The organism is Tomitella fengzijianii (assembly GCF_007559025.1).
Lineage (GTDB): Bacteria > Actinomycetota > Actinomycetes > Mycobacteriales > Mycobacteriaceae > Tomitella > Tomitella fengzijianii.
The window spans coordinates 2,349,477-2,406,691 of record NZ_CP041765.1; the positions used below are offsets into that span (position 1 = coordinate 2,349,477).

Below are 57,215 nucleotides of genomic sequence, written 5' to 3' on the forward strand. Positions count from 1 at the left end.
TAGCGAGTGCACCCGCACCTCCGTGCGGGCGCACCGCACCGGCCCGCCTCTTCCGCCACCGGCGGAATCACACTGCGTCCACACCCTGCTCCCCCGTGCGGACACGCACCACCTGCTCGACCTTGGTCACCCACACCTTGCCGTCCCCCACGCGGCCCACCTCGCCGTCCCCGGAGCGGGCCGCGCCCACCAGCGCCGCGACCACCCGGTCCACGTCATCATCGGGAACCACCACCTCCACCTTCGCCTTGGCGTGCATGTCCACGGCGAACTCGCTGCCCCGATACAGCTCGGTGTGGCCCTTCTGGCGGCCGCGGCCGCGTACCTCGGTCACCGTCATGCCATGCACCCCTGCGGCGTCGAGCACCTCCTCGACCTCATCGAACGCCACCGGTCGGATGATCGCGGTCACGAGCTTCACGGGGACTCCTTCGTCGTGGCCCGAGGGCGAGGGTGGGGAAAGCGCCGGGGACGCCGTCGCGACGGCCGGCGCCATCCGCAGCGACGCCGCCGGCGAGGGCTTCACGAGAGACCCCGGTCGCCGCCGGTCACCGCATACCCATGATCCTGCCCCGGTACGGCCTGTTCGGCATCCCGGAGCCCGGTCTCGACCAACGCGTAGGCGTGATCGCCGCGCCCGGAACCGCGGCCCTTCCTGCCGCCGGCGCGGCCCCAGTCGTAGGCCGACTCCGCGTGCTGACTCAGATCGATTCCGGCGATCTCGTCCTCGGGATCCACGCGCAGACCTATGCAGGCACGCACCGCCAGCGCGATGACCGTCGTCGCGACGGCGGCGTAGGCCATCACCGCCGCCGCGCCCGCGGCCTGACGCCACAGCTGGTCGAACCCGCCCCCGTAGAACAGTCCGTCCACCCCGGTGGGCGCGGACGAGGTGGCCACCAGGCCCACCAGGAGCGTCCCTATGAGCCCGCCCACCAGGTGCACGCCCACCACATCGAGCGAATCGTCGTAGCCGAGGCGGTACTTGATGCCCACCGCCAGCGCGCACGCCGCGCCCGAGGCCAGGCCGATCACGAGCGCGCCGACCACATCGACCGACGCGCAGGCCGGAGTGATGCCCACGAGCCCGGCGACCACCCCCGAGGCCGCGCCCAGTGTCGTGTGGTGACCGTCCCGCACGCGCTCGACCACAAGCCAGGCGAGCATGCCCGCGCAGGCGGAGACGATTGTCGTCACCAGGACCGATGCCGCGGCGCCGTCGGCCGCCAGCGCAGATCCGGAGTTGAACCCGATCCACCCGAACCACAGCAGCGCCACGCCGATCATGACCAACGTCAGGTTGTGCGGCCGCGACGGGTGCGTGCGCCAGCCCCGGCGCACGCCGAGCACCGTCGCCAGCACCAGCGCGGCGACGCCCGCGTTGATGTGCACCGCGGTTCCCCCGGCGAAGTCGATGGCGCGCAGATCGGAGATGATCCAGCCGCCCCGCTCCGAGACGAGGCCGTCTGCTGCGAACACCCAGTGCGCCACCGGGAAATACACGAGCGTCGCCCAGATCCCGGCGAAGATCAACCAGGCGGAGAACTTCATCCGGTCCGCGACGGCGCCGGAGATCAGGGCCACCGTGATCGACGCGAACATCAGCTGGAAGATCACGAAGGCCGCGGCCGGAATGCTGCCGACCAGGGGGATGCTCTCCGCGCCCTCCGGAAGGATGCCGCCGAGCGCGACGAAATCGAGCGGGTTCCCGATGACTCCGCCGACGGAATCACCGAACGCGGCCGAGAAGCCGAAGAGCGCCCAGAGCACACCGACCACGCCGAGCGCGCTGAAACTCATCATGATCATGTTCAGCACACTGCGCGCCCGCACCATGCCGCCGTAGAAGAACGCGAGCCCCGGCGTCATCAGCATCACCAGCCCCGCGCTGATCAGCACCCACGCCGTGTTCCCCGCGTCGGGCGCCCCCGCCCCGAGCGCCTGCAGCACGACCCCGTCCGGGGCCACCGTCTCCCAGCCCGTCCCCGTCATCACCGACACGCGGACCACCGTCCCTCCCGGCCGGGACCGCGCCCGGCCGTGTCATGCGGAGGGGCTGCGGCGGTCTGCGCCACCGGCGACCGCAACACGTCCCCGTCCGTCTCCGTCGGGAACCATCCTGCGAAACCCGTGTTACGGGTCCGGAGGCATGATGTTGCGGCTGTGCAAACTTTGCGATCCGCCGTGTTACGCGCATGTGACGCGCGGCCGGATCATCCCAGCAGCGCGTCCACGAAGGCGCCCGGGTCGAACGGCGCGAGGTCGTCGGGGCCCTCCCCGAGCCCGACGAGCTTGACCGGCACGCCCAGCTCGTGCTGCACCTGGAAGACGATGCCGCCCTTCGCGGTGCCGTCGAGCTTGGTCAGCACGACACCGGTGATGTCGACGACCTCCGCGAACACCCGGGCCTGTGCGAGCCCGTTCTGCCCCACGGTGGCGTCGAGCACCAGCAGCACCTCGTCCACCGGCCCCTTCTTCTCCACCACGCGCTTGACCTTGCCGAGCTCGTCCATCAGGCCGGTCTTGGTGTGCAATCGCCCCGCGGTGTCCACCAGCACCGCGTCGACCCCCTTTTCGATGCCGCGCGACACCGCGTCGAAGGCCACCGCTGCCGGGTCGCCGCCCTCTTTGCCGCGGACCACCTCGGCGCCGACCCTGTCCGCCCAGGTCTCGAGCTGGTCGGCGGCGGCGGCGCGGAAGGTGTCCGCCGCGCCCAGGAGGATGCGCCGGCCGTCGGCGACGAGCACCCGCGCGAGCTTGCCGGTGGTCGTGGTCTTACCCGTGCCGTTGACGCCCACGACCAGCAGCACCGCGGGGCTCCCGCTGTGCGGCAGCGCCTGCACGGACCGGGCGTTCGCGGTCTGCAGCTCGTCCACCAGCACCTCGCGCAGCAGCCCGCGCGCCTGCGCCTCGGTCCGCACCGAACGGGTCGCCATCTGGTCACGCAGACGGGCGACGATCTTCTCCGTGGTGGCCGCGCCGAGGTCGGCGATGATGAGCGTGTCCTCGACCTCCTCCCACGCGTCCTCGTCCAGGTCGCCGCCGCCGAGCAGCCCCAGAAGCGACTTGCCGACCGCCGATTGCGAGCGCGACAGGCGCCCGCGCAGGCGCTCCAGCCTGCCGTCGGTGGGCGCGATCTCCACCTCGGGCGCCGCCGGGGCCGGTGCCGCTTCCGGCTCCGGCACGGGGGCTTCTGCGGGCGCCTCGGGCTCCGCCGGGGCCGCGATCGCGCTCTCCGCGGGCGGGGCGGACTCCTCCGCAGGGGTCTCCGCGGGAGCAGGGGCCGCGGGGGCCGCAGGCCGACCCGGGGTCGCGGGTTCTTCAGCCTTGGCCGGCTTCTCGGTGGCAGGCTCTTCAGGCGCAGCCGGCTTCTCCGGAGCGGTCGGCGCAGCAGGTTCGGGCGGAGCGGTCGGCGCAGCAGGCTCCACCGGAGCGACCGGGGCGGGCGGCTCGGCGCGCGGGGCGGGCTCAGGTTCCCGGGGCTGCTCGGGCGCCGCGACACCTCCGCCGCCCCCGGACCCCTCGCTGAAGTCGAACCCGGTCGAGGTCGTGTATCCCCCGGGCTTGGCCTTGCGCTCCTCGATCTCGGCATCCGGCGGCGGGGTGAAGCTGATCTGCCGGCGCCGGTAGAGCACCGCCCCGGCGACGACGGCGATGACGACCAGCGCCGCCACGACTGCGATGACGATCCAGAGTGCTGAGTTCACGCGCCCCATCATCGCAGCCGCCCCGGACAGGCGTCACATCCGCTCCGGCGCACCGCGCGTGTCGACGGCGCGGACGGCCGGCCGGTATGACGTCATCGGCCGCAGCGTGCCGGCCCGGCCACCCCACCTCTTGCATGAGACAGACGGTCACACTAAACTGTGTGACACAGGTAACGCATGATCGATCGCTTCGGGAGGCCGGCATGACACTCCAGGATTCCGACACCGCGGTTGACCGCCGCGCAGGCCACGCCCCCGGGCTGTCCCCCCGGTACCGGCGGATGCTCCGCACGCTGTCCGAGGGATCGGTGGACAAGCACTTCCACCCGTACCTCGACATCGACTGGGACAACCCGGACCTCGCACTCGATCCGCAGGATCCGCGCTGGGTCCTGTCCCCGAAGATCGACCCGCTGGGCGCCACGCGGTGGTATCAGGAGCAACCGCTGGACAAGCAGATCGAGATGGGCCGCTGGCGCCAGGCCAACGCGATCAAGGTCGGCGCGTCGTTCGAGACCATCCTGATCCGCGGCCTCATGCACTACGTGATGACGCTGCCGAACAACTCGCCCGAGTTCCGCTACTGCCTCCACGAGATGACCGAGGAGTGCAATCACATCCAGATGTTCCAGGAGCTCGTCAACCGCATCGGCGTCGACGTGCCCGGCATGCGGCCCGCGTTCCGGCGCACCTCCCCGTTCATCGGCCTGGCCGGCGGGTACGCCTTCGTGGTGTTGTTCATCGGCATCCTCGGCGGCGAGGAACCCATCGACCACTACCAGAAGTCGCTGCTACGCCACGATGTGGAACTCCCGCCGCTGGTCCGGCGGGTCATGCAGATCCACATCGCCGAGGAGGCACGCCACATCTCCTTCGCCGGCGACTTCCTGCGCACGCACATGCCCCGCATGGGCCGCGCGTCGCACGCGACGTGCTCGGTGCTCTTCCCGCTGACGATGCGCTGGCTGGCCGGCGAGATCATGACCCCGCCCAAGTCGTTCGCCCGCCGCTTCGAGATCCCCGACGCGGTCATCCGCGAAGCGTTCTGGGACGGCCCGCGCTCGCGCCAGATCATGTCCGGGTATTTCGACGACATGCGCACTCTCGCCGATGAGCTGGGGCTGATGAACCCGGTCACCCGTCGGCTCTGGCGCAGGCTGGGCATCGACGGCCGCCGCGCCCGCTACCGCGGCGAGCCCGACCGGCGCGAGTTCGCCGCCTGACCGCGCTGCCCGCTCCGGTGGCGGATATCGGAGCGGCTAGTCGGTGACGGGCACGTCGCCCAGGTCCACCCCGCGCATCCGCTGGGAGATGACCTGGGTGATCCCGTCGCCGCGCATGCTCACCCCGTACAGGGCGTCCGCGATCTCCATGGTGGACTTCTGGTGGGTGATCACGATCAGCTGGGAACGCTCGCGCAGCTGCGTGAACAGGCTGATCAGCCGGTTGAGGTTGACCTCGTCGAGGGCGGCCTCCACCTCGTCCATGACATAGAACGGGGACGGCCGCGCGCGGAAGATCGCGACGAGCATCGCCACGGCGGTCAGCGACTTCTCGCCGCCGGACAGCAGCGACAGCCGCTTGACCTTCTTGCCCGGCGGGCGGGCCTCCACCTCCACCCCGGTGGTCAGCATGTCGTTCGGGTCGGTGAGGACCAGGCGCCCCTCGCCGCCCGGGAACAGCGTGGCGAACACGTCGACGAACTCGCGCTCGACGTCCGCGTAGGCCTCGGTGAACACCTGCAGGATCCGCGCATCCACCTCGTCGACCACGTCGAGAAGATCCTGGCGCGCCTTCTTCACGTCCTCGAGCTGCGTGGCGAGGAAGCTGTAGCGCTCCTCCATCGCCGCGAACTCCTCCAGCGCCAGCGGGTTCACCTTGCCGAGCGTCCGCAGGTCCTTCTCAGCCTGCTTGGCCCGGCGGATCTGGGTGGCACGGTCGAACGGCATCGGCGCCGGCGCCACCACCTGTTCGCCGCGTTCGCGCGCCTGTTCGTACTCGGCCATCTCGAGCTCCGACGGGGGCAGCGCGATGTGCGGACCGTACTCTGCCACCAGGTCGTCCGGGGCCATGCCGTTCTGCTCGAGGATCTGCTCCTCGAGCTGCTCGATGCGCAGCGCGATCTTCGCCCGGGCCATCTCGTCGCGGTGCGCCGCGTCGGTGAGCGTGTGCAGCGATTGCGTCAACTCGGTCACGCGCCCCCGCGTCTCGCGCACGCGCTCGGAGCGCTCGACGCGCTGGGCCTCCAGGTCGTCCCGCCCCTGCGCGGCCGACGACACCTCGGCCGCCAGCCGCTCCGCGACCTTCTCCCCCATCTCGGCGACGACGGAGGCGACGGCGGCAGCCTTCCGACGTCGCAGCCGCGCACGCTCGGCCCGTTCCCGCGCCTGACGTTCGGCCGCGGCCGAACGGCGCAACGAATCCGCCCGCCCGCGCAGGGCGGCCGCGCGCTCCTCCGCGGTCCGCAGCCCCAACCGGGCCTCCACCTCTATGGCGCGCGCCTCCGACACCGCGGCGACCGCGTCGTCCCGCGCCTCCGCCAACGCGCCGTCGCCCGCCTCCTGCTCGTCGTCCCCGGGAATGGACTTCTCGGCCAGGCGCAGGCGCTCCTCCAGCCCGGTCAGCGCGGCGACCGTGTCCTCGCGGCCGGCCTCCGCCTCCTGCCGCTGCCTGCTCAGCCGCCCGTGTTCGGCCTCCGCGGCGCGGGCGGACTGCCCCAGCCTGCCGAGCTGTTCATACACGGCCGACATGGACGCATCGGACTCCGTCAGCGCCGCGAGCGTCACCTCGGCGTTCTCCCGCCGCACGTCCTCCTCGGCGACCGCCCCGGCCAGCGCGGCAGCGAGTTCCTCGGCGCGCGCGGCCGCGGCCACGGCCGCCTCGCCCGCCTCGTCCACCGCGGCCTGCACCTCGAGCATGCTCGTGGCCGACTCCGACCCGCCCACCGACCAGCCGTGACCCACCAGGTCGCCGTCGCGCGTGGCGACCCGCACCCCCGGGGACGCCTCGACCGTGCGAAAAGCCGTCTCCAGGTCGTCGACCACCGCGACCCGGGACAGCAGCGACCGCACCGCCGCGCCCAGGTCGCCGTCCACATCGACCAACGATTCCGCCCACAGCGCGCCACCGGCGGGCGCACCGCCGTCGACTCCCGGCGCGGACTCCCCCGCCACCGTGGTGATGAGCGCGGCGCGGCCCGCGTCCCCCTCCTTCAGCGCCGCGATCGCCTCGGCCGCGGAGCCCGCATCACGCATCGCCACCGCCTCCGCCGCGGGACCGAGCGCCGCGGCGATGGCGCGCTCGTAGCCGGCCCGCACGCGCATGCGCTCCGCGAGCCGGCCCACCACCCCGTCCGCGGACGCCTGCGCGGCGCCGGGTTCCGCCGCGGAACCGTCGCCCAGGCCGGCACGCTCGAGCAGCCACGCGGCGCCGTCCTTGCGCGCGAGACTCATCTCCAGCGCCTCGATGCGGGCACGGAGCGACACCACCTTCTGCTCCGCCTCCCGCTCGCCGGCACGCAGCTCGGCCACCCGCGCCTCCGCGGCCTCGAATGCTGCGGCGGCGCGCTCGTGATGCTCGTCCAGGGCGGCCTCGTCTCCCTCCAACTCGTCCGCCTGGGCCTGCGCCTGCTCGAACTCGCGGTGCGCCGACACGGCACGCTCCTGCGCCTGCACCATCGCCTCGGTGAGGCGCGTCACCTCCGCGTCCACGGATTCCGTGCGGCTGCGCAGCGTGTTCACCTCGCCGACCAGGCGCGCGAGCCCCTCCCTGCGGTCCGCCACCGCCCGCACCGCGGCCACATGGGCGCGGTCGGCCTCCGCGGCGACCTGCTCGCGTTCGTCGAGTGCCTCGCGCGCGGCGTCGAGCACCTCGGCCGCCGATTCCACCGACTGCTCCAGCTCGGCCTCCTCCTCGGCCGCGCGCTCCGCCTGGCGGTCCAGCTCGTCGGGGTCGCGCCCCGGTGACTGCTGCTGCTCCGTGGCCAGGGTGGAGGCACGGTCGTGCGCGATGCGCACGGTGGCGTCGACCCGTTCCGCCAGCGCCGAAAGGCGGAACCACGATTGCTGTGCGGCCTTGGCCTCCGGCTCCAGCCGCGCGAGCGCCTCCTCGTCCTCCGCGAGCCGCCCGGCGGCGTCGTCCTGCTCCGCCTGCGCCGACTCGAGCTGCGCGCGCAGCTCGGCCTCCTGCGCCGCGCCCTGCTCCATCTCGGTGCGGCGCGCGACCAGGTCGTCCGCCGCCAAGCGCAGGCGCGCGTCGCGCAGGTCGGCCTGCACGGTCTGCGCGCGCCGCGCCACCTCCGCCTGCCGTCCTAGCGGCTTGAGCTGGCGCCGCAGCTCGGTCGTGAGATCCGTCAGCCGGCTGAGGTTCGCCTGCATCGAGTCGAGCTTGCGCACGGCCTTCTCCTTGCGGCGGCGGTGCTTGAGCACCCCCGCCGCCTCCTCGATGAAGGCCCGGCGCTCCTCCGGGCGCGATTCGAGGATGCCGGTGATGCGGCCCTGGCCGACGATCACGTGCATCTCGCGGCCGATGCCGGTGTCGCTGAGCAGCTCCTGCACGTCCATCAAGCGGCACGACGAGCCGTTGATCTCGTACTCGCCGCCGCCCTCGCGGTACACCCGGCGGGTGATCGACACCTCGGAGTACTCGATGGGCAGGGCGCCGTCCGCGTTGTCGATGGTCAGCGTCACCTCGGCGCGCCCCAGCGGCGACCGCCCGGAGGTGCCGGCGAAGATCACGTCGTCCATCTTGCCGCCGCGCAGCGCCTTGGCGCCCTGCTCACCCATGACCCAGGTCAGCGCGTCGACCACGTTGGACTTGCCCGACCCGTTGGGGCCCACCACGCAGGTGATCCCAGGCTCGAACCGGAGCGTGGTCGAGGACGCGAACGACTTGAAGCCCTTGAGCGTGAGGCTCTTCAGATGCATCCGCCACGGCTCCCAGAGACGACGCATCCGCTCCCGACGATCATGGTCCTGAACCATACCGGCAGGTACCCGCGGCGGCGCTCATCGTTCGACGAACCCGTCGAGTCCGCCGCGCGGCGCGCCCCAGGAGGCGACGACGTTGTCGACGCGCCCGGGCGTGCCGCCCGACTCGAGCAGCTCCAACAGCCGCCCGCACGCGGCCGACGGCCCCTCGGCGACGACGAGGACGCGCCGGTCCACCGTGTTCGTCGCGCTGCCGACCAGCCCGAGTTCGAGCGCCCGCGAGCGTGTCCACCAGCGGAAGCCGACACCCTGGACGTCGCCGTGCACCCACGCGGTGAGCCGTGCCGGGTCGCGAATCGGATCGGACGTCACGAGTCCGCCCGGATCTCCAGTTCCACCTCGGCGCCCCGCTTGACGGTGCGCCCCACCGTGCACACGCGGTCGACCGCGCGCTCGACGACCACCAGCAGCCGCTCCTGGGCATCCGGCGTGAGTTCGCTGAGGTCCAGCTCCAGGACCTCGCTGAGCACCGGATACCACTCGTTGTCGCGGTCCGCGTCCCCGGAGACGCGGACCGTGGCGTCGTAGTCGTCGCCCAGCCGGCGCGAGAGCGGCTTGTCCGAGCTCATCGCCGTGCACCCGGCCAGCGCGATCTTGAGCAGCTCCCCCGGCGTGAACACGCCGGGCACGTCCTCGGAACCGATGAGCACCTCGGCCCCCCGTGAGCTGCGGCCGGTGTAGCGCCTCGTGCCCGTGCGCTCCACTGTGAGTTCGGTGTGCGCGACGGCGTCCTGTTCAGTCATGACCGACATTGTTCCACTCCGATGCCGTCTCACCGGCCGACGCGACGCGCTCGCCCGCGTCGGCGATCCAGCTCTGACGATTGCACCGATAACAAGTCATTGTTATCGTCGATAACATGTCCACGCGATCACTGATCCTGCAGTGCGCCGCAGAACTCCTCGCGAACTCGGCCTCCGGCGACGTCTCGACCCGTGCCGTGTGCCAGGCCGCAGGCGTGGGGCAACCCGTGCTGTACCGGCTGTTCGGCGACAAAGACGGACTGCTCGCCGCAGTCGCGGACCAGGTGTGGAACGAGTACCTGGCGACGAAGCGGGCAGCCGTCTCGAGCGAGGATCCCATCGAGGACCTGCGCACGGGCTGGGACCGGCACACCGCGTTCGCGCTGGCACACCCGCACGCCTACCGGCTGGTGTTCGCCACGTCGATGTCCGCCCGGCCCGCGGCCGCGGATGAGGCGATGGGCCTGTTGCAGGGCATCCTCGACCGCCTCGCCGCGCAGGGAAGGCTGCGGATGACGCCGGCCGACGCGGCGCGCACGGTGATGGCGGCCAACAGCGGGGTCGCGCTGGCGATACTGCTGCGCCCGCAGCAGTATCCGGACACGGCACTGTCGGCGACCATGCGCGAGGCGACTCTCCAGGGGATCCTCACCGACGCCGCCGCCGAGCCGGATGCGCAGCGCATCGCCGCGACGACGCTGCAGGCGGGCCTGCAACGCTCCACACGCTTTTCGCACGCGGAGTCGGCGCTCCTGCACGAATGGCTCGGCCGCGTCCAGCAGCCCTGAGCCGCACGCCCCGCCCATGATCATCACCCACCATCAAGGAGCGACCATGACCGATAAGACCGCTACCCGCGTCGCACTCGTCACCGGAGCGTCCGGTGGTATCGGCTCGTCCGTCGTCCGAAGGCTCGCCGCGGACGGCTACGCCCTGGCCGTGCACTACGCCGGCAACAAGGCCCGGGCGCAGGACCTTGTCGAGGAGATCGCCGCCGGCGGCGGCAGCGCCGTGGAAGTGGGCGGCGACGTCGCCGACGATGCCGCCATGCGCGCACTCTTCGGCCAGGTCGAGCAGGAGTTCGGCCGGATCGACGTCGTGGTCAACACCGCCGGCATCATGCCGCTGGGACCGATCGCCGACTACGACCTGCGGACCTTCGACCACGTGATGCGCACCAACGTGCGCGGCACGTTCGTGGTCTCCCAACTGGCAGCCCGACACGTCCGCCCAGGCGGGGCGATCATCAACTTCTCCACCACGGTCACACGCACCCTGTTCCCCTCGTACGGCCCCTACGTCGCCAGCAAGGCCGCAGTGGAGGGCATGACCATGGTTCTGGCCCGCGAGCTGCGTGGCAGGGACATCACAGTGAACACGGTCGCGCCCGGACCGACCGCCACCGCCCTGTTCCTCGACGGCAAGGACGAGCAGACCGTCGAGCGCCTTGCCCACGCCGCCCCCCTCGAGCGTTTGGGCCGGCCGGAGGACATCGCCGAGACCGTCGCCCACCTCGCGGGCCCCGCACGCTGGATCAACGGGCAGACCATCTTCGTCAATGGCGGACTCGCCTGAGGATGCAACGATCAAGCCTGTCAGCGGCGGCCGGCGCGTCGTCGCGAGGAATGGTCACGACCCGCGGATCGGCGCGTCAGAGGCGCACAACGAGTTTGCCGCGGACGTGGCGGGTCTGGACTCGGGACAGCGCCTCGGCGGCACGATCGAACGGATATATACGTTCGATCTCAAGGTGGAGGTCATTCGTGATCACGTCGGTCATCAGATCTGCAAGTTCGCCGCGAACGTCTCTGTCGTAGGCGATCATGCCGACCTGAATGCCTCGCTCGGGAGTAACGCTGTCTCCGGAAACGGTGACGACACTTCCACCGTCTTTGACGACACGCAGGCAATCTGTGCTCGTGTCAGGGTGTACCGCTATCGCGGCGTCGACACCATCCGGTATCGAGCGGCGAACCTCGTCGGGCCAATTGCTGTCGTGGTAGTCGACCGCCACATTCGCGCCGAGCGAACGCAGGTAGTCATGATTGTGCTCCGAAGCGGACGCCGCAACACGCCATCCTCTCCGGCGCGCGAGCTGGATCGCCAAGGTGCCGATGGCCCCGGCCCCTCCGGCTATGAAGATCGAGGCGCCGGCGGGCAGGTCGCCAAGCGCGGCGAGAGCACGCAGAACGGTATTACCGGCCACCGGTAGCGCTGCTGCTTGCACGAAGTCGAGTTCGGCGGGTATCGGCAAGATGAGTGAACCCGCATCGACCGCGGCGTACTCGGCCCATGTTCCGCCCTTCGGCTGCATCGAGCTGACGAAGGCGACCCGGTCCCCGGGCCGGTACTTCACGATCTCGCTGCCGGCCTCTTCGACGACGCCCGCCCCCTCGATGCCGATCGGGAAGGGATAACCGGCGTCCTGCGGCAGGAAATAGGAATCATGGATCCCCACCCCGACCGCGTGCATCAGCACCAGAAGTTCACCGGCGTCGATCCGGGGCTTGTTCGCCTCTTCCGGCACGATGGTGCTCGCTGCGGGGTCCGGCTTGACGAAGGCTTTCATGGCCATCACGGTATCCGTTCGACATCCGGGAAGGTCAATGCCGCTTTGCCCCCGTGATGTCCGGAGACTCCGATTGTCGGGAAGGCTGGCGTCATGCCGGGGAAGACCGTCGACGTAGCCGAAATCGTCCCCGCCACATCCATCGAGGTCCTCCCCGGACCCGAGGGTCACTCCCGCAGTGCGCGTCCCGTCGAGGTGTCGCCGATGCCGTCGACGAGCCCCGTGTAAAGCACCCGTCCACCGTGGCGGCCGGGGCCGGGGCCGAGGTCGATGAGCCAGTCGGCCACCCGGATCACCTCGAGGTTGTGCTCGATGACGACGACGGTATGGCCGTGGTCGATGAGGTCGTAGAGTACCGATATGAGCCGTGCGGTGTCGCTGAGGTGCAGTCCCGTCGTCGGCTCATCAAGCAGGTAGATGCTCGGCTCGATCGCGTCCCGCAGCTCCTTCGCGATCTTCACCCGCTGCGCCTCACCCCCCGAGAGCGTGTTCAGCGGCTGCCCCAGTGCGAGATAGCCCAGCCCGACCCGGTCGAGGTGCACGAGCCGCGACCGTATCGCCGGCTCAGCGAGCCGATCGATCGCCTCGCTGACCGTCAGGTGCTCGACGTCGGCGATGGACAGCCCGTCGACGGTGTGGGCAAGCGCCTCAGCGGTGAATCTCGCCCCCTGGCACGTCGGGCACGTCGTCTCCTGCACGTCCATGAACGCGAGATCGGTGTAGACGATTCCGAGGCCTTTGCACACCGGGCAGCCGCCGTCCGAGTTCGCGCTGAACAGTCCGACGGCTGCACCGGTGATCCTTGAGAAGTGCCTTCGCAGCGCCTGCGCGATGCCCGTGTACGTGATCGGAGTCGATCGACGATTGGCCGACACCGGCTTCTGACCGATCGTGATCGCCCCGTGCTGAGCCGAGAGTTCGGCTGCCAGACTCGACTTTCCGGATCCTGCGACCCCGGTGAGGACGGTGAGCACACCGCGGGGAATGTCGACGGTGACGCCGTCGAGGTTGTTCGTCCTCGCATTCACGATCGTGGCCCAACCTGTCGGGCTCCTCGGCGTCGGCGTCGTCGGCGCAGGTGCCCTCAGTGCTCGGCCCGTCGGTCCGTCCGAGTCGAGGAGACCGCGGAAGCTTCCCTGGAACACAAGGCGGCCGCCGTCGCGGCCGGGTCCGGGGCCGATCTCGATGATCTCGTCGGCGCAGGCCATGACGGCGGGGTCGTGTTCGACGACGAGGACGGTGTTTCCACGGTCGCGAAGCCGGCAGAGAACCTCGACCATCGCGGCGACGTCGTGGGGGTGGAGTCCCACGGTCGGCTCGTCGAAGACGTAGAGCATCTCGATGAGGCTCGACCCGAGGTGCTTGACGGCCTTGATGCGCTGGGACTCACCGCCGGAGAGAGAGGAGGTTGCGCGGGCGAGGTGGAGGTACCCGAGGCCGATCCCATCCATTGCGTCGAGTCGCTCGAGCAGGGCGGCGGCGACGCTGGCCACCTCCGTCCGGCCCAGACGCGCCACCACGTCGCGCAGTTCGGGGATTTCGATGCGGGCCAGTTCGCCGACCGTGCGGCCGTCGACGGTGGCGCTCCGGGCGGCCGCATTGAGGCGCTCGCCATGGCAGTCCGGACACATCGTGGAGCGGGTGAACTCGGCGACCGTCTTCAGCTTGCGTTCGGAGACCGTCTCGGAGGTCCGCAAGTAGATCCGCTCGAAGCGGTCGGCAACGCCTTCGTAGTCCTTCGGCACTTCGACGGCGAGGGACTCGGCCCAACGCCCGCCGTAAAGCAGGGCGTCGACGTGCTCCCGGGGCCAATCGCCCAACGGCGCGTCGACGGCGAAGACTCCGAGCTCCGCGTACTTCCGGTACCAATACCGGCCCTCCCCGAAGCCGGGCAGGACGATCGCTCCTTCGTCGAGCCTGCGGCCCAGGTCGAGGAACTTCTCGACGTCGGGCGCGACGACCTCCCCGATCCCCGAACAGGTCGGGCACATGCCCGAAGGGTCGTTGAAGGAGAATGCCGAGGACTCGCCGACGTGCGGCTTGCTCAGCCGGGAGAAGATGAGACGTAGATACGTCCAAGTGTCGGTGACCGTGCCGACGGTCGAGCGCGCGTTTCCGCCGAGTCGTCGTTGACCGATGACGATGACGGGTGAGAGCCCCTCGATGCTGCCGGCCTCGGGCCGCGTCCACTTGGGCAGGCGATTGCGGGTGAACGGCGGGTAGGTCTCGTTGAGCTCGGCACCCGCCTCGGCTGCGATGGTGTCGAAGACCAACGACGACTTCCCCGAACCGGAGACGCCTGCGATGACGACGAGGAGACCCCGACGGATGTCCAGGTCAAGGTGGTCGAGGTTGTTCGTCACGGCTTGTCGGATGCGAATGGTCCGGTCACTCATGGATTCGACACTATGGCCAGATCCGGCCGGATCCTGACCGCAATTCGTGGAATCGTCGGGACGTGGCCGATGTGACCCGAAGTATGCTCGATCTGCTCGCCCTGCTGCAGACGAAGCGGCGGTTCACGGGTGCCGAACTCGTCACCCGCCCCGGCGTGAGCGAACGGACCGTCCGCCGCGAACCGGGCGTCACTCCAGAACGGCGGTGGCCTCGACTTCGACGAGCACGTCCGGCTCGAAAAGGCACTCGACGCCGATCAGCGACGCCGGTGGCATCGGGGTCGGCAGTGCGAGCTCGCCGGCCACCCGGTCGACGCCGGCCAGGAACGGCGCCATCATCTCCGGTTCCCACCCTGCGACGTAGAAGGTCAGCCGAACGACGTCGCCGAAGGACGCCCCCGCACCGTTCAACCCGGTCGCGGTGTTCCGCAACGCCTGCGCGACCTGGCCGGCAAGGTCACCGGCCGTGTCGGCCGTCATGCCGACCTGGCCGGCGACGTGGACGTGACGGGTACCGCTGCCGATGGCGACCTGCCGGTAGGGAACGTCTTGGCTCATGCCGTCGGGGCTGAACAGCTGTACGGACATCGGGATCGCCTCCTGTTGAACGGATGTGGTTTCTCATTGATACTTGGTTCATCCAGGACACTTCAACGAGACCAGGTTTCATGACCGATACCTCAGACGATTCCGGCCACGAGCTCACCATCGACGCACCACACCGGGAGCTGCTCGATCAGGTCCTCGACAAGTGGTCGCTCAGCGTTCTGGGCGAGCTCTGCGAGCGCCCCTGCCGCTTCAACCAGCTCCGTCGAGCCATCCCGGCGGTCACGCAGAAATCCCTGACGGCGACGCTGCGCCGGCTGGAGCGCAACGGCATCATCGAGCGCGTAGTGCTCGGCACCCGCCCGGTGGCTGTCGAGTACCGGATCACCCCCCTGGGCAAAACGCTGCGGCCCCCGGTCGATGTCCTGCTGGAGTGGGCCGAGGCCCATGGGCCCGAGATCGAACGCGCCCGTGAGCACTTCGACGCCGAGGTACTCACCCTCGGCGGACAGTCCTACCGGACCAAACCCGCCGAAACCTCATGACCGCACAGACCGACAACCAGAGCGGTCAAAGTTCCCCCGTCACGTAGGGGTCAGACTTCGCCCGCCGTTGACACGCGTGGAGCATCCGGGCTGCCGCCGTCCGCACCCGGTCCCGGAGCTCGTCCGGACGCTCGATGACCACCTCGCAGCCGAGCGCCGCGATCACGGACGGTAGCCAGTCCAGGCTCTCCGCGTGGATCTCCACCCGGTGCCAGGGCAGGGCGCCGTCACGCGGCTCGTCCGACGCACGGCCCAGCTGTTCGAGTCGGGCCACGCTGCGCGGGAGCTGGGCGCGGATGTGCTCCTCGGTCTCCCGGATACGGAGCACAACCTGCCACTGGTAGTCGGCGTCGGCGAAGATGTCGAGAAGATGACTTCCCATTCCAGGGTGCTGCGATGGCGCGAACGTCGTCGGCAGCGATCGGGCGGTCCGGATCCGATCCACACGGAACGTGCGTTCCTCCTGCCTGCCGGTGTCGAACGCGACGAGATACCACCGCCCCGAGTGCGTCACCAGGCCATAGGGGTGGATCTCGCGTCGCGTAGGAACATCGTCACCGCTGAGGTAGCGCAGGTCGACGACGCGCCGAAGGTCCACGGCTTCGGCCAGGGTCAGCATCACGCCAGGGTCAGGGGCAACGCGTTCCCGCCGAGACGTGCGCGTCATCACGGCGAGCAGTGTCTCGACCCGCGCGACGTCAGCTGTCGGCAATGCCCGTGTGATCTTGGCCAGGGCGGTCTGCTCGGCAATCTCCGGGTCGTGTGCCGCCGACTGTGCCCGGACGAGCCCGAGAATGACCGCGACCGCTTCCTTGTCGCTGAACATGAGCGGAAGAACCCGTTGGCCGGGTGCGAGCCGATAGCCGCCGTAGCGGCCTCGTAGCGTCTCGACGGGCACCCCCAGGTCGTGAAGACGCTTGACATCCCTGCGCACCGTCCGCTCGTCCACGCCGAGGCGTTCTGCAATCTCGGCAACAGTGCGCATCTGCGCGGACTGCAGCAGCTCCAAAAGCTGCAACGCCCGGGCGGTGGTGTCGGCCATGACACCGATCATCCCTCGCATACCGGACAACTCCCGCCCGGTATCGCAAATATCGTCGTGACCGCGGCCAGGTTCGTCGGCCGCATCCATGTCCACCGCAGAAGGAGACCGCCATGCAGTTGGCAGCCACCCGCATCATCACCGACGACGTCGATGCCCTCGTCGCGTTCTACGAGGCGGCGACCGGTATCGCAGCCGTGCGCCTTCACCCGTTGTTCGCCGAGCTGCGCACCCCATCCGGCACTCTGGCCATAGCGAGCACGGCCACGGTCCCGCTGCTCGGGGACGACGTCGCCGAAGCCCACGCCAATCGCAGCGTCATGTTCGATTTCCTCGTCGACGACGTCGACGAGACCAATACAGCACTCCGGGACGTCGTCGAAGTGTTCGTCAAGGAGCCGACTGACATGCCATGGGGTAATCGCTCGCTCCTCGTCAGGGACCCGGACGGCAACCTGATCAACTTCTTCACACCGATCAGCAGCGATGCCCGGGACCGATTTCCCAATGAACTACACAACGAGAACTGAACCGTTTCGACACCCCGAGCCGCTCGCGCCGATACTCATTCGATGCCGGCACTGTCGAGGAGGAGTTTTGTCCGTCCAGCCGTAGCGATGAGGATTACCGAACCCGCGCTCGGTCTCAGACCCATCCCTCGTGAACGTCGAAGCGGGGCATCCGATCAGTGCATGCCCCGCTTCGCTCCGCCGCCCTGGCCGAAACCGACACGTCTGCGACTGCCGCCGCGGCTTCTTCCCCGCAAGCCCAAGGTTCTGCGGGCCGACTGAAAACCCTCGTCAGCCAACGGATTCCATGGACGTCGAGCATTCCGACCCTACTGGACCGCACTCCAGTGGCGACCCCCGAGCGGTTGACATCAACCTAGGGACGCCCCCGCCGAGAGCGTACTCACCGTCTCCGCTGGCAGCGGGGGCAGAAGTAGCTCGAGCGGTTCATGAACTGCGCCCGCTCGATCGGGGTGCCGCACCGTCGGCACGGCTCCCCCGCACGCCCGTAGACGTTGAGGCTCCGGGAGAAGTACCCCGACTCGACTCGTTTGTGACATCGATGAATCGTCAGTCGAATGATCATTCGACTGACGATTCAATGAGGTGTCTGCACGTTCTGGGTCGGATCAGTCGTCGGCGACGTGGTCCCGCAGCGCCTCGGCGAGCGGCGGGAGGTAGGTGTCGACGACATCGCGGACAACATCGACGTCGACCCCGAAGTACTGATGGACGAGGATGTTGCGGAGTCCTCGGATCTGTGGCCAGCCGATCTCCGGGTGCGCGTCGGTGATCTCCGCCGGGAGATGGTTCACGGCTTCGCCGATGATCTGCAGGTTGCCCTCGATCGCGTCCTCGGCCATCTCCACGACATCCCCATCGCCGTCCAGAGCGCCGACATACCGACGGCACCGCTCGACGGCCACCAGGACGTCAGTGACGCGCCAGGCCGGCGTCGCGGCTCACAACGCGACCGCGTCGGCGAGGGCGGAGGCCGGGATCGGGCGCTTGAGCAACTGCACCGGGAACACGTCGATGTCGTCGCGACCGAACAGTGCCTGCGTTTCCTCCATCAGTCCGGAGGCCCGCATGAGGAGATTGCCGTCTTCGGGATCCATCTCGACGAGGATGTCGATGTCGGAGTCAGAGTGCGCGGTGCCCCGAGCGACGGAGCCGAAGAGCTTCGGATTGGTCGCGCCGTACTTGACCAGCAGCGCCTGAAACTCGCCTCGGCGCTCCTCGATGGGCTCGCGCAGGGCGAGCGTCTCGGGCGTCACGACGGTCTTCGGCATGCCTTCAGGATACCGGCAACGCGCCCGTCACAGCCAGGATCCGAGGGCCACCGCCTCATCGACGAACCGCCGGATCTTCGCCCTTGTTTGACCTCACCATCCAAGTGTCTGGTTCTCGTTCCGACCGTGACCATTCGGCGAGACGGCGTGCCTTCCTCAACCGAGTAGGCGAGCGATACCGTCAGGAAACCTGGACTCGGGCCCGCTCCGCGCTATCCTCGCATCATCACCATCAGCCCGTTGCCACAAGACGCGGGCTGATTTTCTTTCCCGGCGAGGACCATGACGGAGTACACGAAGCCGTGGCTGTCCGTTGACGAGCAGATCGATCGACTGTCAGGGCACGGGGTCGAAATCGAGGATCGCGGCCGAGCCGCGTCGGTTCTGCAGGCGGCCGGCTACTACCGCCCCACCGACTACCACTACCCGTTCCGCGAATCAGCGACCTGCGTCGGCGATCAAGGTCGCGCGCAGATCCGGATTCTCTGCGAATACATGGTGGTTCTCTTGCAGACCCGAGCGAGCAGGCTTCTACTTCGCGGTCCGCGGTCTGCGCTGACACTTCGGACAGAAGTAGCTGGAACGGTTCATGAACTGCGCCCGTTCGATGAGGGTGCCGCACCGCTTGCACGGCTCCCCCGCCCGCCCATAGGCGTTGAGGCTCCGGGAGAAGTACCCGGACTGCCCGTTGACGTTGACGTACAGCGCGTCGAAGCTGGTGCCGCCCTGCGCGAGCGCGTCGGCCATGACGTCACGGGCGGCTTCGACGACGCGGGTGAGCGCCGGGCGGCTGAGCGTATTCGCCGGCCGGGCGCCGTGCACGCGGGCCCGCCACAGCGCCTCGTCCGCGTAGATGTTGCCGATGCCGGAGACCACCGTCTGGTCCAGCAGCAGGCGCTTGATCTCGGAGCGCTTCGACTTGAGCACGCGCACCACCCCGGCGACGTCGAACCGCGGGTCCATCGGGTCGCGCGCGATGTGGGCGACCGGGGCGGGCACCGACGTGCCGTCCACGTCGACGAACGGCGCCGGAAGCCACCAGCCGAAGGTCCGCTGGTCGACGAACTCCACGCGCACGTCGTCCGTCTCCCCCGGAGCGCAGCCCAGGACGAGCCCGGCCCGCAGGTGCCGGTGCGGCATGGCATGCTCCGCCACTGCCCCCTCCGACGCCGTACCGACCGACACGGGAACATCCGGCACCGGGCCGCCTGCCGTGTCGCGGACGAGCATCTGCCCGCTCATGCCCAGGTGCACAACGAGAGCGGACCGCCCGTAGTCGTCGGCCGCCGCGCCCGGCACGGGTGGCGGCGCGCCGGCCAACTCGAACCACAGGTACTTGCCGCGGCGGCCCACGTCGGCGACGACGCCCCCGGCGAGCCACGCCGCCATCGCCTGCGCGCCCGGCTCGAACCGTCGCGCAGTCCGCTCGCTGTGGACGGCGGCGGAGACGATGCGCCGCCCGCGGACGTGCGGCGCCAGCCCGGCGCGGACCACTTCCACCTCGGGAAGCTCAGGCATCGTCCTCTGTCAGCTTTCGCCCACGCCGGTCTCGTCCGGCGCGGGGAACTCCTCGGTGATCCGGTTCCACGCCTCCGCGGCGGCCTTCTGCTCGGCGACCTTCTTGGTGCTCCCCACCCCCACGCCGAACGCGCGCTCGGCGACGACGACGGTGGCGGTGAACTCGCGCTGATGATCCGGGCCCGTGCCCTCGATCTCGTACCGCGGCACGCCGAGATCCTTGACGGCCGTGAGCTCCTGCAGGCTCGTCTTCCAGTCCAGGCCGGCCCCCAGGCGCGGCGCCCTCTCGATGAGGCCCGCGAAGAGCCGGAGAATCATCTCGCGCGCGGTCTCCAGGCCGTGCTGCAGGTAGACGGCGCCGATCAGCGACTCCATGCCGTCCGCGAGGATGCTGGATTTGTCGCGTCCGCCGGTGAGCTCCTCGCCCTTGCCCAGCCGCACATACCGGCCGAGCCCGCCCGGGCCCAGCCCGCGCGCGACCTCGGCGAGCGCGTTCATGTTGACGATGCTCGCGCGCAGCTTGGCGAGCTCGCCCTCCGGCCGCTCGGGAAAAGTCCGGTACAGGTGCTCGGTGACGACCACGCCCAGTACCGAGTCGCCCAGGAACTCCAGGCGCTCGTTGGTGGGCAACCCGCCGTGCTCGTGCGCGAACGACCGGTGGGTCAGTGCAAGGGTGAGCAACTCACCGTCGACATCGATGCCGACCGCAGTCACCAATGGACCGTGGTCGGCATCGTGGGTCGACGCACCCCGCCGCGTCATACGGCCGAGGTGACCTGGCGCCCCTTGTAAGTCCCGCAGGACGGGCATGCGGTGTGCGGGGGGATCTTGGCGTCGCATCCACGACCGGCGCAGGTGACCAGCGTGGGCGCGGAGGTCTTCCACTGGCTGCGGCGCGACCGGGTGTTGGAACGCGACATCCTGCGCTTGGGAACGGCCACGGCTTAACTCTCCTCGAATCGGTGGTCTGTGTCTTCCGGGACACCGCGTCCGGGCGATGTGCGCCCGTGTTCCGCGTCCCGGTCCTCGGGCCGAACCGCCGCATCATCGAGCTTTGCGGCGAGGGCGGCCCAGCGAGGATCCATTGTGTCATGCCCGTGCTCGGGACCTGCAATCGCCAGGTCGATTCCGCACACGGAGCACAATCCGGGGCAATCGTCCCGGCACAGCGGCTGCAGGGGAAGATCCACCCCGACCCCGTCGACGACGGTCTGCGTGAGGTCGATCAGGCCGTCGACGACGCGGGGGACCTCGTCCTCTTCGGTGGTCTCCTCGGTCACGCTGTCCGGAAACGCGAACAGCTCCGTGAGCTCGAGCTCCACCGGTTCCTCGACCGGCTTCAGGCACCGGGCGCATTCGCCGACGGCGGTCCCGGACACGGTGCCGGACGCGAGAACGCCCTCCATCACCGACTCCAGGCGCACGTCGATGTCCAGCGGAGCGCCCTCTTCGATGGCGATGAGGTCGAGGCCCAGCCGCTGCGGCGCTCGCGCGGCGCGGTGCGTGGTCTCCATCTGACCCGGGCGGCGACCCAGCGGCCGCACGTCGAAGACGAACGGGCTGTCCGCATCCGGGCGCGCGGCGCCATGCCGCTCGGCCGGGCGGGGGTCTTCTGGAACTTCGTTGCGGGGCACGAGCCTCTCCGTGGTATCAGGGGTGGGAGTGTCAGAGTCGGGAACAGTGGGCTGCACGGTGCCTTACGGCCGGCCACACAGGTCTTCGGGAACGCCTCGCAGGAGGTCTCGAACGCGGCCGAACCAGGCTACGCGATCCGCCCCGTCCGCGCCCCTCCGGGCCTATCGGGCGTTGCCGTACCGCGGCCCCGCGCCGAAATCGGGTTGGCCGGTGCTGCGCAGCTGCTGGCGGCCGCGCCCCACCGAGCGCAGCGTGCCGGAGAGCAGATCCTCGAACTCGCCCAGCTTCGTGTCCACGTACACGTCGCATTCGCCGCGCAGCCGCTCGGTCTCCTCGTGCGCCTCGTCGACGAGCCGCGCCGACTCGGCGTGCGCGGATTGGACGACCTCGCTCTGCGAAACCAGCCGTTGCTGCTCGGCCGCGCCCTCCGCGATGGCCCGCTCGTACGACGCGTTGCCGGCCTCCATGATCCTGTCGGCGTCGGCGTGGGCCCTGCCGGTCGCCGCCTCGTACTCGCGACGCCCGGCCTCCACGGTCCGGTCCGCGTCCGCCTCCGCCGTGGCAACCAGCTCCGCAGCGTGCGCCCGCGCGTCCTCCACCATCCGGTCGGCCTGGTCCTTGGCGTCGGCCACCATCCTGTCGGCCTGCTCGCGCGCGTCGGCCAGCGTCGACTCGGCGTGCTCGTTGGCCCGGCCGACAAGGTGATCCGCATTCTCCCGCGCCTCGCCCAGCATCCCGTCGCGACGGTCGAGCACATCCTGCGCGTCGTCGAGCTCGGGCGGCAGAGCCTCTTTGATGTCGTCGAGCAGGTCCAGGACGTCACCGCGCGGTACGACGCACCCCGCGGTCATCGGCACCCCGCGCGACTCCTCCACGATCACGACCAGTTCGTCGAGCGCCTCGAATACCCGGTACACCCTTACCCCTTCTCGTCGGATCCCGTCCGCCTTGCCGCGCCGGTGTTCCCCGGCCCAGTCTGCCCGCATCGGCGCCCCGGCGTGCGGCGACGGCGCCGGTGTGTCGCATCGGCGGGCACGCCATCGTCGGATACACCGCAGGTGGGCCGTCGCCCGCAGGCCCCGGAGGCGGCCCGCCGGGTGGCGCGTCCCACACGCGCCGCCCGGTGCGGACCGCACCGCTGCGGGACGGCCGGCGTCGTTCCCGGACGGGCAGGCGCCGGTAGCCCAGTCAGCGCGCGGCGCGCTCGGCCAACCGCTTCTGCAGCGCCGTGTGCACGTGCTCAGGCAGCATCCCCGCCACCTCGCCGCCGAAGGTCGCGACCTCCTTGACCAGCGAGCTCGACAGGTAGCCATACTGCGGATCGGCGGGGACGAAGAACGTGTCCACACCGGTCAGCGCCCTGTTCATCTGCGCCATCTGCAACTCGTAGTCGAAGTCGTTGGCACCGCGCAGTCCCTTGACGATAGCGGTGGCGGCGTTCTGCCGCGCGTATTCGACGAGCAGGCCGTGCCAGGAGTCCACGCGCACGTTCGGAAGGTCGCGCACTGCGTCCTCGAGGAGCTCGATCCGCTCCTCGACACTGAACATGCCCTGCTTGGACTTGTTGATCATCACTGTGATGATCACCTCGCCGAACTGCGCGGCGACTCGCCGGAAGACGTCCAGATGACCGTTTGTCACCGGGTCGAAGGACCCGGGGCACACCGCGATGCTCATGAGCCCAGACCGTAACAGGTGGCGATCTCGACCCGCGTCTCTCCGTAGCGTTTGACCGCGACGTCGCCGTACGCATCGGGCCACGGCGTCGCCGCCCCGCGTGCCGAGCGTTCCACGACCACGATCGCCCCGTCCGTCAGCCACCCGTCCGCCAGCGCCTCGAGGGCCGCGGCGACCTCCTCGTCCGGCACCGCGTACGGCGGGTCGGCGAACACCAGGTCGAACCGCTGCGGCGGCGGCTTCGCCAGGAACGCGGCGACGGCGGACCTGCGCACCCGCGCGCCGCCGAGCCCGGTGGCCGTGATGTTGGCCGAGATGATGCGCGCCGCCCGCGCGTCGGATTCCACCAGCAAGGCGCCCGACGCCCCGCGTGAGAGCGCCTCGAGGGCCAGGCCACCGGACCCTGCGTAGAGGTCGAGCACTTGCATGCCGGAGAAGTCGACGCGCGCGTCGAGGGCGCTGAACAGTGCCTCCCGGACGCGATCCGAGGTGGGTCGGGTGCCGGCGCCGGGGACCGCGAGCCTGCGGCCCCGCGCGCTGCCCGTGATGATCCGAGTCAGGGCTCGATCACCACCAGCAGGTCGCCGCCCTCGACCTGGGCGACCTCGGCGACCGCGATGCGGCCCACGGTGCCGCCCACGGGCGCGGTGATCGCGGCCTCCATCTTCATCGCCTCGATGCTCCCGACGACGTCGCCCGCCGAGAGCCGCGTCCCCGTCTCCACGGCGAGGGTGACCACTCCCGCGAACGGCGCGGGCACCTGGCCGGGAACCGAGCGCTCGGCCTTCTCCGCCTGCGGCCGGGCGTCCCGCACCGCGCGGTCGCGTACCTCGACGGGACGTAACTGCCCGTTGAGCAGGCACATCACCGTGCGCATGCCGCGCTCGTCCGGCTCGGAGATCGATTCGAGGCGGACTATCAGCGTCACGCCCGGCCCAAGCTCTACGCGATGCTCCTCGCCGGGAACGAGGCCGTAGAAGAACTCGCGCGTGCCGATGGACGCGGTGTCGCCGTACTTCTCGCGGTGTTCGGCCATCCCCCGCGCCGGCCCCGGGAACAGCAGCTCGTCGAGCATCGCCCGGCGCCCGGCCGGCTCCCCGTTCAGCGCGCTCCGCTGATCGTCGGTGATCTCCGCCGCACGCTCGGGCGCCGCCCGCCGCCCGCCGAGCACGGCGGCGCGCAGCGGTTCGGGCCAGCCGCCGGCAGGCTCGCCGAGGTCGCCGCGGAAGAACCCGGTCACCGAGTCCGGGATGTCGAACGAACGCGGGTCGGCGGCGAAGTCCGCCGCCGTCGCATCGGCTCCCACCAGCGCCAGCGCCAGGTCGCCGACGACCTTCGACGACGGGGTGACCTTGATCAGCCGGCCCAGCATGCGGTCGACGTCGGTGTAGGCGGTCTCGATGTCTTCGAACCGGTCGCCGAGCCCGAGGGCCACCGCCTGGGTGCGCAGATTCGACAGTTGCCCGCCCGGGATCTCGTGGGTGTACACCCGCCCGGTCGGCGCGGGCAGGCCCGCCTCGAACGGCGCGTACACCCCGCGCAGCGCCTCCCAGTACGGCTCGAGCGCGCACACCGCGCCCAGGTCCAGGCCGGTGTCCCGGTCGGTGTGGGCGGTGGCGGCGACGATCGCCGACAGCGACGGCTGACTCGTCGTCCCCGACAACGGGGCCGCCGCCCCGTCGACCGCCGACGCCCCGGCCGCCGCGGCGGCCAGATACGTGGCCAGCTGGCCGCCCGCGGTGTCGTGGGTGTGCACGTGCACCGGCACGTCAAATTCCTGTACGAGCGCGCCGACCAGTCTGGTGGCCGCCGCCGGGCGCAGCAGCCCGGCCATGTCCTTGACCGCCAGGATGTGCGCCCCGGCATCGACGAGCCGCTCGGCGATGCGCAGGTAGTAGTCCAGGGTGTAGAGGTCCTCGGCCGGATTCGCCAGGTCCCCGGTGTAGGCCAGGGCGGCCTCGGCGACGGCGGTGCCGGTGGCGCGCACCGCGTCGATGGCCGGGCGCATCCGGTCGACGTTGTTCAGGGCGTCGAAGATGCGGAAGATGTCGATGCCCGTGGCCGCGGCCTCGGCGACGAACGCGTCGGAGACGTCGGTGGGGTACGGGGTGTAGCCGACGGTGTTGCGGCCGCGCAGCAGCATCTGCAGGCAGATGTTCGGCGCGGCCTCGCGCAACCGGGCCAGCCGCTCCCACGGGTCTTCCTTGAGGAACCGCAGCGCCACGTCGTAGGTCGCTCCGCCCCACGCCTCGATCGAGAGCAGTTCCGGGGTCATCCGCGCCACGTGCTCGGCCGCCGTGACCAGGTCGCGGGTGCGCACCCGGGTGGCCAGCAGCGACTGGTGCGCATCGCGGAACGTCGTGTCCGTCACGCCCAGTGCCGGCTGTGCGCGCAGCGCCGCGGCGAAGCCCTCGGGCCCCAGCGCGCGCAGGCGCTGCCGCGAGCCGTCCGGCGGCGCGGCGGACAGATCGAGGGAGGGAAGCTTGTCCATCGGCCGCACGCCCGCGGGCCGCTCGCCATGGGGCGAGTTCACCGTGACGTCCGCGAGATACTCGAGGATCTTGGTGCCGCGATCCGCGGACCGCCGCGCTGTGAGCAGCTCGGGATGCTCCTCGATGAACGCCGTCGTCACCGCGCCGGCCCCGAAGTCCGATTCCTCGAGCACCGCCTGCAGGAACGGGATGTTCGTGGACACCCCGCGGATGCGGAACTCCGCCAGCGCGCGGCGGGCCCGGGTGAGCGCACTGGCCCGATCTGCGCCGCGGCAGGTGAGCTTGACCAGCATAGAATCGAAGTAGGCGCCCACCTCCGCGCCCACCGACGTGCCGCCGTCGAGCCGGATCCCCGCCCCGCCGGGCGTGCGGTACGCGGTGATCCGCCCGGTGTCCGGGCGGAAGTCGTTGGCCGGGTCCTCGGTGGTGATGCGGCACTGCACCGCTGCGCCGCGGATCCGGATCGACTCCTGTGTCAGCCCGATCTGCGCGAGCGTGGCCCCGGCGGCGATGCGCATCTGCGCGCCCACCAGGTCCGCGTCGGTGATCTCCTCGGTGACGGTGTGTTCGACCTGGATGCGCGGGTTCATCTCGATGAACACGTGCCGGCCGGCCTCGTCGACCAAAAACTCCACCGTGCCGGCGCAGGTGTAGCCGATGTGCCGGGCGAAGGCGACCGCATCCGCGCAGATCCTTTCGCGCAGAGCAGGGTCCAGATCCGGGGCGGGCGCCTGCTCGATGACCTTCTGGTGCCGGCGCTGCACCGAGCAGTCCCGCTCGTACAGGTGCACCACCTCGCCTGCCGTGTCCGCCAGGATCTGTACCTCGATGTGCCGCGGCGCGATGACCGCCTGCTCGAGATACACCGCCCCGTCCCCGAACGCGGACGCGGCCTCGCGTGAGGCCGAATCCAGTGCGCCGGGCAGATCCGCCGGGTCGTCGACGCGGCGCATGCCCCGCCCGCCACCGCCGGCAACCGCCTTGACGAACACCGGGAACGCCATCCGCTCCGCCTGTGCGCCCAGCCCGTCCAGGTCGGTGGAGGGCGCCGACGACTCGAGCACCGGCAGCCCCGCGGCGCGGGCGGCGTCGATGGCGCGCGCCTTGTTGCCGGCCAACTGCAGCGTCGCCGCGTCGGGCCCGATGAAGGTGATGCCCGCCTCCTCGCAGCCCCGGGCCAACGCCGGGTTCTCCGACAGGAACCCGTAGCCCGGATACACCGCGTCCGCGCCGCACTCGCGCGCCACCCGCAAGATCTCGTCCACATCCAGATACGCGCGCACCGGGTGCCCCTGCTCGCCGATCTGGTATGCCTCGTCGGCCTTGGTGCGGTGCAGCGAGTTGCGATCCTCGTAGGGGTACACCGCGACCGTCTTCAGCCCGATTTCGTAGGCCGCGCGGAACGCGCGGATCGCGATCTCACCGCGATTGGCCACCAGAACTTTTGTGAGCATGCCCGCAAACCTACCTTCCGCGCACCGCGCCGCCGCCCCCCGCGCGCGCCGTCGACGGGGGTTCTCAAGCCCGGAAGAGGAACTCCCCGCGCTCCGTTCCCTCGACCGTCGAGACCATCTCCGCCAGCCCCGGATGCCGCGTGAGCCCCGGATCCCGCTCCACCATGTCCGCGGCGAACTCGCGGGCGTCGAGGATGACGTCCTCGTCCTCGAGCACCGACAGCAGCCGGAGGCCGCTGGTGCGGCCGGACTGCGCGGTGCCGACCACGTCGCCCTCGTGTCGCAGCTGCAGGTCGAGCCGGGCCAGTTCGAAACCGTCGGTGGTGGCCGCGACCGACTCCAACCGTGCGCTCGACTGCGCGGCGGCCGGGCGGCCGCTGATCAGGATGCACAGGCCCGGGGCCTCCCCCCGCCCCACCCGTCCGCGCAGCTGGTGCAGCTGGCTGACGCCGAAGCGCTCGGCGTCGAGGATCACCATCACGGTGGCGTTGGGCACGTCCACCCCGACCTCGACGACGGTGGTGCTGACCAGGACGTCGATCTCTCCCGCTGCGAACCGGCGCATCACCGCGTCCTTGTCCGGGGACGGCATCCGCCCGTGCAGCAGGTCCACGTGCACCCCGGCCAGCGCTCCCCGCACCAGCTTGTCGTACACGTCCACCGCGGCGTTCGCGTCGGGCTGCGACCCCTTCCCCGCACCGGCGGCGCCCTGCGGCGCGGAATCGGACTGCGACGCCGGAGCCGACGACGGTCCCGATCCGGCCGGGGGCTCGGCGGCCTGGTCCCCGATCCGCGCGCACACGACGTACGCCTGACGGCCGTCCGCAACCTCCTCGACGATCCGCTCCCACGCGCGTTTGACCCACCGCGGGTTGTCGGGCATCGACACCACCGACGTCCGGATCGGGGATCGCCCGCGCGGCAGTTCGCGCAGCGTGGACGTGTCCAGGTCGCCGAACTGCGTGAGCGCGACGGTGCGCGGGATCGGCGTCGCCGTCATCACCAGCAGATGCGGCACGAGCCCCTCACGGGCCTTGCCGTGGAGGCGGTCGCGCTGGTGCACGCCGAAGCGGTGCTGCTCGTCGACCACCACCAGGCCCAGGTCGAAGAACGTCACGGCGTCCTCGAGCAGCGCGTGCGTGCCGACGACGATCCCGGCCTCACCGGAGGTGATCTCCAGCAGCGCGCGCCGCCGTTCGGCCGTGGTCATCGACCCGGTGAGCAGGGTGACGCGCGTCCCGTCCTCCGCCCCGCCGAGCTCCCCCGCGCGGGCCAGCGGGCCCAGCAGTTGCCGGATGGAACGGGCGTGCTGCACCGCCAGCACCTCGGTGGGCGCCAGCATGGCGCACTGGTGCCCGGCGTCGACGGCCTGCAGCATGGCCAGTACGGCGATCACGGTCTTGCCGGACCCCACCTCGCCCTGCAGGAGACGGCGCATGGGGACGGCGCCCTGCAGATCCTCGCGCACCTCGGCGAGCACCTCTTGCTGTCCGTCCGTCAGCGCGAACGGGAGACGCGCGGTGAACGCGTCCACCGCCGCTCCCGGCCGCAGGCGACTCGCCGGCGCCGCGGCCCGCTGCTCATCCGCGCGCCGCCGGGCCAGCATGAGCTGCATCGACGCGGCCTCGTCGAAGCGCAGCCTGCCGCGCGCGGCCTCCGCCTCTTCTTCCGACGACGGCCGATGGATGCCGCGCAACGCGGCATCGAGAGACATGTGCCCGTACCGGGCGACGATGTCCTGGGGAAGCGGGTCCGACACCGGCTCGAGCTGGTCGAGCACCTGGCGCACGCACCGCATGATCGTCCAGGTCTGCGCCTTGGCGGACGCGGGGTAGATGGGCAGAATCGCGCGGTCGAGATCCGCGGCGCTGAGGCCGTCGCCGGAGTCTTGCAGCGCCTCCGCCATCCGGGCGAGGGAGCCGCCGCCCTGCACCCGCTGGCCCGCGGCCAGCAGCGCCCCGCCGCCCCCCGCGCCGGTCTGCGCGGTCTCCGGCAGCAGCAGGTAATCGGGATGCGTCAGCGACAGCCGTCCGTTGAAGGTGCCCAGCTGTCCCGAGAACAGCCCGCGGCGCCCCACCACGATGTGATGGCGCACCTTGTGGGGGCTGAAGAACGTCACGCCCAGGCGGTTGCGCCCGTCGTCGAGCACCGCCTTGAGCAACTTCTTACGCGGATTGCGGCGCATCGGCCTGACCTCCGCCTCCACCACCCGGGCCGCAATGGTGACGTGGGTGCCCGAGGCGAGGTCCTCCGGCGCCATCAAAGCCCCGGCGCGCAGGTATCTGCGCGGATAGTGCCGCAGCAGGTCCCCGACCGTCCGCAGTTCGAACTGGTCGGCCAGCACGCCCGCCGTCGCGTCACCGAGCAGCAGGTCCAGCCTGTCCGTCAGCGTCGCCACCGCCCACCCCCTCCGTCGTCCCGGGTAGAGTTCCGCGGAGCCGTCACTCCACCCCGATCTGCAGCACGTCCGCGGACTGCAGGCCCGGGTACACCGACAGCTCCACCGCCGGGTGCCGCTGATCCACGTGCGCCCGCGCGGCCGATGCCAGGGCATCATCCGCCGCGGCACCGACAAGAAGCGTCACCAGCTCACCACCGGTGCCGAGCATCAAGTCCAGCAGGGTCGCCACCGCCGTCGATGCACGGGGCTCGACCACCATCACCTCGCCGCCGATCACGCCCAGCGCATCCCCCGGCTCACAGGTGCCGGACCACGTCAGGGCGCGCGTCTCCGCCACGCGCAGATGCGCGCAGCGCGTGGCGGCCGCGGCCTCCGCCATCGCGTAGGTGTCGTCGCTGGACGGGCGGTGCGGGTCGTGCACCGCGATCGAGGCCAGCCCCTGCACCATCGATGAGCACGGTAGCGGCAGCACCTGCTGCCCCTGCCGGCGCGCCGCGGCGCTGACCACCACCAGGTCTTCGGAGCGCACGGCGCCGTTCGGCAGCACCAGGACCTCGCCCGCGTCGGTTTCCCCGATGGCCGCGAGCAGCGCCGAGCCCGACGCGGTTCCGTCGACGGAGAGCACCCGCGCCCCCGCCGCCTCGAACAGCGGCACCGCGCCCGCGCCGTCGACCACGGCGAGGACCGCGCGTCCCGGGCGCAGGCCCGTCTGCCGGCTCTGCTGCACGCCGAGGTGGGTGATGCGGACCTTCCGGATCCGGCCCGCCTCGAGACCGCTGTCGACGGCCAGCCCCGCGTCCTGCAGATGCACGTGGACGGACCAGCCGCCGGTGCCGTCGCCGACGATCACCACCGAGTTTCCTGTCGCCTCCAACCGTCGGCGCAGCGCGGCCACCGCCGCGTCGTCGGCGTCGTCGAGCAGGTACATCACCTCGTACTCGTCGGCGCTCGCGGAGCAGCGGTCCGCCGGCGCCGCCGCGGCGGCGACATCGGACAGGTCCAACCGTGCTATCGCGGCGCCGGACCTGCCCAGGCGCGCGTCGACCGACCTCTCGAACGCCGGCCGGTGCACCCGCTCCCCCGTCAGGGTCTCTACCAGGCAGTCCAGAATCACCAGCAGTCCCGCCCCGCCCGCGTCGACCACACCCGCGGCCTCGAGGACGTCCAGCTGACCGGTCGTCCGGCCCAATGCCTCGAACGCGGATTCGGCCGCCGCGCGCGCCGCGGAATCGAGCGCCCCCTCGCCCGCGCACCCCGCCGCCGCCGCGTCGATCACCGTCAGCACGGTGCCCTCCATCGGCATGCTGACCGCGCTGCGGGCCAGCCTCGCCCCGCGCGTCAGGCCCGCGCTGAGCCCCCGGCCGTCCAGGGTGTCCCCCGGGCCGCCCCCGGCCGCCTCCTGCGCGAGCCCCACGAACACCTGCGAAAGGATCACGCCCGAGTTGCCGCGCGCCCCGTCCACCGATCCCGCGGCGAGCTCACGCAGGGCGTCCGCGGCGGTCCGCACCGCCGACTCACCGCCGCCACGGATCCGTCCGGCCGCGGCGGTGAGGGTGTGCAGGATGTTCGTACCGGTGTCCGAGTCCGGCACAGGGAACACGTTGAGCGCGTCGATCTCCCTGCGCCTGCCGGCCAGCGCATCCACGCTCGAAACCGCCCAGCGCCGGACCGTCGCCGCATCGAGCCCGGGATCGCCCACTGCCGTCGTCCCCTTCCCTCGTGCCGCGCGGTCGCCGCGGCGGACGTCCGCGAGCACCGCGGCAGACGACGCTGCCGACATCACCGCAAGACTAGTTGCGCCGGAGCGGTTTGGCGCCGGCGGCCGAGGGGCGCTATTCTGGTTCGGTTGCCTCGACCCGAGCACGGTTGCGCGCCACCCGCGTGCTGTCCCATCGCGTGAGGCCGCTATCCTCTTTGCCGGGAAGGCTTGACTGCTGCGCCGGTGGGAAGAGATCGACTTACCTGCTTGCAGGAAAGACCTGACAACAACCATCCAGACTATTCGAGGAGTTCGACGACTATGGCTGCCGTCTGCGACGTCTGTGCCAAGGGACCCGGCTTCGGAATGTCCGTCTCGCACTCGCACCGGCGGACCAAGCGCCGTTGGAACCCCAACATCCAGACCGTGCACGCACGCCTGGACAACGGCACCCCTAAGCGCATGAACGTGTGCACCTCATGCATCAAGGCCGGCAAGGTCGCCCGCGCCTGAGCTGCACGTCGGCACCCCCGCGGTGCCCCGAACACCCCCGGAACCCCACGGTGACGGGGGTTTCGTCTTGTGCGGGCGCCGTCGGTATGTGCCGGCGCCGTCGGTATGCGCCGGCGCCGTCGGTATGCGCCGGCGCCGTCGATGTGCGGGCCGACCCCCGGCCCGCACACGCACACCCGCGGTGGCGCTACCGCAACGCCCAGTCGACGGGTTCGGCGCCCTGCGCGGTCAGCAGTGCGTCGGCCCGGCTGAACGGCCTGGATCCGAAGAACCCCCGTGACGCGGACAGCGGCGACGGGTGCGCCGACTCCACCACCGGCACGTCGCCCAGCCAGGGCTTCAGGCTTCGCGCGTCGCGGCCCCACAGGATGGCCACCAGCGGCAGATCGCGCGCGACCAGCGACCGGATGGCCTGTTCGGTCACCTCCTCCCACCCCTTTCCGCGGTGCGATCCCGCCTCGCCCGGCCGCACGGTGAGCACCCGGTTGAGCAGCAGCACTCCGTTGCGGCTCCACGGCGACAGGTCTCCGGTGACCGGCACCGGGAGTCCGAGGTCCTCGGAATACTCGCGATAGATATTGGTCAGGCTGCGCGGGATCGGCCGCACAGACGGGTCCACTGAGAAGCTCAGGCCGACGGCGTGCCCGGGCGTCGGGTACGGGTCCTGCCCCACGATGAGCACGCGGACCCGGTCCATCGGCTCGGCGAAGGCGCGGAGCACCGCGTCGCCCGCGGGCAGGTAGGGCCGTCCGTCGGCAAGCTCGGCGCGCAGGAACCGGCCCATGGCCGTGATCCGCTCCGCCACCGGCTCCAATGCGGGCACCCAGGTGGGGTGGACGAGGCCGTCGAGCGGCCCGGACGCGGAACCGCGCACCGCCATCACCCGATCCTCCGCAGCGCGGTGCGGTAGTGCTCCGCATTGGCCGCGTACATGTCGACGTTGAGCTGCAGGTGCCCCTCCGGCACGGTGAAGCCCTCGCGGACGCGGGCGGGAACGCCCAGCGCCATCGACCGGCCCGGCACCGCGGCGCCGAACGGCACCACCGCGCCCGCGCCCACGATCGACCCGGCGCCCACGTGGGCGCCGTTGAGCACCACCGAGCCGGACGCGATGAGGGTCTCGTCCTCGATCACCGCGCCCTCCACATGCGCGTTGTGGCCCAGCACGCATCCGGCGCCGATGATCGTGGGGTGGGTCGTCGTGCAGTGGACCACCGTCCCGTCCTGGATGTTGGTCCGTGCTCCCACCTCGATGCGCCCGTAGTCGCCGCGCAAGACCGCGTGCGGCCACACCGAGACGCCGGCGGCCAGGGTGACCGCGCCGATGACCACCGCTTCCGGGTGCACGTAGGCGGACGGGTCGATGTGGGGGACTCTGTCGTCCAGTGCGTAGATCGCCATCCCCGCAATCTATCCATCGCCTCACCCGCCGAAGGCGACCCACCCCGGTGCGCCGCCGTAGCAGGAGTCTCCGACGAGCACCGCCGGCCCGGCGGGCAGCCGGGCGCCGCCCGCTTCCGCCGCTCCGGTGGCGTGCACCGTGCCCACCGCACGCCACCCCTCCGGTAGCGGCCCGGCCGCCGGGAACGTCGCCGCAAGCGGATGGTCCTCGCCTCCGCCCAGCGCCCAGTCCCACGGATCGGCTCCCAGCGCGTCCGCGGCGGCCCGCAGATCGTCGAACCCGGCGCCGCCGCCCGCGTCCTCCGCCAGGCGGGCGGGGTCCAACCGGAGCACCACTCCGGATTCCGCCGCGAGATGCCCCAGGTCCGCCACCAGCCCGTCGGAGATGTCGATCATCGCCGTGGCCCCCGCGTCGGCGGCCTGCGGGCCCGCGCCGTACGGGGGATGGGGGCGAAGGTGCGCGGCGATCAGCCGCGCCGCCGCCGCCTCGTCGAGCGCGACGGCGCATTCCGAGGTGCCCCAACCGGACTCCAGTAGCGCCAGCCCGGCTGCGGAGGCGCCGGTGCCCCCGCACAGCGCGACGACGTCCCCGGGGCGCGCCCCGGAGCGGCGCACCGCACGCCGCCCCGACAGGGCGCCGAGGGCGGTCACGCTCAGCACGACCTGCTGCGCCTGCACCAGGTCGCCGCCGACGATCGCCGCACCCACCCGCGCGGCCTCCGCGCGGGCCCCGGCCGACATCTCCTCCAGCACCCGCACGGGCGTCGACGGCGGACAGCCGAGAGCCACCAGGAAGCCGGTGCACTCGCCGCCCATCGCGGCGATGTCCGCTGCGTTCTGCGCTATCGCCTTGCGCCCCACATCCGAAGGCGCCGACCATTCCAGCCGGAAGTGCCTGCCCTCCACAAGCATGTCCGTGCATGCCACCACCCGCCCGTCCGAGGTCGCGAGCACCGCGGCGTCGTCGCCGGTGTCCACGAGCACGGTCCCGTCCGTTCCGGGAGGCCGGTCGCCGGCCAGCCTCCTGATGACGCCGAACTCCCCCACCTCGGCCACCGTCGGTTCGTCCACTTCTGTGCGCATCCCTTCCATCGCGGGCGGCATCCACGGGCAAGGTGCACGCCGGGGTGATCCCGCCTACACGGGTACCGTGGTCGCCGGTCGCGATACTAGCCGGGGACCGTGGGGTCACCGAGCGGCCGCCGACAGACCGCCCGGCTCTGCACGCCGATGCGGAGCACCCGAGGATCCCCCGCACCCACGAGGAAAACCGCGTACCCATGACGAAGCCCGACGGCCGCCCGAACCCCGACGAGCCACAAGACCCGCAGGAGGATCCGGCTGGTCCGCCCGCGAATACGGAGCACCGCTTCCACCCGGCAGTCATCGCCACCGCCATCGCCCTGCCAGTCGCGCTGATCGTCGGCGTCGTCGTGGCCGGCGTCATCGTGGCTGGAACCGACGACGCCGCCGACACGGGACCCGTCGCCGTCAGCGGCGCAGTGCCCGCGCCCCAATCGGGATCCGACTCGTGCTCAACGCTTCTCGCGGCACTGCCGGACGCTCTCGGCGACTACACCCGCGCCGAGCTCGCCGATCCCGCCCCCGAGGGCGCAGCCGCCTGGCGGCCGGAGTCCGGTTCCGACGATTCCTCGGACCCCTCCTCGACCGAGCCGATCGTGCTGCGCTGCGGCCTGGACCGGCCCGCGGAGTTCCGCCAGGGGGTCGGGATCCAGCAGGTGGACGCGGCGCAGTGGTTCGAGGTCTCCGGCGAGGACATGGGGCTTGCATCGTCGACGTGGTACGCAGTCGACCGGCCCGTGTACGTGGCGCTGACCCTCCCGGACGGTTCCGGACCCGCGCCGATCCAGGAGATCTCGACGGCCATCACGCAGTCGCTTCCGGCGCAGCCGATCGATCCCGCCCCCGTCGTGGGCACGACCGGCGACTGAGCGCCACGGGACCGCCCGCGCGCGTCACGGCTCAGCCGTCCCCGGAAGCCGTCCTCCGAGACGGTCAGCGCAGCCCTGTTCCCCGGGCGGTCGCGGTGTCGACCATCTCGGTGAGCAGGTCCGCGTATCCGGTGCCGGCCGCCGCCCACATCTTCGGATACATCGAGATGGCGGTGAACCCGGGCATCGTGTTGATCTCGTTGATCACGGGCCCCTCCGCGGTGACGAAGAAGTCGACGCGGGCCAGTCCCTGGCAGTCGAGCGCGCGGAACGCCCGCACCGCCATTGCGCGGACCTCGTCCGCCACCGCGTCGTCGAACTCGGCGGGGATGTCGAACTCGCAGACGTCGTCTAGGTACTTGGTGTCGAAATCGTAGAACGCCCCGCCGTCGGATCCTGCTGCATCGTCATCGGCCTCCGGCATGCGGATCTCGGCCAGCATGCTCGCCGACACCGTCCCGTCCGCGCGTTCGAGCACGCCGCATTCGACCTCGCGGCCCACGATGGCGGCCTCCACGATGACCTTGGGGTCGTGGCGGCGGGCCTCGGCGAGCGCGGCGGGGAAGCCGTCCCAGGAACCCACGCGGGTGATGCCGATCGACGATCCCCCGCGGGCCGGCTTGACGAACACCGGCAGGCCGAGCCGCTCACGCTGCGACGCGGTCAGGTCGTCCTCGCCGCGCCGCAACACCACCTGGGTGCCCACGGGCAGACCGTCCGCGGCGAGCAGCTTCTTCGTGAACTCCTTGTCCATGCCCGCCGCACTCGCCAGGACGCCCGGGCCCACGTACGGCACGCCGGCCAGCTCGAGCAGCCCCTGGATGGTGCCGTCCTCGCCGAAGGGGCCGTGCAGCACGGGGAACACCACGTCCACCTCGCGCAGCACGTCGCCGGCCGCACCGTCGGCCAGCGACAGCAGCGCGCCGGCCCGCGTGGGGTCGGCGCTGAGCGCGACCGGCGTACGGGTGCCGTCGACTACGGGCAGCCGCCGCCCGTCGGGGGCCAGCTCGGCCGCCGGGCCTTCCGCGCCATCGGCGCAGTCCGGGCCCAGCACCCACCGGCCCTCCTCGGTGATCCCCACGGCTACCGGTTCGAACCGGTCGCGGTCGAGGTGAGCGAGGACGCTGCCCGCCGACACGCATGACACGGAGTGCTCGCTGCTGCGCCCGCCGTAGACGACCGCGACCCTTGTACGACGATTATTCACGTCCAGCACCGTACCCGCCGGGGCGCGCGATCCCGCCGCCAGTTCCGGGCTACGCGCGGCCCCGCGCCGCCGCGGCGGGACCGGCCTATTCCGGTTTGATCCGTCGCCCGAGCAGCTGCACGAGCACCTGCGCCACCGGCATCTGCTCGTGGCACACGCTGTGCACGGCCTCGGTCAGTGGCATCTCCACCCCGTAGCTGCGGGCGAGCTCGAGGATCGACGAGCACGACTTGACGCCCTCGGCCACCTGCCCGTGCGTGGCCTGCTGCGCCTGTTCGAGCGTCTCCCCCCGGCCCAGGCGCTCACCGAAGGAGCGGTTGCGCGACAGCGGTGACACGCACGTCGCCACCAGGTCGCCGACGCCCGCGAGCCCGGCGAGCGTCTTGGGCCGCGCGCCCAGCGCCACCCCCAGCCTCGTCATCTCCGCCAGCCCGCGGGTGATGATCGCGGCGGACGTGTTCTCCCCCAGCCCGATGCCGGCCGCCATGCCGCTGCACAATGCGATCACGTTCTTGCACGCCCCGCCCACCTCGCAGCCGATCACGTCGGTATTGGTGTACGGCCGGAAGTACCCGGTGGCGCACGCCCGCTGCACGGCGACGGCGCGCACCGAGTCGGGGCAGGCGATCACCGTCGCGGTCGGCTGCTCCACAGCGATCTCCTTGGCCAGGTTGGGCCCGGACAGCACCGCGATCCGGTCGGCTTCCGCGCCGGTCACCTCGGCGATCACCTGGCTCATCCGCATCAGCGTCCCCACCTCGACGCCCTTGGCGAGGCTCAGCAGGGTGGCCGACGGCGGCAGATCGCCCGACCACGCACCCAGGTTGCCGCGCAATGACTGCGACGGCACCGCGAGGACCACCACGTCCGCGCCGCCGAGCGCCTCGGCATGATCGTGCGTCGCGTGCAGTCCCTCGGGCAACCGCACCCCGGGGAGGTAGTCCGGGTTGACTCTCCGCTCCGCAATGGATTCCGCGACGTCCGACCGCCGAGCCCACATCGTGACCTCCGTGCCCGCGTCCCGGAGCACCTTCGCGTAGGCGGTTCCGAACGAGCCCGCCCCCATCACCGCTGCCTTGACCAACAGTCCCCGTCCTTCCCGACACACTTCCCACGGCTGCACCGCGCGGGCCACCGACGGCGGTGTGTCCTGCGCCGCCGCCGATCCCCGCCGCCGGACGCAGCACGCCTCCCGACCGCCCTGACCGTACCGGCCCGGCGCCGCATCCGTTCGGCGTAGATCCCACGGTGCAGCCGCACACGCACCTGCTGGCATCATCGGACGCATGACGACGCGTGCGGCCGCATTTCCCGGTGTGCATGTCATCGTCCCCGTCAAGAACCTCGCGGGCGCCAAGTCCCGCCTGACGCCGGGGATCGACGAGTCTGCGCGGCGCGGGTTGGTGCTCGCGATGCTCGAAGACACGCTGCGGTCGCTGTCGGCCTCTCCGGCGGTCTCCGCCGTCACGGTGGTCACGCCCGACGCCGCGGTCGCCGCCGTGGCCACCCGGTGCGGCGCGTGCTGCGTCGACGAGCAGCAGGCGCTGATCCGGGCCACCGCGGACGGCGGCGCGTCCGGCGGCCCGCGCGCCTCGCTCAACGCTGCGCTCACCGGCGCCGCGTATCGGGTGCGCGATGCCGCCGCGCCGGCCCACCTCGCCTTCGTGCAGGCCGACCTGCCGTCGTTGCGCCCCGGGGAGTTCACCGCCGCAGCCGCGTCGGCCATCGCGTCGGCAGCCGCACCGGACGCGCCGGCCGGGCACGGACGGGCCTACATCGCCGACAGGTCCGGAGACGGCACCACCGCCGTCTTCGTCTCCGGCGCGACGACACGCCTCCGCCTCGCCTTCGGCACCGACTCCTCGCGGCGTCACGCGGCACAGGGCGCCGTCGCCCTGCACGGATCGTGGCCCGGGCTCCGCGCCGACGTCGACACCGTCGCAGACCTGCACCACGTCCGCCGCCTCGGCACCGGGACCGCCACCGCCGCGATGCTCCGACGGATAGGCGTACCGGATACGAATCCGCGGTGAACAAAGCGGAAACCGCGGCCGGGCACCATGCATCACGCGCCGGGATGCGGAAGGATCGAGGTGTGCGCGACGAATCAGACGGGGCCCGGACCGCGAAAACCCGGACCGACATCACCGGGGCCGACGGGGCAGGGTCCGACCGGGCAGAGGCCACCCCACTCGGTCATGCCGGAGTGCCGCCGACCGCGGGCGCGCCCGCCGGCGGCCCCGTCGACAACGCCCCGCCGCCGGCCACCACCCCGTCCGCTCCGCCCGCCGCGACGGTGCGGGCCCCCCGCCCGGACACCGACCTTCCGCACGACCGCTATCTCAACCGCGAGCTGAGCTGGCTCGACTTCAACTCCCGGGTGCTCGCTCTCGCGGAGGACGCGTCGCTTCCGGTGCTCGAGCGGGTCAAGTTCCTGGCGATCCACGCGTCGAACCTCGACGAGTTCTACATGGTCCGAGTTGCGGGGCTCGGCCGCCGCGACGAAGCGGGGCTGCCGGTGCGCTCCGCCGACGGTCTCACGCCCCGGGAGCAACTGCAGCTGATCGGCCGCCGCACGCAGGCCACCGCGGTCACCCACGCGCGGGTGTTCCTCGACCACGTGCTGCCCGAGCTCGCGAGCGCGGGCATCCATCTGACCCGCTGGGAAGAGCTCGACGACGACGTCCGCAAGGGGCTCTCCGAGTACTTCCACGAGCGCGTCTTCCCCGTCCTCACCCCGCTCGCGGTGGACCCCGCGCACCCGTTCCCCTACATCAGCGGATTGAGCCTCAACCTCGCCGTGACGGTGCGGGACGGCGAATCGGGCGGCGAGCACTTCGCCCGCGTGAAGGTCCCCAAGAACGTCGATCGCTTCGTGCCCGTCGGCACCGGGGCCGGCGACGCGGACCGTGCGGATACGGTGACCTTCCTGCCGATCGAGGACCTCATCGCAGCGCACCTGGAAGTGCTCTTCCACGGCATGCAGGTGGTCGAGCACCACGTGTTCCGCGTGACCCGCAACGCTGACTTCGAGGTCTCGGAGGACCGGGACGAGGATCTGCTGCAGGCGCTCGAACGCGAGTTGGCCCGTCGCCGGTTCGGCTCGCCCGTGCGCCTCGAGGTGACGGACGATATGAGCGAGCACATGCTCGAGCTGCTGCTGCGCGAGCTCGACGTCAGCCCGGGCGACGTCATCCGCATCCCGGGCATGCTGGACCTGACCGGCCTGTGGCAGTTGCACGGGCTCGACAGGCCCGCGCTCAAGGACACCCCGTTCGTCCCCGCGACACCGCCCGCATTCGGCGAGCGGGAGACCGCCAGGAACGTCTTCTCCGCCCTGCGCCGCGGCGACGTCCTCGTGCACCACCCGTACGACTCGTTCTCCACCTCGGTGCAGCGGTTCATCGAACAGGCCGCAGCCGACCCGCAGGTTCTCGCCATCAAGCAGACTCTCTACCGCACCTCCGGCGATTCGCCCGTCGTCGACGCGCTCGTGGACGCGGCGGAGGCCGGCAAGCAGGTGGTGGCCCTCGTGGAGATCAAAGCGCGCTTCGACGAACAGGCCAACATCCGCTGGGCACGCAAGCTCGAAGAGGCCGGAGTGCACGTCGTCTACGGGATGGTCGGCCTCAAGACCCATTGCAAGACCTGCCTGGTGGTGCGGCGCGAGGGCGCGGCGATCCGCCGCTACTGCCACATGGGCACCGGTAACTACAACCCCAAGACGGCCCGGCTCTACGAGGATGTGGGGCTTTTCACCGCCGACCCGGAGATCGGCGCCGACCTCACCGATCTGTTCAACTCGCTCACCGGGTATTCGCGGGTCAACCACTACCGGAATCTGCTGGTCTCCCCGCACGGGATCCGCCGCGGCATCGTCGAGCGCATCTCGGCGGAGATCGACGCCCACCGCGCGGGGCGCGCCGCGGGGATCCGGCTCAAGGCCAATGCCCTCGTCGACGAGCAGATCATCGACGCCCTCTACCGCGCCTCGCAGGCGGGCGTGCCGGTCGACATCGTCGTGCGCGGCATCTGCTGTCTCACACCGGGCGTGCCGGGCCTGAGCGACAACATCCACGTCCGCTCGATCCTCGGCCGGTTCCTCGAGCACTCGCGCATCCTGCACTTCGTCGGCGCGCAGGAATATTGGATCGGCAGCGCCGACATGATGCACCGGAACCTCGACCGCCGGGTGGAGATCATGGTCCGCGTCGACGCCGAGGAGCTCACCCCTGCCCTCGGCAACGTTTTCGACCTGGCTCTCAGCGCGGACACCCGCTGCTGGGTGCTCGGCGCCGACGGCACGTGGAGCGCCTCACCCACCGGCGGATCGGACGTCCGCGACTACCAGGAGACGCTCCAGCAGGCCAGCCGCAGCGGACCCGCCGACTGATCCGCGCGCCGCGGGCATCGGCCCGGGGGCGGGTGCCGTCCTGCCCCGGCCCGACGCGCACAATCGGAGCGTGAGCATCCAGAGCGGCCCGGCGCAGCAGTCCAGCACAGTCCATGCGGCCGGGACCGTGTTGTGGCGGTACCGCGGGACGGGCGCGAAGCGGGAGTTCGCGGTGGTGCACCGGCCCGAGTACGACGACTGGTCGCTGCCCAAGGGCAAACTGGACCCCGGCGAGTCCGCGCCCGCCGCGGCCGTCCGCGAGACCGTCGAGGAAACCGGGTACTCGGCCCGGCTGGGCCGGTATCTGCAGTCGGTGTCCTATCCCCTCAGCCCGCGCCGCACAAAGACCGTCGACTATTGGGAGGCCCAGGCCGTCGGCGGCAGCTTCCTGCCGAACTCGGAGGTCGACGAATTGCGCTGGGTGCGTTTCCGGCACGCGGTGGAGATGGTGACCCACGACCTCGACCGGGCCGTTCTCGCGCGCTTCCGCGCGCGGCGCCCCGGCGATTCGACGCTGCTGCTCATCCGCCACGCGCGCGCCGGCCGCCGCGGCCGATTCGACGGCCCCGACACCGCCCGTCCGCTCGACGCCAAAGGCCGGGAGCAGGCCCGCCGGCTCGTCGCGCAGACCGCAGCGTTCCGTCCCGCGGTCGTGTATTCCGCGGACCGCGCACGGTGCGTGGACACCGTCGCCCCACTGGCCCGGGAACTGCGGACCGACGTCGTCCTGGAGCCGACGTTGTCCGAGGAGGCGTATGCGCTCGATCCGGGTGCAGCACTGCGCCGCATCCAGGAGATCGCGCGCGGAGGTCGCGTCGCCGCCGTCTGCAGCCAATCGGGTGTGATTCCGGATCTGCTGCGGTGGTGGTCCGCCCGCGATGGGATGACCCTTCCCACCGCTACGACACGCAAGGCGGACACCTGGGTGCTTACCCTGCGCGCCGGACGGTTGATCGCCGCCGACCGGCTGCCCGCGCCCTCTCCCGTCGCGTCCTGACGCCGACCGGGTTCCGGGCGGGGCTTACTTCGCGGGCGACTTTCTCGCGGGCGACTTGCGCGCCGTCGTCTTCTTCGCAGCCGTCGTCTTCTTCGCCGGCGTGGCCTTTTTCGCCGCGGTGGTCTTCTTCGCGGCGGTGGTCTTCTTTGCGGCCGTCGCCTTCTTTGCGGCGGTCGTCTTCTTTGCGGCAGTGGTCTTCTTCGCAGCCGACGTCTTCTTCGCCGGCGTGGACTTCTTCGCCGCCGTCGTCTTCTTCGCCGGCGTGGACTTCTTCGCCGCCGTCGTCTTCTTCGCCGCCGTCGTCTTCTTGGCAGCCGTCGCCTTCGTAGCCGCGGTCTTCTTCGCGGCCGTCGTCTTCTTCGCCGCCGTCGTCTTCTTGGCAGCCGACGTCTTCTTCGCCGGCGTGGACTTCTTCGCGGCGGCCGTCGCCTTCGTAGCCGTCGCCTTCGCAGCCGCAGTCTTCTTCGCGGCGGTCGACTTGGCGGCGGTCTTCTTCGCCGGCGCCGCCTTCGCAGCCGCGGTCTTGTTCGCGGCGGTCGTCTTCGCGGCGGTCTTCTTCGCCGGCGCCGCCTTCGCAGCCGCAGTCTTCTTCGCCGGCGTGGACTTCTTCGCGGCTGTCGACTTGGCGGCCGTCTTCTTCGCCGGCGTCGCCTTCTTCGCTGCGGGAGCAGACGCCGCGGGCAGCGTGGGAGCGCCGGAGCCTCGTTTGACGGCGACGCCGGAGGTACTGAGTTTCTGTTTGCCGGAGACGAGTTCCTTGAACTGCGCTCCCGGGCGGAACGCGGGAACCCGTGTAGCGCGCACCCGCACCGTCTCGCCCGTCCTCGGATTCCGGGCCACACGCGGTGCCCGGGCGCGCTTCTCGAAGACGCCGAATCCGGTGATGGTCACGTTCTCGCCGGCGTGCACCGCACGGACCACGGCGTCGACGAATCCCTCGACCACCGCCGTCGTCGTGCGGCGCTCGGTGCCCAGCTTCTCGACCAGACCATCGATGAGTTCTGCCTTGTTCATCAGAAAGACCTCCCCTGACCGTGTTCCTGTCGCGGACCATTTGCACGCCACGATAAACCGGGTTCGCCGTGCCCGTGGGCTTCCACAGCAAACTTGATCCGGAATTCTAACGCGCAATTGCGTTCTGGGCAGGTTCTCGGAGATCTTCCGCTCTGGTGGGCGCGTCCCGGAGCAGGGCCTCAGCCGGCAGCGGGCTCAGGCAGCGTGAGCGGTTTCCATTGCGGGCGTTGCTGCTCGAAGGCGTCGATCGCATCCTCGACGCGCAGGGTCAGGCCGATGTCGTCGAGCCCTTCGAGCAGCCGCCACCTGGTGTAATCGTCGATTTCGAACGGGACGACGAGGGTGCCCGCACTCACAGTCTTGGCCTGCAGATCCACGGTCAGCTCCGTGCCGGGGCGCTCCTCGATCGCCTTCCACAACAGCTCGACGTCATGCTGATCGACCTCGGCAGCAACCAGGCCCTGCTTGCCGGCGTTGCCGCGGAAGATATCGGCGAACCGGGACGAGATGACCACGCGGAACCCGTAATCGGACAGCGCCCACACCGCATGCTCGCGCGATGATCCGGTCCCGAAATCCGGCCCCGCGACCAGGACGGAACCACGGTCGTATGGAGCCGTGTTGAGAATGAACTGCGGATCGCCGCGCCAGGCCGCGAACAGCGCGTCCTCGAAGCCTGTGCGTGTCACCCGCTTGAGGTATACGGCCGGAATGATCTGGTCGGTGTCGACATTCGAACGTCGCAGGGGCACACCGATACCGGTGTGGGTGGTGAAGGGCTCCATGTTTCTCGATTCCCGTCTGTGCTGTGCGTGCGGATCAGGGGTTGCGCGGGGAGCGCGCGGGCGCGGCTAGCCCAGGTCGGCGGGCGCGGAGAGCGTGCCGCGCACGGCGGTCGCCGCCGCCACCGCCGGCGACACCAGGTGCGTGCGCCCCCCTTTTCCCTGCCTGCCTTCGAAATTGCGGTTGGATGTGGACGCGCACCGCTGGCCGGGCGAGAGCTGGTCGGGATTCATCCCCAGGCACATCGAGCATCCGGCCTGCCGCCATTCCGCTCCCGCCGCGGCGAAGACCTCGCCGAGGCCCTCGTCATCCGCCTGCGCGCGCACTCGCATCGAGCCCGGCACCACGAGCATCCGCACGCCCTCAGCCACTTTCCGGCCACGGAGCACGTCGGCGACCACGCGCAGATCCTCGATCCGGCCATTGGTGCACGAACCGACGAAGACGGTGTCGACGGCGATGTCGCGCAGTGGCGTGCCCGGACGCAGATCCATGTACTTCAGGGCCGATTCCACGCCGGCGGCGGTGTCGGCATCGGCGATCGCCGCGGGGTCGGGCACCGAAGCGCCCAGAGGAGAACCCTGGCCGGGGTTGGTCCCCCAGGTGACGAAAGGGGTCAGCGTGGCCGCGTCGATGCGGACCTCCTTGTCGAAGACCGCACCCTCGTCGGTGCGCAGGTCCCGCCAGTGGGCCACGGCCGCGTCCCAATCCGCCCCTTCCGGCGCGTGCGGGCGGCCTTTGATGAACTCGTAGGTGGTCTCGTCGGGTGCCACCATGCCGGCCCGCGCGCCGGCCTCGATCGACATGTTGCAGATCGTCATCCGCGACTCCATCGACAGCGCGCGGATCGCCTCGCCGCGGTACTCGATGACGTGCCCCTGGCCGCCGCCGGTGCCGATCTCCGCGATCACCGCCAGGATCAGGTCCTTCGCCGTCACCCCGTCGGGCAGGATGCCGTCGACGGTGACCGCCATGGTCTTGAACGGACGCAGCGACAGCGTCTGCGTCGCCATCACGTGCTCGACCTCGGACGTGCCGATCCCCATGGCCAACGCGCCGAACGCCCCGTGCGTGGAGGTATGGCTGTCGCCGCACACCACGGTCATCCCCGGCTGCGTCAGCCCCAGCTGCGGTCCCACCACGTGCACAATGCCCTGCTCGATGTCCCCCATGGGGTGCAGACGCACGCCGAACTCCTCGCAGTTGCGGCGCAGGGTTTCGACCTGCGTGCGCGAGGTCGGATCGGCGATCGGCCTGTCGATGTCGATCGTCGGGACGTTGTGGTCCTCGGTGGCGATCGTCAGGTCCGGCCGCCGCAGCCGCCGCCCGCCGAGACGCAGGCCCTCGAACGCCTGCGGGCTCGTGACCTCGTGCACCAGGTGCAGGTCGATGTAGATCAGGTCCGGCTTGCGCTGTGCGCCCTCACCCTCCCCCTTGACGACGACGTGCTCGTCCCAGACCTTCTCCGCGAGAGTGCGGGGTCCCGACGCCCGAGTCGCTCCATCACTCATGCCAACCAAATCCCTTCACCGCGCCGTCCCTCGGCCCGAACACCGGCCCCGACCGTGGAATCTCAACATGCGAGACGATAATATCGTTCTGTGAGACATCATAGCGGCATCGGAGTCCTCGACAAGGCGATGGGGGTTCTCCTGGCGGCCGCCGAGCACCCGTGCAACCTCTCCCAACTCTGCGAACGCACCGCACTGCCGCGCGCGACCGCCCATCGTCTCGCCGTGGGCCTGGAGACGCACGGCATGCTGCTCCGCAATGGGGACGGGCTCTGGCAGATCGGCCCGCGGGTGGGCGAGCTCGCTTCCGCGGTGCAGGATCCGCTGATCGACGCCGCCGCGCATGTCCTCCCCCGGCTTCGCGACATCACGGGCGAGTCGGTGCAGCTCTACCGCCGTGACGGCACCGAGCGGGTCTGCATCGCCGGCGCCGAGCCGCCTTCCGGGCTGCGCGACACGGTGCCCACGGGCACCCGGCTGCCCATGACCGCGGGTTCCGGAGCGAAGGTGCTCGCGGCCTGGTGTGCCGATCACGTGCGCAAGGATCTGCTCAGAGAGGCCCAATTCACCGAGCGGACCCTGGCCGAGGTGCGCCGGCGCGGATGGGCGCAGTCCAGCGCCGAAAGGGAGCGGGGCGTCGCCAGTGTCGCGGCCCCCATCCGGGACCCGCGCGGCGCCGTCGTGGCCGCGATCTCGGTGTCGGGGCCCACCGACAGGATCGGCCGCCGCCCCGGCACACGCTGGGCGGACGACCTGCTCGCCGCCGCAGATGCGCTGCAGCGCAGGCTCTGATCCGCCCGCTGCCGGTAACGAAGCCGTGACCGGACCGATATACTCTGCGGGCGGCGCGGCTGCGGTGACGTCGCTCCAGTACCGCCATGCACCTATGTGCAGTCAGAAAGGACCCGCCCATGCCCATTGACCAGATCGTCGGCTCCAGCCTCGGAATCCCGTCCTTCTTCATCGTGAAGCTCGCCCAGCTGTCCGTCGTCATCCAGGGACGGGCCGGACTGGACTCGCTGCTGAGCTGACAGCCACGCAGAACACCGCGCCCCCAACCGGCCCTGCCGGATGGGGGCGTTCGTGTATTCGAAGGACCGCACGGAGCCGCGCACTCGTTGCACCGGCCCGGAGCCTGACCAAGAAAGCGGGCCCACCTCCGATGAGAGGTGAGCCCGCTTGTTGTAGCCCCGACGGGATTCGAACCCGCGTTACCGCCTTGAGAGGGCGGCGTCCTAGGCCTCTAGACGACGGGGCCAGGAACTTGCCGTGTATTCACTTGTCACCAGGTTTCCCCGACTACGACCGCATCCGGGCACAGCATTGACCTTCGCGCTGTGATCGGTGAGCCCCAGCCAGTTTAACCGGCTCGAATCCGCTCTCCAAATCGCCTCCGCGACCGAACTCGGCGCAGTGTCGTCGGGCTTTACCCCCCGGCGACGGCGAGAACGAACTCTTCGCTGGGGTACCAGGACTCGAACCTAGAATGGCTGAACCAGAATCAGCTGTGTTGCCAATTACACCATACCCCATCGCTTCGAACAGGCACGCGAACGATCCGGCATTCACCGGCTTCCCGCGCTCCCGCTCGAACGTTGAGAACACTACCAGGGCCTCCCCCGGTTTACACAAATCGACTGGTGGTGGCACCCCTCACTCCGGGGCGCCACCAGCCCATCGGCGCAGGCCGGGGCGCTCCCGGCCGCCCGCCCCACAGGTCCATCCGGCACTGCGGGGCGAGCCGGGCGGGTTATTCGGCTGCGGTGGCCGCGGCGAGTTCAGCCGCCGCAGCGAGCCGGCGCATGCTCCGCTCCCGGCCCAGCAGCTCCATCGACTCGAACAGCGGCGGGCTGATGTGCGAGCCGCTCACGGCCACCCGGACCGGCCCGAAGGCCTTGCGTGGCTTGATGCCCAGACCGTCCACGAGCGCGTCCTTGAGCGCCTGCTCGATCGCCTCGGTGGTCCACTCGCCCAGCCCCTCCAGGGCCGCGGTGGCCGCCGTGATCACCGGCACCGCATCCTCCTTGAGGTTCTTGGCCGCAGACTTCTCGTCGATGACGAACTCGGCGTCCGGGGCGAACAGGAAGCGCAACAGCCCCCAGGCATCGGAAAGTACGACGATGCGCGTCTGCACCAGGTCCGCAGCCGACCGCCACACCGCGTCATCGACGTCCGCGGACAGCTGACCCGTCTCGGTGAGGAACGCACGCAGGCGATCCGCGAAGTCCACCGGCTCGAGCAGACGGATGTGCTCGGCGTTGATCGCGTCGGCCTTCTTCTGGTCGAAGCGGGCCGGGTTGGAATTGACCGACCCGATGTCGAAGGCCGCGACCATCTCGTCCATCGAGAACACGTCGTGATCGTCGGAGATCCCCCAGCCCAACAGTGCCAGGTAATTGAGCAGCCCCTCCGGGATGAAGCCGCGGTCGCGGTGGTGGAACAGGCTGGACTCCGGGTCCCGCTTGGAGAGCTTCTTATTGCCCGCACCCATCACGAAAGGCAGGTGGCCGAACCGCGGGGTGAACTCCGCCACGCCGATCCGCTCGAGGGCCGCATACAGCGCGAGCTGCCGCGGCGTGCTGGAGAGCAGGTCTTCGCCGCGCAGCACGTGGGTGATGCCCATCATCGCGTCGTCGACCGGATTGACCAGGGTGTACAGCGGCACACCGTTGCCCCGGGTCAGGGCGAAGTCCGGGACGCTTCCTGCCCGGAAGGAGACCTCCCCTCGCACGAGGTCCGTCCACGTCAGTTCCTCGTCGGGCATCCGCAGGCGAACCACGGGCCTGCGCCCCTCCTCGACGAATGCCGCCCGCTGAGCCTCGGTGAGCCCGCGGTCGAAGTTGTCGTAGCCCAGCTTCGGGTCACGGCCGGCAGCGCGGTGACGCTCCTCGACCTCCTCCGGGGTGGAGAACGACTCGTAGGCATCGCCGGACTCCACGAGCCGCCGCACCACGTCCAGATGGAGATCGCGACGCTGCGACTGCCGGTACGGTGCGTGCGGGCCTCCGATGTCCGGCCCCTCGTCCCAGTCGAGCCCCAGCCACTGCAGCGCGTCGATGATCGCGTGGTAGGACTCCTCACTGTCCCGCGCGGCATCGGTGTCTTCGATCCGGAAGACCAGCTTGCCTCCGGTGTGCCGGGCGTATGCCCAGTTGAACAACGCGGTACGCACGAGTCCCACGTGCGGGGTGCCGGTGGGCGACGGGCAGAATCTGACGCGGACGGGTGACGGAGTGCTCATGACCTGCAGCCTAGTCGGCGCACGACGGATGCCCCGCAGCCGTGGCCCCCGCGGTCAGCCCTGCACGCGCGAGGACCGCCCCTCCCATTCCTTGTCGCGCAGCGTGTTCTTGCGGATCTTGCCGGTCGACGTCGTGGGCAGTTCCACCAGGAACTCCACCGCCCCCGGCGCCTTGTACCGGGCGATGCGGGTCTTGACGTGCTCGATCAGGTCGATGGCGTCCACCTCGGCCCCGTCGGCGAGCACGACGAAGGCCTTGGGCCGCTCGCCCCACTTCTCATCCGGCGCCCCGACGACGGCCACGTCCCGCACCGCGGGATGGGTCAACAGCGCCTGCTCCACCTCGATGGTCGAGATGTTCTCACCTCCGGAGACCACGACGTCCTTCGCCCGGTCCAGGATCTGCACGTACCCGTCGGGGTGCATCACCGCGAGGTCGCCGGAATGGAACCAGCCGCCGCGGAAGGCCTCGGCGGTCGCCTCCTCGCCATCGAAGTAGCCCTTCATCACGCCGTTGCCCCGCATCACGATCTCGCCCATCGTGGCCCCGTCGCGCGGAACATCCACCAGCTCGTCCCCCGCGCGCTGCTCGACCACCCGCATCCGGTCCCCGCTGACCATGCCGATGCCCTGGCGCGACATGAGCGCGGCGCGCTCGTCCGCGGGGAGATCCGCCCACGCCGGTTGCGGTTCGCACGACGAGTACGGCCCGTACGTTTCAGTGAGCCCGTAGACGTGGATGACGGTGATGCCGAGCTCCTCGAACTTCGCGATGATCGTCGGCGACGGGGGCGCACCCGCCGTCACCATCGACAGGGCACCGCCCATCGGGCGCGCACCGGGAGAGGCGGCCATGGAGTTGAGCACCGTGGGCGCGCCGGCCATCCGCGTGATCCGCTCGTCGCCGATGAGCCGCCAGACGTCGTCGCCACGCACGGCGCGCAGGCACACGTGCGTGCCCGACACCGACGTCAGCGCCCACGTTGTGCACCACCCGTTGCAGTGGAACATCGGCAGGGTCCACAGGTACCGGGTGAGCGGGGCGAAGTCCTGGGTGATCACCTCGCCCAGCGAGTTCAGGTACGCGCCGCGGTGCGTGTACATCACACCCTTGGGCCGGCCTGTCGTGCCAGAGGTGTAGTTGACGGTGATCGTCGCCGTCTCGTCGTCGACCTCCCACGCCAACGGCTCCGACGGTGCCCGCGAAATCCAGTCGGCATACGCCTCGACCCGATCGCCCTCGCCCGGACTGCCGACTGCGCCCGGACTGCCGACTGCGCCCGGACTGCCGACTGCGCCCGGACTGCCGACTGCGCCCGGACTGCCGTCCTCATCCGGGTGCACGACGACCGCCCCGACCCCCGCCGGCACCCCCGACTCCACGACCGGACCCAGCAGCTCCGCATCACCGAACAGGAACCGGGCCCCGGAATGCTCCAGGATGTACTGGACCTCCGGCACCGCCAGCCGGGTGTTCATCATCACCAGCACGCCCCCGGCCAGGGGCACCGCGTAGTGGGCGATGAGCGCCTCGGCGCTGTTCGGCGCCAGCACCGCCACCCGCTGCCCGGACTCCAGCCCCCGCACGCGCAGGCCCTCGGCCAAGCGCTGCACGGTGTCCGCCATCTCCCGGTAGGTGAACCGCCGGGGCCCGTCGACGATCGCCTCGGCGTCGGGGTGGCCTTCCAGCGAACGCTCCAGGAATCGCAGCGGGGTGAGCGGTGTGTCCAGGCCGGCCATGAAGTCTCCTCGATCGCAGCAGGTACTCAATACCTAGACTGTGATCCCCGGCACGTGATTTGTCACCCCCTGATCGGGGGTCACACGCGCGTCCGCCGCTTCCCTACCGCCTGTCCGCGACGGGGTTGCGCAGCAGCCCGATGCCGTCGATCGCCACGCCCACCGCCTGGCCCGCCGTCATCGGCCCCACGCCGGCGGGCGTGCCGGTCAGGATGACGTCGCCGGGCAGCAGGGTCATCACATCCGAGACCCAGGCGATCAGCGACGGGATATCGTGCAGAAGCAGCGAGGTGTTCGAGTCCTGGACCACGGCGCCGTCGAGCGTCGTGCGCAGGCGCACCGCGGACGCGTCCAGGTCGGTTTCGATCCAGGGGCCCATCGGGCAGAACGAGTCATGCCCCTTGGCGCGCGTCCACTGTCCGTCCTGGCGCTGCTGGTCGCGGGCGGTGACGTCGTTGGCGCACGTGTACCCCAGCACCACGTCGAGCGCGCGCTCCTCGGGCACCGACTTGGCCACCTGACCGATGACGACGGCCAGCTCACCCTCGTAGTGGACCTCCTGCGAGGTGGGCGGACGGTTGATCGGCACGTCCGGGCCGATGATCGAGGTGGACGGCTTGATGAAGATCACCGGGTCCGCCGGCGGCTCGCTGCCCATCTCGGCAGCGTGGTCGGCGTAGTTCTTGCCCACGCAGATCACCTTGCTGGCCAGGATCGGGGCCAGCAGCCGGACCTCCGCCAGCGACCAGCTGCGGCCGGTGAACGTGGGGGTGCCGAAGGGGTGGTCCTTGATCTCGTGCGCGCGCATCTCGGCGGGCACGCGGCCTGTGGCCATGTCCACGTCGCCTTCGTCGATCTTGACGAAGGCGACGCCGTCGGTGCTGATCACTCGTCCCAGTCGCATGCGCACATCCTAACGGCGCCCGATCGGACCGTGTGCGACGGCGACGGCCCGCCCCGGAATGCTCCCGGGACGGGCCGTCGCCGTCGCTGCTGCGGGCGCGCCTCAAATGCGCGCGATGATGCGCGCGCCGGTCTCGGCGGTGCCGACCGCCCCCGCGCGCTCGCGCAGATCCGCCGCGACTGCCTGCTCGATGCGGGCGGCCTCGTCGGTGCGGCCCAGATGTTCGAGCAGCAGCGAAGCCGACAGGATCGCCGCGGTGGGATCCGCCTTGTCCTGGCCGGCGATGTCCGGGGCGCTGCCGTGCACCGGCTCGAACATGCTCGGGTTGGTGCCGGTGGCGTCGATGTTGCCGCTGGCCGCCAGCCCGATCCCGCCGCTGACCGCGGCCGCCAGGTCGGTGATGATGTCGCCGAACAGGTTGTCGGTGACGATCACGTCGAAGCGGCCCGGATCGGTCACCATGTGGATGGTGGCGGCGTCGACGTGCATGTACGCCCGCTCCACGTCCGGGTACTCGGCCCCGACCTCTTCGACGGTCCTGGTCCACAGCGTGCCCGCATAGGCGAGCACGTTGTTCTTGTGCACCAGCGTCAGGTGCTTGCGGCGCGCCATCGCCTTCTCGAACGCGTAGCGCACCACCCGCTCCACGCCGAACCGGGTGTTGGTGCTGACCTCGGTGGCCACCTCGTGCGGCGTGTCCACCCGGATCGCCCCGCCCGTGCCGGTGTACGGCCCCTCTGTGCCCTCGCGGACCACGAGGAAGTCGATGGCCGGCTCCCCGGACAGCGGGCTTGTCACGCCCGTGTACAGCTTGGAGGGCCGCAGGTTCACGTGGTGGTCGAGCGCGAACCGCGTGTTGAGCAGCAGGCCGCGCTCGAGCACGCCGCTGGGCACGGACGGGTCGCCGATCGCGCCCAGCATGATCGCGTCGTGCCCGCGGATCTCGTCGAGGACGCCGTCCGGCATGAGCTCGCCGGTGCGGTGGTACCGCTGGGCGCCCAGGTCGTATTCGGTGGTCTCCACTCCCGGGACCACCGCGCGCAGCGCCCCCAGTGCCTGGCCGACCACCTCGGGGCCGATCCCGTCGCCTGCGATGACGGCGAGCTTCATCGTTTCCTCACTTCGCAAGATCTGCGGCGGGCCGGGCGGCGCGCCGCGATGGGGTCGATCGATCGGAGACGCTGCCGCCGGTCCGCGGCGGCAGCGTCGGGAACTGGCCCGTTGCGCCGCGTCAGGACAGGTCGACCTGCTCGACGCGCGACGCGGACACGGCGTCCTTGAGGCCGGCGAGCACGGCGTCGGACGACGTCTCGGAGAGCCGCAGGATGATCGTGGCGCCGGTGCCCTCGGCATCATGCGACAGCGCCGCCGCCTGGATGTCGATGCCCGCGTCGCCCAGCACGGTGCCGATCTTGCCCAGCGCGCCGGGGGCGTCCGCATAGCTGATGAGCACGTTGTTGCCCTCGGCGCGGATGTCGAAGCTGCGGCCGTTGATCTGCACCAGCTTCTCGACCTGCTCCAGGCCGGTGAGCGCGCCCGCCACCGACACGACGCCGCCGTCCGCAGTGACGGCCTTGACCTCCACGACGCTGCGGTGCGTGCTGCTCTCGGTGTGCGTGTCCACGCTGACCGTGACCCCGCGCTGCTCGGCCATCTGCGGCGCGTTGACGAAGGTGACGGCGTCATCGGTGATCGCGGAGAACATGCCGCGCAGAGCGGCCAGACCGAGGATGTCGACGGTGGCGGAGGACAGCTCGCCGCGCACGTCCACCTGCACCGTGCTGGGCGCGCCCTCCGAGAGGACCCCGGCGACCAGGCCCAGCTTGCGCACCAGCTCCAGCCAGGGCGAGACCTCCTCGCCCACGGGGCCCCCGGAGACGTTGACGGCGTCCGGGACGAACTCGCCGGCCAGCGCCAGCAGCACCGACTTGGCGACGTCCGTGCCCGCGCGGTCCTGCGCCTCCGCCGTGGACGCGCCCAGGTGGGGGGTCACCACGACCTGGTCCAGAGAGAACAGCGGGGAGTCCGTGCACGGCTCGGTGGCGTAGACGTCGAAGCCCGCGCCCCGCACCCGACCGGAGACGATGGCGTCGTGCAGGGCGGCCTCGTCGATGAGGCCGCCGCGCGCGGCGTTGACGATGATGGCGCCTTCCTTGATGCCCGCCAGCTGCTCGGCCCCGATGAGGCCCTTGGTCTCCGGCGTCTTCGGCAGGTGCACGGTGATCATGTCCGCCCGCGCCAGCAGCTCGTCGAGGCTGAGCAGCTCGATCCCGAGCTGCGCCGCGCGCGCCGCGGGCAGGTAGGGGTCGTAGGCGACGATCTTGGTCTCGAACGCCGCCAGCCGCTGCGCGACCAGCTGGCCGATGCGCCCCAGGCCGACGATGCCGACGGTCTTGTCCAGCAGCTCGACGCCGTTGAAGCTGCTGCGCTTCCACTCGCCGTCGCGCAGCGTCCGGTCCGCCGCCGGGATCTGCCGCGCCGTGGACATTAGCAGCGCGACGGCGTGCTCCGCCGCCGAGTGGATGTTGGAGGTGGGCGCATTGACCACCATCACGCCGCGTTCTGTGGCGGCGGGGATGTCGACGTTGTCCAGGCCGACCCCGGCGCGCCCCACGATCTTCAGGTTGGGGGCGGCGGCGAGCACCTCGGCGTCCACCGTCGTCGCGGAGCGCACCAGCAGCGCGTCCGCATCCGGCACCGCGGCGAGCAGCTCGGCCCGGTTGGGGCCGTCGACCCAGCGGACCTCGACATCTCCGCCGAGCGCCTCGACGGTCGACTGGGCCAGCTTGTCTGCGATCAGGACTACGGGACGGCCTGACTGGGTCACGGGTGAGTCTCCCCTGCGGTAGTGGAATATCGGGACCGATTCAGTTTACGGCCCGGCGGCCCCGACGCCGACGCCGCATCCGGGACCGCTGCCGCGGGAGTCGTGCCGGTGCGTTCCCCGTGTCCTCTTCTTGCGGCGGCATGTGTCCCCATCGACGCGGCGGCATGTGTCCCCATCGACGCGGCAGCCCGTGTCCCCTTGATGCGGCGGCACGGATTGTGCTCTGATTCGATAGCACCGTCCGCGACCGTTGCGGACAGGTCGAGACGAGGGGATCACCCGTGCACGTTCTTACCCGCACTCCAGGCTCGATGCCGCGCACACGGCGCACGGCGTCCCGCACACGACGCGGGGCGCCGCACCGGCTGCGCGCGGCGTGGGCGGCCGCTGCCGCGACGGTGGTCGCAGCGGCGTCGGCGGTCTCACTGGCCACGCCCGCCACCGCCGCGCCGGCCCAGGCGGTACTGGGCGGCGGCTCCGGGATCCTTCTGGCCGACGCGGCGGGCGACGTCGCGGCGTGCACGCTCACGACGATCGGGCACGACGGCGCGGGCAGGCTCGTCGGGATCACCGCAGGCCACTGCGGCGACCCGGGCGACGCAGTCATCCCGGAGTTCGGCTGGGACGGCACGCCCGTCGGCACGATCGTCGACGACTATCCGGCGCTCGATGTCGCCGTCGTGCAGTTCGATCCCGCACGCGTCGCCCCCGTCAACCAGGTGGGCGGCATGACGATCACCGGCACCGGCAGCCCCGTGGATTTCCCCGGCGTCGCATGCAAGGACGGGCGCACCACCGGGGTCACGTGCGGCGTCACCTGGCTCACCGACACCGTGCGGCATGAGACCTGGACCCAGATCTGCGTCATGGAGGGCGATTCCGGCGCACCGGTCGTGGTCGGCACCACCCTCGTCGGCATGATCAACGCCTTCATCCAGGTGCCGTGCCTGAGCCCCACCGTGGGCACCACGATGGACGCCGCGCTGGGCGCGATCAACGCGGCAGGAGGCGTCGGCGCCGGGTTCCGGCCCATCTGACCGTCGCGTACGAACGACGCCGCCCGCCCCTGACTTCCAGGGGCGGGCGGCGTCGTTCGTCCTGCAATGCCGCGACTACGCGCGGCGCAGCGTCAGGCCGTCTCGGTGATGGGACGGTCGACCCAGCTCATCAGGCTGCGCAGCTTGCCGCCGACGACCTCGATCTGGTGCTCGGCGTTCTGCTTGCGCAGCGACTCGAGCTCCTTGTTGCCGCCCTCGACGTTGGCGACGAGGCGCTTGACGAACTCGCCGGACTGGATGTCGGCGAGCACCTCGCGCATGCGCTCCTTGGTGGACTCGTCGATGACCCGCGGCCCGGAGAGGTAGCCGCCGAACTCCGCGGTGTCGGACACGGAGTAGTTCATCCGCGCGATGCCGCCCTCGTACATCAGGTCGACGATGAGCTTGAGCTCGTGCAGCACCTCGAAGTAGGCCATCTCCGGGGCGTAGCCGGCCTCGACCATCACCTCGAAGCCGGTCTGGACCAGCTTCTCAGTGCCGCCGCACAGCACCGCCTGCTCGCCGAAGAGGTCGGTCTCGGTCTCTTCCTTGAAGGTGGTCTTGATGGTGCCGGCGCGCGTGCCGCCGATACCCCTGGCGTAGGACAGGCACAGCGCCTGGCCCTCGCCCTTGGGGTCCTGCTGGACGGCGATCAGGCAGGGCACGCCCTTGCCGTCGACGAACTGGCGGCGCACCAGGTGGCCGGGCCCCTTGGGGGCGATCATGCCGATGGTGATGTTCGCCGCGGGCTTGATCAGCTCGAAGTGGATGTTGAGGCCGTGCCCGAACAGCAGCGCGTCGCCGTCCTTGAGGTTGGGCTCGATGTCGCCGGTGAAGATCGACGCCTGCGCGGTGTCCGGCGCCAACAGCATGATGACGTCGGCCCAGGCGCTGACCTCCGCGGGGGTGCCCACGGTGAGCCCCTGCTCCTCCGCCTTGGCCCGCGACTTCGACCCCTCCTTGAGGCCGATGCGCACGTCCACGCCGGAGTCGCGCAGGCTCAGCGAATGCGCGTGCCCCTGGCTGCCGTAGCCGATCACTGCGACCTTGCGGCCCTGGATGATCGACAGATCGGCATCGTCGTCGTAGAAGATCTCGACTGCCACGTTGGTGTTCCCTTCATCGATTTTTCGGCGGTGCTGCCAGTGCCGAAGACGAACATTGTGCGTGCGGTGCGTGACCGGAGTCTCCGGCCGTGTACCGGTGAATCTATCGGGTCGCGGTGATCGACTTGGGGCCGCGGCCCACCGCGACCACCCCGGACTGGACGATCTCGCGGATGCCGTAGTCATCGAGCATCCGCATCAAGGCCTCGAGCTTGTCGCGCGTGCCGGTGGCCTCGATCGTGAGCGCCTCCGGCGACGCGTCGATGACCTTGGCGCGGAACAGCCCCACCGCCTCGATCACCTGCGAGCGCACGGTGGCGTCCGCGCGGACCTTGATCATCACCAGCTCGCGGGCCACCGAGTTGGCCGGGTCCTGCTCGACGATCTTGATGACGTTGACGAGCTTGTTGAGCTGCTTGGTCACCTGCTCGAGCGGGAAGTCCTCCACCGTCACGACGATCGTCATCCGCGAGATGCCGGGCACCTCGGTGCTGCCGACCGCGAGTGAAGCGATGTTGTACCCGCGCCTGGAGAACAGCGAGGACACGCGCGCGAGCACGCCCGGCTTGTCCTCGACCAGGACGCTCAGCGTGTGGCTGGTGCTCACTTGTCGGACCCCTCCGTCTCGATCTGTGCCGTGTCTCCGCCGTCCGCGGCGGCGGTGAGACTGTGCTGTTCCTTCGCCTCCGCGGCGGCCTCGACGGCGGCCGGTTCGGCGGTCTCGTCGTCGTCGAACAGCGGGCGGATGTCGCGGGCCGCCATGATCTGGTCGTTGCCGGTGCCCGACGCGACCATCGGCCACACCTGCGCGTCGGCGCCCACGATGAAGTCGATGACCACCGGGCGGTCGTCGATGGCGCGCGCCCGGGCGATCACCTCGTCGACGTCCTCCTCGCGCTCGCACCGCAGACCGACGCAGCCCAGCGCCTCGGCGAGGGCGACGAAGTCGGGGATCCGCCTCGAATGGGTGGCCAGGTCGGTGTTGGAGTACCGCTCTTCGTAGAACAGGGTCTGCCACTGGCGGACCATACCCAGGTTGCCGTTGTTGATCAGGGCGACCTTGATCGGCACGCCCTCGATGGCGGCGGTGGCGAGCTCCTGGTTGGTCATCTGGAAGCAGCCGTCGCCGTCGATTGCCCACACCTCGGCGTCCGGCCGGCCCATCTTGGCTCCGAGCGCCGCGGGGATGGCGTACCCCATGGTCCCCAGCCCGCCCGAGTTGAGCCACGTGCGCGGCTTCTCGTAGTCGACGAACTGCGCGGCCCACATCTGGTGCTGGCCCACGCCGGCGACGTACACGGCGTCGGGCCCGGCGGCCTTGCCGACCGCCTCGATGACGAGCTCGGGCGACAGCGCGCCGTCGGCCGGCCGGTCGT

General features: G+C 70.7%; 50 protein-coding genes, 2 tRNA genes and 1 pseudogene (1 of these 53 only partly in view). 12 read left to right on the forward strand and 41 right to left on the reverse strand.

What is annotated here, in order from left to right:
* Positions 1-67: 67 nt before the first annotated feature.
* The 3 genes from FO059_RS10685 to ftsY all read right to left on the reverse strand — a co-directional run bounded on the left by FO059_RS10685 (position 68) and on the right by ftsY (position 3,716).
* The gene (locus FO059_RS10685; protein ID WP_143908660.1) at positions 68-421 is read right to left on the reverse strand and encodes a P-II family nitrogen regulator; all 354 of its coding nucleotides are present in this window, start codon (positions 419-421) and stop codon (positions 68-70) included.
* 101 nt (positions 422-522) lie between these two features.
* Positions 523-1,875: an ammonium transporter gene (locus FO059_RS10690; RefSeq protein WP_233266953.1), complete on the reverse strand. Its 1,353-nt coding sequence runs from the start codon at positions 1,873-1,875 to the stop codon at positions 523-525.
* Between the two features lie 338 nt (positions 1,876-2,213).
* Positions 2,214-3,716: a signal recognition particle-docking protein FtsY gene (gene ftsY / locus FO059_RS10695; RefSeq protein WP_199257090.1), complete on the reverse strand. Its 1,503-nt coding sequence runs from the start codon at positions 3,714-3,716 to the stop codon at positions 2,214-2,216.
* Positions 3,717-3,910: 194 nt separating this feature from the next.
* Here ftsY and FO059_RS10700 point away from each other — a divergent pair, with 194 nt between their 5' ends.
* A complete protein-coding gene (locus tag FO059_RS10700; protein WP_143908663.1) occupies positions 3,911-4,930 on the forward strand; it encodes an AurF N-oxygenase family protein in 1,020 nt (339 codons plus the stop codon).
* A 36-nt stretch (positions 4,931-4,966) separates the two neighbouring features.
* Here FO059_RS10700 and smc read toward each other — a convergent pair whose 3' ends face one another.
* From smc to FO059_RS10715, 3 genes are all read right to left on the reverse strand, one after another.
* The gene (gene smc / locus FO059_RS10705) at positions 4,967-8,632 is read right to left on the reverse strand and encodes a chromosome segregation protein SMC (RefSeq protein WP_143908666.1); all 3,666 of its coding nucleotides are present in this window, start codon (positions 8,630-8,632) and stop codon (positions 4,967-4,969) included.
* Positions 8,633-8,713: 81 nt separating this feature from the next.
* Positions 8,714-9,007 carry an acylphosphatase gene (locus tag FO059_RS10710; RefSeq protein WP_233266933.1) on the reverse strand — a complete coding sequence of 98 codons (294 nt, stop codon included), beginning with the start codon at positions 9,005-9,007 and terminating at the stop codon, positions 8,714-8,716.
* Positions 9,004-9,438 (reverse strand): OsmC family protein, encoded by a 435-nt coding sequence (locus FO059_RS10715; RefSeq protein ID WP_233266932.1) that lies wholly within the window; start codon positions 9,436-9,438, stop codon positions 9,004-9,006. Before FO059_RS10715 ends, FO059_RS10710 begins: the two co-directional genes overlap by 4 nt.
* A 116-nt stretch (positions 9,439-9,554) precedes the next feature.
* Here FO059_RS10715 and FO059_RS10720 point away from each other — a divergent pair, with 116 nt between their 5' ends.
* Positions 9,555-10,226: a TetR/AcrR family transcriptional regulator gene (locus tag FO059_RS10720; RefSeq protein WP_143908670.1), complete on the forward strand. Its 672-nt coding sequence runs from the start codon at positions 9,555-9,557 to the stop codon at positions 10,224-10,226.
* A gap of 46 nt (positions 10,227-10,272) precedes the next feature.
* On the forward strand, positions 10,273-11,013 hold the full coding sequence (locus FO059_RS10725) for an SDR family oxidoreductase (protein WP_143908673.1): 741 nt from the start codon (positions 10,273-10,275) through the stop codon (positions 11,011-11,013).
* 76 nt (positions 11,014-11,089) lie between these two features.
* Here FO059_RS10725 and FO059_RS10730 read toward each other — a convergent pair whose 3' ends face one another.
* From FO059_RS10730 to FO059_RS10740, 3 genes are all read right to left on the reverse strand, one after another.
* Positions 11,090-12,007 (reverse strand): NADP-dependent oxidoreductase, encoded by a 918-nt coding sequence (locus FO059_RS10730; RefSeq protein WP_233266931.1) that lies wholly within the window; start codon positions 12,005-12,007, stop codon positions 11,090-11,092.
* Positions 12,008-12,174: 167 nt separating this feature from the next.
* Positions 12,175-14,403 carry an ATP-binding cassette domain-containing protein gene (locus FO059_RS10735; RefSeq protein ID WP_143908677.1) on the reverse strand — a complete coding sequence of 743 codons (2,229 nt, stop codon included), beginning with the start codon at positions 14,401-14,403 and terminating at the stop codon, positions 12,175-12,177.
* Between the two features lie 189 nt (positions 14,404-14,592).
* Positions 14,593-14,991: a RidA family protein gene (locus tag FO059_RS10740; protein WP_143908679.1), complete on the reverse strand. Its 399-nt coding sequence runs from the start codon at positions 14,989-14,991 to the stop codon at positions 14,593-14,595.
* An 80-nt stretch (positions 14,992-15,071) separates the two neighbouring features.
* On the opposite strand from FO059_RS10740, the gene FO059_RS10745 reads away from it, so the two are divergent.
* A complete protein-coding gene (locus FO059_RS10745; protein WP_143908681.1) occupies positions 15,072-15,494 on the forward strand; it encodes a winged helix-turn-helix transcriptional regulator in 423 nt (140 codons plus the stop codon).
* Between the two features lie 25 nt (positions 15,495-15,519).
* On the opposite strand, the gene FO059_RS10750 is transcribed toward FO059_RS10745, so the two are convergent.
* Positions 15,520-16,536: a helix-turn-helix transcriptional regulator gene (locus FO059_RS10750; RefSeq protein WP_168226614.1), complete on the reverse strand. Its 1,017-nt coding sequence runs from the start codon at positions 16,534-16,536 to the stop codon at positions 15,520-15,522.
* A gap of 113 nt (positions 16,537-16,649) precedes the next feature.
* On the opposite strand from FO059_RS10750, the gene FO059_RS10755 reads away from it, so the two are divergent.
* Positions 16,650-17,066, forward strand: coding sequence for a VOC family protein (locus tag FO059_RS10755; protein ID WP_143908683.1), 417 nt, complete (start codon positions 16,650-16,652; stop codon positions 17,064-17,066).
* A 382-nt stretch (positions 17,067-17,448) separates the two neighbouring features.
* Here the strand turns inward: FO059_RS10755 and FO059_RS10760 are convergent.
* The 13 genes and pseudogenes from FO059_RS10760 to FO059_RS10820 all read right to left on the reverse strand — a co-directional run.
* Positions 17,449-17,589 (reverse strand): annotated as a pseudogene (locus FO059_RS10760) (zinc finger domain-containing protein); the annotation flags it as partial.
* Between the two features lie 85 nt (positions 17,590-17,674).
* A complete protein-coding gene (locus tag FO059_RS10765; RefSeq protein ID WP_233266930.1) occupies positions 17,675-17,971 on the reverse strand; it encodes a HepT-like ribonuclease domain-containing protein in 297 nt (98 codons plus the stop codon).
* A gap of 36 nt (positions 17,972-18,007) precedes the next feature.
* Positions 18,008-18,337 (reverse strand): nucleotidyltransferase family protein, encoded by a 330-nt coding sequence (locus FO059_RS10770; protein ID WP_143908685.1) that lies wholly within the window; start codon positions 18,335-18,337, stop codon positions 18,008-18,010.
* A 531-nt stretch (positions 18,338-18,868) separates the two neighbouring features.
* Positions 18,869-19,855 carry a bifunctional DNA-formamidopyrimidine glycosylase/DNA-(apurinic or apyrimidinic site) lyase gene (mutM, locus tag FO059_RS10775; RefSeq protein ID WP_143908687.1) on the reverse strand — a complete coding sequence of 329 codons (987 nt, stop codon included), beginning with the start codon at positions 19,853-19,855 and terminating at the stop codon, positions 18,869-18,871.
* A gap of 9 nt (positions 19,856-19,864) precedes the next feature.
* Positions 19,865-20,617, reverse strand: coding sequence for a ribonuclease III (gene rnc / locus FO059_RS10780; protein WP_143908689.1), 753 nt, complete (start codon positions 20,615-20,617; stop codon positions 19,865-19,867).
* Positions 20,614-20,796 carry a 50S ribosomal protein L32 gene (gene rpmF / locus FO059_RS10785; protein ID WP_143908691.1) on the reverse strand — a complete coding sequence of 61 codons (183 nt, stop codon included), beginning with the start codon at positions 20,794-20,796 and terminating at the stop codon, positions 20,614-20,616. Before rpmF ends, rnc begins: the two co-directional genes overlap by 4 nt.
* 3 nt (positions 20,797-20,799) lie before the next feature.
* Positions 20,800-21,489, reverse strand: coding sequence for a YceD family protein (locus tag FO059_RS10790; RefSeq protein WP_233266929.1), 690 nt, complete (start codon positions 21,487-21,489; stop codon positions 20,800-20,802).
* Positions 21,490-21,651: 162 nt separating this feature from the next.
* On the reverse strand, positions 21,652-22,407 hold the full coding sequence (locus tag FO059_RS10795; protein ID WP_143908693.1) for a DivIVA domain-containing protein: 756 nt from the start codon (positions 22,405-22,407) through the stop codon (positions 21,652-21,654).
* Between the two features lie 271 nt (positions 22,408-22,678).
* Complete coding sequence (gene coaD, locus FO059_RS10800; protein ID WP_143908695.1) at positions 22,679-23,167, reverse strand: pantetheine-phosphate adenylyltransferase; 489 nt, start codon at positions 23,165-23,167, stop codon at positions 22,679-22,681.
* Positions 23,164-23,727 (reverse strand): 16S rRNA (guanine(966)-N(2))-methyltransferase RsmD, encoded by a 564-nt coding sequence (rsmD, locus tag FO059_RS10805; RefSeq protein ID WP_143910663.1) that lies wholly within the window; start codon positions 23,725-23,727, stop codon positions 23,164-23,166. The genes coaD and rsmD overlap by 4 nt, the downstream gene beginning before the upstream one ends.
* Positions 23,724-27,113 (reverse strand): pyruvate carboxylase, encoded by a 3,390-nt coding sequence (locus tag FO059_RS10810; protein ID WP_143908697.1) that lies wholly within the window; start codon positions 27,111-27,113, stop codon positions 23,724-23,726. Before FO059_RS10810 ends, rsmD begins: the two co-directional genes overlap by 4 nt.
* 64 nt (positions 27,114-27,177) lie before the next feature.
* Positions 27,178-29,511, reverse strand: a complete 2,334-nt coding sequence (gene recG, locus FO059_RS10815) for an ATP-dependent DNA helicase RecG (RefSeq protein ID WP_143908699.1) — start codon at positions 29,509-29,511, stop codon at positions 27,178-27,180.
* A 43-nt stretch (positions 29,512-29,554) separates the two neighbouring features.
* A complete protein-coding gene (locus tag FO059_RS10820) occupies positions 29,555-31,294 on the reverse strand; it encodes a DAK2 domain-containing protein (RefSeq protein WP_143908701.1) in 1,740 nt (579 codons plus the stop codon).
* 240 nt (positions 31,295-31,534) lie between these two features.
* Here FO059_RS10820 and rpmB point away from each other — a divergent pair, with 240 nt between their 5' ends.
* Positions 31,535-31,726, forward strand: coding sequence for a 50S ribosomal protein L28 (gene rpmB / locus FO059_RS10825; protein WP_143908703.1), 192 nt, complete (start codon positions 31,535-31,537; stop codon positions 31,724-31,726).
* Between the two features lie 187 nt (positions 31,727-31,913).
* Here rpmB and FO059_RS10830 read toward each other — a convergent pair whose 3' ends face one another.
* The 3 genes from FO059_RS10830 to FO059_RS10840 are packed head-to-tail and all read right to left on the reverse strand — an operon-like array spanning position 31,914 to position 34,219.
* Complete coding sequence (locus tag FO059_RS10830; protein WP_143908705.1) at positions 31,914-32,606, reverse strand: uracil-DNA glycosylase; 693 nt, start codon at positions 32,604-32,606, stop codon at positions 31,914-31,916.
* Positions 32,606-33,127 carry a gamma carbonic anhydrase family protein gene (locus FO059_RS10835; RefSeq protein WP_143908707.1) on the reverse strand — a complete coding sequence of 174 codons (522 nt, stop codon included), beginning with the start codon at positions 33,125-33,127 and terminating at the stop codon, positions 32,606-32,608. Before FO059_RS10835 ends, FO059_RS10830 begins: the two co-directional genes overlap by 1 nt.
* Positions 33,128-33,148: 21 nt before the next feature.
* Positions 33,149-34,219: a thiamine-phosphate kinase gene (locus FO059_RS10840; RefSeq protein ID WP_372497932.1), complete on the reverse strand. Its 1,071-nt coding sequence runs from the start codon at positions 34,217-34,219 to the stop codon at positions 33,149-33,151.
* A 188-nt stretch (positions 34,220-34,407) separates the two neighbouring features.
* On the opposite strand from FO059_RS10840, the gene FO059_RS10845 reads away from it, so the two are divergent.
* On the forward strand, positions 34,408-35,079 hold the full coding sequence (locus FO059_RS10845; RefSeq protein ID WP_143908711.1) for a DUF3515 domain-containing protein: 672 nt from the start codon (positions 34,408-34,410) through the stop codon (positions 35,077-35,079).
* Between the two features lie 64 nt (positions 35,080-35,143).
* Here FO059_RS10845 and FO059_RS10850 read toward each other — a convergent pair whose 3' ends face one another.
* Together FO059_RS10850 and FO059_RS10855 are read right to left on the reverse strand one after the other, a co-directional pair.
* Positions 35,144-36,286: a D-alanine--D-alanine ligase family protein gene (locus FO059_RS10850; RefSeq protein ID WP_143908713.1), complete on the reverse strand. Its 1,143-nt coding sequence runs from the start codon at positions 36,284-36,286 to the stop codon at positions 35,144-35,146.
* Positions 36,287-36,371: 85 nt separating this feature from the next.
* Entirely contained in the window at positions 36,372-37,370 is a 999-nt protein-coding gene (locus tag FO059_RS10855) for an NAD(P)H-dependent glycerol-3-phosphate dehydrogenase (RefSeq protein ID WP_143908715.1), read from the reverse strand.
* Positions 37,371-37,572: 202 nt separating this feature from the next.
* On the opposite strand from FO059_RS10855, the gene cofC reads away from it, so the two are divergent.
* From cofC to FO059_RS10870, 3 genes are all read left to right on the forward strand, one after another.
* Positions 37,573-38,319, forward strand: coding sequence for a 2-phospho-L-lactate guanylyltransferase (cofC, locus tag FO059_RS10860; RefSeq protein WP_143908717.1), 747 nt, complete (start codon positions 37,573-37,575; stop codon positions 38,317-38,319).
* 44 nt (positions 38,320-38,363) lie between these two features.
* Positions 38,364-40,679 (forward strand): RNA degradosome polyphosphate kinase, encoded by a 2,316-nt coding sequence (locus FO059_RS10865; RefSeq protein WP_143910664.1) that lies wholly within the window; start codon positions 38,364-38,366, stop codon positions 40,677-40,679.
* A 76-nt stretch (positions 40,680-40,755) separates the two neighbouring features.
* A complete protein-coding gene (locus FO059_RS10870; RefSeq protein WP_143910665.1) occupies positions 40,756-41,676 on the forward strand; it encodes an NUDIX hydrolase in 921 nt (306 codons plus the stop codon).
* A 24-nt stretch (positions 41,677-41,700) separates the two neighbouring features.
* Here FO059_RS10870 and FO059_RS10875 read toward each other — a convergent pair whose 3' ends face one another.
* The 3 genes from FO059_RS10875 to leuC all read right to left on the reverse strand — a co-directional run bounded on the left by FO059_RS10875 (position 41,701) and on the right by leuC (position 44,984).
* A complete protein-coding gene (locus FO059_RS10875; protein WP_143908719.1) occupies positions 41,701-42,690 on the reverse strand; it encodes an HU family DNA-binding protein in 990 nt (329 codons plus the stop codon).
* Between the two features lie 179 nt (positions 42,691-42,869).
* Complete coding sequence (gene leuD / locus FO059_RS10880; protein ID WP_143908721.1) at positions 42,870-43,475, reverse strand: 3-isopropylmalate dehydratase small subunit; 606 nt, start codon at positions 43,473-43,475, stop codon at positions 42,870-42,872.
* Between the two features lie 66 nt (positions 43,476-43,541).
* The gene (leuC, locus tag FO059_RS10885) at positions 43,542-44,984 is read right to left on the reverse strand and encodes a 3-isopropylmalate dehydratase large subunit (RefSeq protein ID WP_143908723.1); all 1,443 of its coding nucleotides are present in this window, start codon (positions 44,982-44,984) and stop codon (positions 43,542-43,544) included.
* A 90-nt stretch (positions 44,985-45,074) separates the two neighbouring features.
* On the opposite strand from leuC, the gene FO059_RS10890 reads away from it, so the two are divergent.
* Complete coding sequence (locus FO059_RS10890) at positions 45,075-45,776, forward strand: IclR family transcriptional regulator (protein ID WP_143908725.1); 702 nt, start codon at positions 45,075-45,077, stop codon at positions 45,774-45,776.
* A 393-nt stretch (positions 45,777-46,169) separates the two neighbouring features.
* Here the strand turns inward: FO059_RS10890 and FO059_RS10895 are convergent.
* The 7 genes from FO059_RS10895 to serA form a co-directional block, all read right to left on the reverse strand.
* Positions 46,170-46,242, reverse strand: a tRNA-Glu gene (locus FO059_RS10895).
* Between the two features lie 202 nt (positions 46,243-46,444).
* Positions 46,445-46,516, reverse strand: a tRNA-Gln gene (locus FO059_RS10900).
* A 218-nt stretch (positions 46,517-46,734) separates the two neighbouring features.
* Complete coding sequence (gene gltX, locus FO059_RS10905; RefSeq protein WP_143908727.1) at positions 46,735-48,225, reverse strand: glutamate--tRNA ligase; 1,491 nt, start codon at positions 48,223-48,225, stop codon at positions 46,735-46,737.
* Between the two features lie 54 nt (positions 48,226-48,279).
* Entirely contained in the window at positions 48,280-49,965 is a 1,686-nt protein-coding gene (locus FO059_RS10910; RefSeq protein WP_143908729.1) for an AMP-binding protein, read from the reverse strand.
* A 103-nt stretch (positions 49,966-50,068) separates the two neighbouring features.
* Positions 50,069-50,869 carry a fumarylacetoacetate hydrolase family protein gene (locus FO059_RS10915; protein WP_143908731.1) on the reverse strand — a complete coding sequence of 267 codons (801 nt, stop codon included), beginning with the start codon at positions 50,867-50,869 and terminating at the stop codon, positions 50,069-50,071.
* Positions 50,870-50,971: 102 nt separating this feature from the next.
* Positions 50,972-51,979 carry a 3-isopropylmalate dehydrogenase gene (locus tag FO059_RS10920; protein WP_143908733.1) on the reverse strand — a complete coding sequence of 336 codons (1,008 nt, stop codon included), beginning with the start codon at positions 51,977-51,979 and terminating at the stop codon, positions 50,972-50,974.
* Between the two features lie 121 nt (positions 51,980-52,100).
* Positions 52,101-53,696 carry a phosphoglycerate dehydrogenase gene (gene serA / locus FO059_RS10925; RefSeq protein WP_143908735.1) on the reverse strand — a complete coding sequence of 532 codons (1,596 nt, stop codon included), beginning with the start codon at positions 53,694-53,696 and terminating at the stop codon, positions 52,101-52,103.
* Between the two features lie 311 nt (positions 53,697-54,007).
* Here serA and FO059_RS10930 point away from each other — a divergent pair, with 311 nt between their 5' ends.
* Positions 54,008-54,733: a S1 family peptidase gene (locus FO059_RS10930; RefSeq protein ID WP_233267103.1), complete on the forward strand. Its 726-nt coding sequence runs from the start codon at positions 54,008-54,010 to the stop codon at positions 54,731-54,733.
* 92 nt (positions 54,734-54,825) lie between these two features.
* Here FO059_RS10930 and ilvC read toward each other — a convergent pair whose 3' ends face one another.
* The 3 genes in view from ilvC to FO059_RS10945 are tightly spaced (each overlapping or abutting the next) and all read right to left on the reverse strand, a layout consistent with a single transcriptional unit that may run on beyond the window.
* The gene (gene ilvC, locus FO059_RS10935; RefSeq protein WP_268892903.1) at positions 54,826-56,025 is read right to left on the reverse strand and encodes a ketol-acid reductoisomerase; all 1,200 of its coding nucleotides are present in this window, start codon (positions 56,023-56,025) and stop codon (positions 54,826-54,828) included.
* Positions 55,943-56,446, reverse strand: coding sequence for an acetolactate synthase small subunit (gene ilvN, locus FO059_RS10940; RefSeq protein ID WP_143908737.1), 504 nt, complete (start codon positions 56,444-56,446; stop codon positions 55,943-55,945). Before ilvN ends, ilvC begins: the two co-directional genes overlap by 83 nt.
* A protein-coding gene (locus FO059_RS10945) for an acetolactate synthase large subunit (RefSeq protein WP_143908738.1) crosses the window boundary here: on the reverse strand, positions 56,443-57,215 show its final stretch. The gene runs 1,225 nt beyond the window's last position; 773 of the gene's 1,998 nt are visible here — the last part of the coding sequence; the start codon falls outside the window, past its right edge; it ends in the stop codon at positions 56,443-56,445. The genes ilvN and FO059_RS10945 overlap by 4 nt, the downstream gene beginning before the upstream one ends.

Coding starts and splice junctions, on each gene's coding strand:
- FO059_RS10690 (WP_233266953.1), bottom strand. CDS start 1,875: ATGCTGATGACGCCGGGGCTCGCGTTCTTCTACGGCGGCATGGTGCGG.
- ftsY (WP_199257090.1), bottom strand. CDS start 3,716: ATGGGGCGCGTGAACTCAGCACTCTGGATCGTCATCGCAGTCGTGGCG.
- FO059_RS10700 (WP_143908663.1), top strand. CDS start 3,911: ATGACACTCCAGGATTCCGACACCGCGGTTGACCGCCGCGCAGGCCAC.
- smc (WP_143908666.1), bottom strand. CDS start 8,632: ATGCATCTGAAGAGCCTCACGCTCAAGGGCTTCAAGTCGTTCGCGTCC.
- FO059_RS10715 (WP_233266932.1), bottom strand. CDS start 9,438: ATGACTGAACAGGACGCCGTCGCGCACACCGAACTCACAGTGGAGCGC.
- FO059_RS10720 (WP_143908670.1), top strand. CDS start 9,555: ATGTCCACGCGATCACTGATCCTGCAGTGCGCCGCAGAACTCCTCGCG.
- FO059_RS10725 (WP_143908673.1), top strand. CDS start 10,273: ATGACCGATAAGACCGCTACCCGCGTCGCACTCGTCACCGGAGCGTCC.
- FO059_RS10730 (WP_233266931.1), bottom strand. CDS start 12,007: ATGAAAGCCTTCGTCAAGCCGGACCCCGCAGCGAGCACCATCGTGCCG.
- FO059_RS10735 (WP_143908677.1), bottom strand. CDS start 14,403: ATGAGTGACCGGACCATTCGCATCCGACAAGCCGTGACGAACAACCTC.
- FO059_RS10740 (WP_143908679.1), bottom strand. CDS start 14,991: ATGTCCGTACAGCTGTTCAGCCCCGACGGCATGAGCCAAGACGTTCCC.
- FO059_RS10745 (WP_143908681.1), top strand. CDS start 15,072: ATGACCGATACCTCAGACGATTCCGGCCACGAGCTCACCATCGACGCA.
- FO059_RS10750 (WP_168226614.1), bottom strand. CDS start 16,536: ATGGCCGACACCACCGCCCGGGCGTTGCAGCTTTTGGAGCTGCTGCAG.
- FO059_RS10755 (WP_143908683.1), top strand. CDS start 16,650: ATGCAGTTGGCAGCCACCCGCATCATCACCGACGACGTCGATGCCCTC.
- FO059_RS10770 (WP_143908685.1), bottom strand. CDS start 18,337: ATGCCGAAGACCGTCGTGACGCCCGAGACGCTCGCCCTGCGCGAGCCC.
- mutM (WP_143908687.1), bottom strand. CDS start 19,855: ATGCCTGAGCTTCCCGAGGTGGAAGTGGTCCGCGCCGGGCTGGCGCCG.
- rnc (WP_143908689.1), bottom strand. CDS start 20,617: ATGACGCGGCGGGGTGCGTCGACCCACGATGCCGACCACGGTCCATTG.
- coaD (WP_143908695.1), bottom strand. CDS start 23,167: ATGAGCATCGCGGTGTGCCCCGGGTCCTTCGACCCGGTGACAAACGGT.
- FO059_RS10810 (WP_143908697.1), bottom strand. CDS start 27,113: ATGCTCACAAAAGTTCTGGTGGCCAATCGCGGTGAGATCGCGATCCGC.
- FO059_RS10820 (WP_143908701.1), bottom strand. CDS start 31,294: ATGTCGGCAGCGTCGTCTGCCGCGGTGCTCGCGGACGTCCGCCGCGGC.
- rpmB (WP_143908703.1), top strand. CDS start 31,535: ATGGCTGCCGTCTGCGACGTCTGTGCCAAGGGACCCGGCTTCGGAATG.
- FO059_RS10830 (WP_143908705.1), bottom strand. CDS start 32,606: ATGGCGGTGCGCGGTTCCGCGTCCGGGCCGCTCGACGGCCTCGTCCAC.
- FO059_RS10835 (WP_143908707.1), bottom strand. CDS start 33,127: ATGGCGATCTACGCACTGGACGACAGAGTCCCCCACATCGACCCGTCC.
- FO059_RS10840 (WP_372497932.1), bottom strand. CDS start 34,219: ATGGAAGGGATGCGCACAGAAGTGGACGAACCGACGGTGGCCGAGGTG.
- FO059_RS10845 (WP_143908711.1), top strand. CDS start 34,408: ATGACGAAGCCCGACGGCCGCCCGAACCCCGACGAGCCACAAGACCCG.
- cofC (WP_143908717.1), top strand. CDS start 37,573: ATGACGACGCGTGCGGCCGCATTTCCCGGTGTGCATGTCATCGTCCCC.
- FO059_RS10865 (WP_143910664.1), top strand. CDS start 38,364: ATGCGGAAGGATCGAGGTGTGCGCGACGAATCAGACGGGGCCCGGACC.
- FO059_RS10875 (WP_143908719.1), bottom strand. CDS start 42,690: ATGAACAAGGCAGAACTCATCGATGGTCTGGTCGAGAAGCTGGGCACC.
- leuD (WP_143908721.1), bottom strand. CDS start 43,475: ATGGAGCCCTTCACCACCCACACCGGTATCGGTGTGCCCCTGCGACGT.
- leuC (WP_143908723.1), bottom strand. CDS start 44,984: ATGAGTGATGGAGCGACTCGGGCGTCGGGACCCCGCACTCTCGCGGAG.
- gltX (WP_143908727.1), bottom strand. CDS start 48,225: ATGAGCACTCCGTCACCCGTCCGCGTCAGATTCTGCCCGTCGCCCACC.
- FO059_RS10910 (WP_143908729.1), bottom strand. CDS start 49,965: ATGGCCGGCCTGGACACACCGCTCACCCCGCTGCGATTCCTGGAGCGT.
- FO059_RS10915 (WP_143908731.1), bottom strand. CDS start 50,869: ATGCGACTGGGACGAGTGATCAGCACCGACGGCGTCGCCTTCGTCAAG.
- FO059_RS10920 (WP_143908733.1), bottom strand. CDS start 51,979: ATGAAGCTCGCCGTCATCGCAGGCGACGGGATCGGCCCCGAGGTGGTC.
- FO059_RS10930 (WP_233267103.1), top strand. CDS start 54,008: ATGCCGCGCACACGGCGCACGGCGTCCCGCACACGACGCGGGGCGCCG.
- ilvC (WP_268892903.1), bottom strand. CDS start 56,025: ATGACTACGGCATCCGCGAGATCGTCCAGTCCGGGGTGGTCGCGGTGG.